We start from the raw sequence: 54,979 nt of genomic DNA, 5'->3' as shown, positions 1-54,979 counted from the left end.
GTAGAATAATAAGGGAATGTTGTTATAATTCTTACGCGAAAGGTGGGAGCCTGAGGGCGCTTGCTCATGAAGCTCAGGATACTAGGCGCTGCCGGAGAAGTAACCGGCTCCAATTACATGATAGAGACCGCTGGGTACAAAGTGCTCGTCGACTGCGGAACGCACCAGGGGGCGGACGAGGAGCGTCACGAGGGCGAGAGCTTCCCCTACGACCCCACTGGAATCGACGCCGTGCTGCTCACGCACGCGCACATAGACCACAGCGGAAGGATTCCGCTGCTCGTCAAGCTCGGCTTCAAAGGCAAGATATACTGCACGCACGCGACGGCGGAGCTCGTCGAGGTGCTTCTGCGCGACTCCGCGCGCATCATGAAGGAAGACGCGGAGTGGCGCACGCGCAAGAACGCGCGCAAGGGGCTGCCGCCCGTCGAGCCGCTCTACAGCGAACGGGACGTCGAGGACGCGCTCGCCTACCGCAGCCCGATACCCTACGACGAAGTCGTCGAGATACTTCCGGGCCTCGGCGTGCGCTTCCGCGAGGCGGGCCACATTTTAGGCAGCGCCATCATAGAGACGTGGATCTCCGAAGAGGGCATGGAGAAGCCGGTGAAGGTCGTCTTCTCAGGCGACCTCGGGCCGCTCGACGGAGTTATAGAAAAGCCGCCCGCAGTCGTCGAAGAGGCGGACTTCGTGCTCATCGAGTCGACCTACGGCGACAGGCTGCACAAGTCGCTCGAGGATACCCGCGCCGAGTTCCAGCAGGCGATGGAGGCCGCAGTCCGCGCGGGCGGCAAGGTCCTGATACCGACCTTCGTCGTCGACCGCGCGCAGAGGATGCTCTACGAGTTCAAGCTTTTGCAGAAAAAACTCCCCGACCTGAAAATGGCGAACATCTACCTCGATTCGCCTATGGGCGTCAAGACGACGGAGATATACTCCGAGCACGAGACGCTGCTCTCGCGCGAGCTGAAGGAGATGCTCGCGAGCGGCGACGACCCCTTCGAGCCGCGCGGCTTCAGCTTCATCCGCACCGCGGAGGAGTCGCGCGCGATAAACGCGATGGACGAGGGCATAGTCCTCGCGGGCAGCGGCATGTGCTCCGGCGGCCGCATAATGCACCACCTCAAGCACAGCCTTTATAAAAAAGACACGCACGTATTCTTCGTCGGCTACCAGGCCTACGGCACGCTGGGCCGCCGCATCGTCGACGGCGCGAAGACGGTGCGCATAGCGGGCGAGGAAATCTCCGTCAAGGCGCAGCTTCACACGCTTAACGGCTTCTCCGCGCACGCAGACCGCGACGACCTTCTGAGATGGGCGTCGCTCTTTACGAAAAAAGCGCGCTTCGTCGTCGTCCACGGCGAGCCGAAGTCGGCGGAGTCGCTCGCGCTCGGCCTGCGCGACGCGGGATACTCGACGCGCATACCGGCGATAGGCGACGAGATAGACCTCACGGCTCCGGCCCCGGAGAAGGCCGCGATGCCGGAAATCTCGAAGCGCATACTCGACAGGATAGATTTCAACCCGAAGGACGTCGAAAGCGTACTGAACCTCATATCGGAACGCACCGACGCGATGAGGGAGACACTGATAAAGAACGAAGAGCAGTACCGCAACATCATGCCGCTGCTCATATCCGCGCGCACCCTGCTTGAGACCGCCGCCGCGCTCGGCGGCGCGCCGGAGGAAAAGAAGTAGGGCGGCCCGCGCGGCAGAAAAGGAAGGAATTGCTCTATGGGCGCGAAATTCAAGTACATAGCGGCCGCGGTCGGAATCGCCGCGGCAGTCGCCGCAGCCGCAGCGTTTTTATATCTGTGGCCGATGCGCGGCGTGAAAGAGCCTCTCGCCTACATCCCCGAGCCCGGCGGGACGGCCCCCTATATCCTGCTTGAGACCAAGGAACACCACTATCCGGTCGTCCTCGCCTCGCTCCTCACAGACGGCATATACGCCCACCTGAAGAGCGACACGCCGCGCGGCGCGGTGCTCGCGGCCGCGGCGCTCGCCGAAGAGGCCGCCGTGCTGCTTGAGCGCGGGGCCGACGGAGCCGCCGCCGTCTACTGCGCGGCGCGCTTCACGGACGAAGAGACGAAGCTTCTGCAAAAGGGCGCGCTTCCCGCGCCGCTCGACGCGGCCTTCGGGACTGAGAGCGCCGAGGGCGCGGACGGCGTCTTCGCCGTGCGCTCCGAAAAATTGTCCGAGCCTTTCTACTACGCCGTCATAGGCAAAAACACGCTGCTCGCGGCGGAGCTTCCCGCGCTGCACAAAATGGCCTCCTTCGACAAAGGCGAGGGCGGGCTGAAGCATAAAAAATGGACGCGCGAGGAGTCATGGCCCGCGCACATAGAGATATGCGACGGCGGCGAGCTGTCGAAAAAATCAAAAGAGAAGCTCCCGCTGATCGTCGAAGCCGCGTGGCACGAGCCGGAGGACGAGACGCAGCCCGGCGAAGCGCGCTGGGCCTTCGTGAACCTCGGAGCCGCCGCGAAGGCCTACCTGAACGCCGCGCTCAAAGTGCAGAAGTGGGACGTATCCGACTGCGTTCTGCCGCAGCCACTGCTGCTCTCCGCAGGATTCAGCCTGCCGCAGCTTAAAGAAGGCTCCGGCGAATGGCCCTTCCCGCTCTCGCACGTCAAACTCTTCGCCGAAGGGCTCGGCCTCAGCGACGGACAGATACGCGAAATACTTGCGGGACGCACGGTATTCTCGCTCGGAGGGCAGAACAAGATATTATGGTTCTCGCTGCCGGGCTTCCTTGCGGAGTTCTCCGGCAGGCCGGAGCTCATGCGCGAACTCGTATCCGTCTTCTGGGAGCATCTCTTCTACGGCGTGGAACCGGAGGCCGTCGAAGGATTTGAGTTCGGCGGCTCGGCCAGCGTTCCGTTCTCCGTCATAGGCGCCGGACGCGGCGGCACGGCCGTGCTCGGCCTCGCCTCGCCGCAGTCGGTGGCCTCCGGCGCGGCGCTCTCCAAATTCCTCGCCAAAGACGAAGAAGCCGTCGGCTGGCTGCTCGCGGACCTTCCGCGCGTCGGCAAGGCGCTGTCTGAGATGACGAAGATGAGCTCCTTCCTCGAACAGGAGGAGGACCAGGACTTCTACGGCGGCGCGGACGACTACTCGTGGGGCGCGGAGAGCGACCCCGAGCCGCTCCAACCGGAATTTTCCATAAGCCCCTTCGACCAGGAGATAGCGGATTCCTTCGGCGGCGTGCTCCAGAGGCTCGGCCGCGTCATGGTAGTCTGGGAAAAGCCGCTCTCGGGGCGCATCAACTGGTATAATCATGCAAAATAAACTCAGGAGGGTTTTATAACCGATGCACACAAACGCGCTGCAGGTTTTGAGGGATCGCGGCTTCGTCGAGTGGACGAGCCACAACGAGGAGCTTGAAGAACACTTCAAAAATAACATGGTCACCGGCTACATAGGCTTCGACCCGTCCGCGGACAGCCTCCACGTCGGCAACCTCGTCGCCATAATGGGACTCGCGTGGCTCCAGCGCCTCGGACACCGCCCCATCGCGATAGCGGGCGGCGGCACGGGACGCATAGGCGACCCGTCCGGCAAAAGCGCCGAGCGCAACCTGCTCTCCGAAGAGCAGATACTCCACAACGTATCCTGCATAGCGAACCAGCTCCGCCACTTCCTCAACTTCGACAGCGGCGAAAACAGCGCGCTGCTCGTAAACAACAACGACTGGCTCAAAAACGAGAACTACATAGAATTCCTGCGCGACACGGGAAAATACTTCACCGTCAGCTTCCTCGTCAACCGCGAATACGTCCGCAGCCGCGTCCTCGACCCCGACAAGTCGATAACCTACACCGAGCTCTCCTACATTCTGCTCCAGGCCTTCGACTTCAACCACCTCTACAACGAATACGGCTGCACGCTCCAAATGGGCGGCAACGACCAGCAGGTCAACATCATCGCGGGCATGGACCTCACGCGCAAAAAATCCGGCGGGCAGTGCTACGGCATCACCTTCCCGCTGCTGCTCAACGCGCAGGGACAGAAATTCGGCAAATCCGAAAGCGGCGCCGTCTACCTCTCGCCCGAGCGCACCAGCGTCTACAAGTTCTACCAGTTCTGGATCAACGTCGACGACAAGGACCTTGAAAAGCTCTTCAAGCTCTTCACCTTCCGTGAGCTCGACGAGATAAAGGCGCTGCTCGACGAACACGCGAAGGCCCCGCACCTGCGCCGCGCGCAGAAAGAGCTCGCGTGGGAGATGACCTGCCGCGTCCACGGCGAAGAAGCCGCGAAGCGCGTGCGCGACGCGAGCGCCGTGCTCTTCGGCGAGGCCAGCATCAAAGACGCCTCGCAGGAAGTCCTAGACACGCTCTCCGCTGAAATCCCATGCGCCGAGGCCGACCTCGCCGGGACCGCGGGAGTAACCGACCTCCTCGTCCTCTGCGGAGCCTGCGACTCCAAAGGCAACGCGAAGAAAAAAATCAAAGAGGGCGGAGCCTACCTCAACGGCGAAAAAATCGCCGACGCGGGCCGCCGCCTGACGGAAGAAGACCTCCTCGCGGGCCGCTACGCGCAGCTCAACGTCGGAAAGAAAGACTTCCGCCTCATAAAATTTAAGTAACGCACGCAAACACAGCGAAGCCAAAGGCGCGGGAGGCGAAAGCCTCCCCTCGCTTTTGCGGCGCAGAACACCGACACCCCGAAAGGCGGCAGGCGAATGAACGAAGAGAGAAGAAAAAAAATAACTGACATGCAGGTGCGCGCATTCATGGCCTTCGCGCGGAGCATACGCCCCGGCTGGCGGGCCAAGGCCCTCGCGCTGCCGCTCATCGCGCTCGTCAAACTCCTCGGCATCCGCAAAGACGTCGCGCGCCGCAACATAATGCTCTGCTTCCCGGAAAAAAGCCGCGCCGAGCGCGAGCGCATACTCGCCGAATCCTACGAGAACATGATATGGACCGGCGTCGAGCTGCTCGCGTGGCAGCACGACCCGACGCTCATCGACCGTATGGCCGTCAGCGTCGAAGGCACGGAACACGTGGAAAACGCCTTCGCGCGCGGCAAAGGCATCGTAATATTCTCCGCGCACCTCGGCAACTGGGAGCTCTCGCCCGCGTGGTTCTCGCGCCGCTGGCCCTTCTGCGGCGTCGTGCGCAACTCCGACAGCCCGTTCCAGCGCGAGCTCATAGCGACGCTGCGCGCTACCTCGGGCCTCAAGACCATCGACAAAAAAGCGCCGATGATGCGCGTCATATCCATGCTGCGCAAAAACGGCTGCTTCGGCGCGCTCGCCGACCAGCACGGCGACGACGGCTTCAAAGCGCCGTTCTTCGGACAGGAGACCGGCACGGCCACCGGCCCCGCCGCCTTCTCCGTCCTCACAGGCGCGCCGATGATCCCCTTCGCGCTGCGCCGCCTCGAGCCCTTCAAATTCGCGATAAAAATGGGCCCGCCGCTCGACCCCGCCCCCGAAAACCTCTCGCGCGACGAAGCCATCCAATACCTCACCGTCCGCATGAACGAAGTCTACGAAAAAATGATCCGCGCCAACCCCGGCCAATGGCTCTGGCAGCACAGAAGGTTCAGGGAGATAATTACCGATTAGACGAAAAGCGCCGCGCACGAAGCGCGGCGATGTCTATATTCAGACGGTATTTTTTATTGCGGCCTCGGCGACTCCTTAACCTCCAGCCCGCCCATGCCGAGCGTGGTCTTTATCCCCACGCCGCAGAAGGTGCCGAACGAAAGCAGCGCGCGCAGCAGCCGCAGCATCGGCGGCGAAAGCCTCGCGTTCATCGTCGCGACGCCGGAGAAGGCAGGAATCGAGACGCCTTTCAGCTTGAACGACGCGCCGCGCAGATGATAGCCGGTAATCTTCACGCCCGCTTCGAGCGCGGCGAGCGCTTCTTCGTCGTTGAGCGGCGAGAAGGGAAAAGCCGCGTCCCAGCGCTGGCGAAGGCTGCCGAGGATAAGCGGAACCGACGGGAAAATCGCATATTCTCCGTTCGTGCGGAAGCCGCACGGCGATACGAAGCGCAGCAGGAACCTTCCGCAGTCCATATCCCCGCCCGGAATTTGAAGGATGTCGTTCAGATTTACGGCGTCCTGCCGCGAAACGACCTCGACGCCGAGCTTAGTCCCGCGCGCCCTAAGCTCCGCCGATTTCATCGATTCGATAACCGGCGACGCGAGCTCTATCGCTGCTGCGCCTATCAGGTTCACCGTCCAGAGCGACTCCGCGCGCCCTTCGAGCTTCACGACGTACTGCGATACTGAGCAGTCCGCAGCGTTGTGCAGCCGCTCCGCGCCCTCGCCGCCCATCGCTTCAAGCAGCGCCGCGTACATAGCGTAGCCGTCGTGGTGCGTAGGCTGTGCGCCGCCGTCGAGCGGCGTCAGCGCCGCGACGTAGCGCCTAATCATTTTTCTCCTCTATCTCGACGCGGCACAGGCCGAGCTGGCGAAGCCTGCCGCCGACGTACGTGCATTTGAGCATACGCGGAGAAACGCCGAGTTTTATATCCTTGTTATGCTTATGATTTTGCTTTTTGAATTGTTCCTCCATAAATGAAGCGACGGCTTCAAGCGCTTTCCGCCTGTCGTCCGCGAACATCGGATAGATTATGTTCTTCGCGTAATACCCGCTGCCGCCGCCGAGGAATATGCAGCCGTCCATATTTTCGGCGAACTCTTGCGGGTATTTGGACAGATAGCATTCGGAATAATAATCTCCGAACTCGTCTATCGCCTTTTTAAGGTAAGAAACGCCGATAAAGCGCTCCGTCTCTTCCGAGATTGTCAGAGAGAAACAAAGCTCCGTACCCGGGCGTGCGCACTCCCTCATCGTCGGAATGGGGACTTCTTCGCCGCCGGTGCTTACGTCTATTTTCATTGCCGGGATTATTTCGTCGTTGCCGAACGGCAGGCTGTCGGAGACGGAAAAGCCGGACATTATGCTGTTGAGCATATCGTTGCTATATTTCGTTCTGTTCAGCTTATGCAGAAGCCTTTTTTCTGCGCGCTCCGCTGCTGTTTCAAGACGTTCTTTCGTGGTTTTAGGATTGCCCGCGTTGATGTCATATTGAAATTGTCCGTCGAGCAGCATTTTTACCAGCAGCACGGTGCGCAGCGCGCCCTTGAGCGAGCTCCCCGGAACGTATGGGCGTCCTTCGGCGTCGCGCATGAACGCCGAAAGGTCTCTCTTGCTTCTGTTACGGCTGAAAGTTCCGCCGCATTTGAAAGAGTACATCACGCAGCTTTTCTGCACCGCCTCCGGCATACGTATGCGGCGCGTGAGGAAATCTCTGATGTCGTCGTCGTCCCTCGACATCATGAACGACTCGAAAGCCACGACCAGCGCTTCGTGTCCCTGCTCCGCTATCCAGCCCATGACCTTGTTCATATCCATGAGCGTAACGGTCTGCGTCTTCGTGTCGACGTAATATTCTTTCTTCGAATATTTGACGCCGGAGCCCACATGGAACGGCGTTACGGCGGTCAGCTTCAGCGTATAGTGCTTCATGGCCTGTCAGCCCCCAGAAACAGCGGCATCCCGTAGCGATAGACCGGATGGGCTCCGTCCGCCGCCGCTTCGTACAGCGCGCCGCGGTATTTATGCACGAAGGCCGAACCGGCGGAAAGGAAATACTGCGTCCGCTTTTTAACCGGGCTTTCGGCGAACGTCTCGGAAAATACGAAGCCGCCGCGCCTGCTCACCCCGTATGACGCGCCGTCGAGCGCCGAGTCGAGCTCTTCGTCGAGCGGCAGCGAGGTTGTGAGGCTGATATACAGCGGAGCGTCCTCCCGATAAAGCATCCGGCTTAAAATCTCTGTATCTTCGTCAAACGGGTCGTCGAGGAAAATCGGGTCGTCTGCGAGCTTAAATTTCCCATAACCCGAGCTGACCTTCCCGCCTATTCCGCCGAAGCCGAGCCGTTCGACGAGCGCGGCAAGCCTTTCCTGCGTCTCGTCATCTTCGTACGCCGCGATGAAATACAGCCCGCAGCCTTTGTTGAACTCAAACAGCCCAACGGAATAGGGCGTCGCACCGCCGTCCCTGTCGATGGAATTTTTTGTAGTTATACAATTTTGTCCGAACGATACTTTATACGCCGCTGCGTCATAGCGTCCGGCGCCGCCCACTGACGAAAAGAACTCGCCGAGCGACGATACGGGTATATGCGAGAGCTTCTTCATCGTCTTTCTGTCCTCGGCGGAGGTTTCCGCGCCGGACGCCGGCCTCGCGGCCTTTATGTACGGCTTCGGTATGAACAGCCTGTCGCCGGAATAGGGCATAGCGTCGCTGAAAAGCAGCCCGCCGCGCCTGACCGTCTCGCAGAGCCATTCGGCTCCGGCCTCACCGTCTGCGGAAACGGCAGTATGGCAGAGCGCAGAAAAAAGCGTGTCGGCGCAGAAGGTCATGCGCGACGTGCCGAGTGCGTCCGCCCTGTCGCTCTCGCCTATGTGCAGCGGCGTCGTAAATTTCAGCTTAAAAAGACAGTAATTCATACCCTTCTGCTTCCTTGAGCAGATTATCGAACGCATCAACGCCGCTTGCCGGTACGGAGCCGTCAGGCGACGATACGGCGATCTTATTGAAGCGCACGCGTCCGCTTCCGCGCGTGCCGTGGCCTCCGAGGTAATCTATCTGAAGCAGCTTCATAGCCTTTGCGAGATTCTTCATATCCTCTTCGGCTTCCGATATATCGTCCGGCACGTCGTAGACGATGCAGACGGCGAACTGCACGCCGCGCACTACGCGCTCAATCTGGCGCGGATTTGCGACGCCCGTCCCGCGGTTAATCGCGTTCTCAAACTTTACCTCGGTGAGGCCTACCGCGCTGAAATCTTTTTCATTCGAGACGAACGCGTCGGCGAACTGAAGGCGCGACCTCATTATCTTCGGCGCGCTTGCGCCGAAGAGCCGCTTTACCTCTTCGGGGTCGTCGTTCGGCTCTCCGGCATTCTCTCCTTCGATGCTGCGGACGAGCAGCGTGCGCAGCTTCCCCTTGAGCGAGCTTCCGGGAACTATCGGCTGTCCCGTGCGCGGGTCGGATACGACCGGGCTGTCCACCGCGCCGATAGGCGAATATTCGCTTGAGCCGCCTATGTGCATTCCCGTTATCACTTCAAGCACGGTGTTGATTTTTATCTTTCCGCTCATTCTTCCGACCTCCTAAGCCCTGCCGCCGTGATAGCGGTGCCACGCTACGAGAGCTTCCATATAGTGCGCAAAACTGACGAACTTTTCTCTGTTGTCGCCCGCGCCTTTGATATATTCCATAAGCTTAGCTTTGGCGATGAAATTCTTTACGGTGTTGTCTCGTCCCGCCTCGTATGCTATGCGGACGCGGGCCATCATGAGCGCCTGCTTGCTCTCTGTTGTTATCTTTTCTTCTGTACGCAGCCGTTCTTTGTTATAGATAGGCGTGATGAGAGAAAAGAGTCTGCGTATTTTCGAACTCGTTATGTCAATCACCATTTTGCCGCCGCGGTCTTCATGCAGAAGTCCCAGAATGACCGCTTCCGCCGCATCCGCGTAGTTCTCCGGCAGAGTTTCGGCCGCCGCAGGCTGCGCCTGCTGTTCCGCCTGCCTCTGCCATCCGTCGCGCCTCGGCGCGCCGCCCTGATAACCTCCGTAATTCCCGTTTCTGCTGCCGCCGGGGCCGACCATCAGTCCTCGCTCCTTTGCCTGATAAGATAAACGTATAAATACGCCGCCGTGATAAATTCGGCGCGCTCGTTCCTGTCCATTATCCACTGCATGACATTCGCGGAAAACCTCGCGTACTTTTCCTTCGCCTGCTTCTCCTTCGGCTCGGCGCGCGCGAGCAGATATGCGCAGCGCGCTATGTCGAGCCTGTCCGTTCCGGCGCGCCGCGCAAGAGAAAGCAGACGGTACAAAAACGCCTTGCCGCGGAAATTATCGCCGCCGTCTATATACTGCGCGAGCGCGCGCACCTTCGGCAGGACGCCCTCGCGGAATTTGCTCCATCTGTATGTGTGTCCCGTCGTGTCGAAAAGAGTCACGCACCCCTTGCCTTCGATACTTTTCGAAGCCTCTTCAAGCTCGCCCGTCAGCGCCGCGGCTCGGTAAATCGGAAACTTCTCGCCGAAAATCCCGACGCCCGCGGAAATCGAAAGCGCCCCCTCGGTATATTTTGAAAAGGCCGCCTCTATGTCGCAGGCCGCGCCCACCACGTCGTCCCAGCCGCCCACGATGAAAACGTCGTCGCCGCCGGAATAGACGATAAGCAGATTCCGCCCGCCCTCACCGCCGCCGGAAAGCTCAAGCGGCTTCACGGCCTTATCCTCGCGCGCGAGAATTGAATTTATATGATATTTGAAAAACATCGACATCTGGCGCGAAAACGCCGCCGTGCGCGAAAGCGTCTGATAACGGTATCTTTCCTCGGCGCTCTCCGCCCCTTTGCGCACAAAGCCCTCGATGAAGGCGCGCCCGAGGTTGTCCACGTCGGCGCGGCAGACGGCGACGCGCCTGATGCCTTCCGATTTTTCCGCGAGCAGCTCCGTTTTCTTGTCGCTCACATAATCGCCCATATACAGATTCGTGCTGTAATGCAACCCCGTGTGCGGCCTGTTTTTGCTGTACGTTCTGACGCCGCAGTCCGAAGCCGCATATCCGCGCGCACCGTTTGTATCTGTGAAAACCGCGTAACGCGCGCCGTCACCGGAAACGTCGGGCAGCTCTATAAAATGTTTTTCGACCTCCGGCTTCTGCTTTACGACGGCTATAATGACGTCCCTGAGCAGCGCGTCGTTGGATATGTCCACGAAGCGCCGGCACCACCTACAAAGGCCGTCGTCCGTCAAATCGTCCGACGTCCCGCATACGCGGCACTCGCGCCCTGCGTCGTACCCGCGGGAGTTCAGCGCGCGCAGCGCTTCCGCGTCGTAGCGGCTCAGCTTGACGCGCGACAGCTCTGCGCTGAGGTCGCGGAAAATCTGCGGATATGGCGCCTTCTCCGTTGGCACATTCTGGAGCTCGTGCGCGGAGCATTCGCGCCATGCGAAGGCGAGATAGAGCGCCGCGCCGAAATTGTCCATCAGCCAGCGGTTCACGCGCTTCTGCGCCGCGCGCAGAAAATCCTTCGCCGCCGCCGTGTTCGGCAAAAGCATATAGGCGTGGCCTCCGCCCGAATAAATAAGGTTCGCGCGCGAAAGGCCGCAGCCGTCGAGAATTTCGTCGACGACGTGCTCCATGAAAAGCTCCAGCGCGAACGAGCGGCTTCGCAGCGCCTTCAGCGCGCCCTTTGACTCAACCGTATATATAAAATTCTGAATGCCCGAAAAATCGCAGGAAAAGACGAGGAACGCGCGTTTGTCCATGAACGCAGCCTCGTTGTCGAAAAGCTCCTGCTTGTAATCCGACACGCCGCGCTCCGCGAGTAATTCCGCAATACAGGCCGCGGCCGCGGCCGTCACCTTGCAGTGGTCGTAAAGCGAAATATCAGCGAGCTGCGCGCGCGCCGTGCTCGACGGCACATAAGAAAGCAGAACCTCCGTAAGGCCCAGCAGCGAGTTTACATATTCGCCCTCCGGCGTGAGGAACTTACGCAGCTCCGAGCCGAGCTCCGCCGCAATGCGCAGATAATCCGGCGCTTCGGCGCATCCCGTCCCTGCGGGGTAGACGGCCTGCGGCGACAGCCTCTCCGGCGCATAGACGCCGCGCGCTTCATTTCCATTTAAGATGTTGAAAACAGGCGAAAGCGGCAGAAACTTGTCGTAAGGCGCGCCGTCCGTACCCTCTTCGTCAAGTCCCTCGCGTCTGTCCGCGCCCGCGGCGATGTTGTCCGCTATGTAGACGATATAGGCGGGGGAGCCGGACGCCAGCTTTGCGCCGCGAAGCTGCGCCGCATGGTGATAACGCACACAGTCGAGCACCGCGCCGAAATCCTCCGTCCTCTCAAGAACGGAAGAAAGCCACCGCGCGCCGCCGGCGCCGTGCTTTCCGGCTTCAAGCCCCGCACGGTATGTAACCTTCCCAACGTCGTGGAGCAGCCCTCCGATTGTACATTCGGCTGTAATTTTACGCAAAACACAGCCCCCTTATAAAGATTCCTTTATCAGCTCGTTCATCTTATCGTACGAGCCGTTTTTTATCTCCGATTGTTTCAGCCCTGCGTACTCCGCAAGGTTGTTAAGCATTTTGAGAATATCGTCGGGCGTCAGGCCGCAGCGTTCCTTTATCCAGCCGCCGGTTACGGAGACGATTTCGTGCGCCGCCATATTGCGGCAGTTCTGTTCTGCCCCGCGAAGGGCGCGCACGCACGCCTTCAGCTCTTCATTCTGCGACAGCGCTTCAATGACGGGGACGAGCTGCGCGGGACTCAGGTCGCTGTTCCTGTAACCGCCGTAGGTTCTGAAAGCCTCGTTCAGCACGTTGAGCACCTCGCGCCCCTTCACGCTTTTTGACATCACGTCAATCGACATAAAACGTTTGCCCTCCGCCATGATGCGGCAGAAATCATTTATTTTTACGCCGCAGACCTTGTCCGCCGCTTCTTCCAGCAAATCAAGGAAAATAGGTGAAATGCCGCGGATGAAATCGCAGTACTCAGCGCGTCGCAGCTTCATCTCAAGCCACAGAAGATATTCCACAATGCTGCGCCGCCGCTCTCCGCGCACAGGCGCAAAACGGATAAGCACGCCGCTCCCTGCGCGCGTCTCTGCGAGCTGCGCGTCCACGCCCTGCTCGTCTAGCTGCACGCGCGCGCAGGCGGCGCGCAGATAAGCTTTCGCCCTCTCGCTCACGCCGCGCCCGCAGTCCTTCGCGAGCGCGAGCGCCGCGCGGTAGTCGTATGCGTCTATATGGTTGCGTATAATTTCCTTCTTTATCTTGAGCAGCAGATTATAATGCTTTGAGCATGAGCACCTGTCTCTGAAAGATTCTTTTTCATTATCTTTGTCGCAGAGCCACTGTATTTCAAGCTCGTATTCGGTTATGCTTTCTCTGCGCTCGTTGTGCGCCTTGCGCGGCGTCGCCACCTGAACCGGTATGCACTCCGCGTCGTCCGTCATCGCCGCTATCGTATGCAGCGCGCTCTTCATCGCGGGCGTGCCCGACGATACGTTGAGTAGTATGACCGCCTCGGGGTTCTCGTCCTTTATCCTCTTTATGATTCCTTCAAACTCGTCGTAAAACTCGTCGAAAAGATGCACGTCCACGAGATCCGGGCGCGGGAATTTCGTCACCTCGACATGAAAGCCGAGCTCGTCCGCGAGCAACGCGAGCGCGCCCGCATAGCGGCCGTCTGCCTCTTCGAAGGCCGCCGTCTCCTGCGAGAGATAGAGATAGACATGCTCAGGCTTATATTTGCGTGCGATATGCAGCATAGAGCCGTCGCGATTACCGGAAATCGGGTCCGTCATACCGACGGGAGAGAATAACACATAACGCTCCGTTTCCATGCGGCTCCTCCTCATTGTCAGATAGATAAACAGCTTGTGAAAACATGATACAGCATAGAGAAAGAAAATACAAACACTGAAAGAAAAATCCGCGGCGCGGAATATGGAAATCTTTGTCCCCGCGTGGGGGTGAGTTGAAATCGGAGCTGGGCGTAGAGCAGGGCGACGCAATAAGGTTACCGTCCCCGCGTGGGGGTGAGTTGAAATGCTCGCAAAGCTGGAGGGAGGCGCGGAAGAATGTTGCCGTCCCCGCGTGGGTGTGAGTTGAAATGGAAAAGAGTTTTATAATAGTTTTGAAGTGAAGTTACCGTCCCCGCGCGGGGGTGAGTTGAAATTCCTTCCGCGAAAATCGCGGTCGTGAAGCCGCTCCGAAGCGCGGTTTGCGCGAACCTGCCGCGCACGCAGTCCGCACAGCTGCGAAATAATTCCAAAATCTCCGCGAAACCGCGCTGCGTCCGCATCGCGAACTCCGCCTTTTTTTCAATGTGCATCCCTATTCTACAACTGCCCCGCCGCAAAATAATTTCCGCCGCCTGCGCCACGTGTCCCCGTGTGGGGGTGAGTTGAAATTCCACCACTGCATCATACTGCGCCGCTCAACCATGTTACCGTCCCCGCGTGGGGGTGAGTTGAAATCATCAGTATCGGTATCAACCGCCATATCATCACGTTACCGTCCCCGCGTGGGGGTGAGTTGAAATCCTGCCGCGGAAATCGCGGTCGTAAAGCCGCTCCGAAGCGTGTTTTGCGCGAACCTGCCGTTCATGCAGTTCGCACGGGCGCGTAATATTTCCAAAATCTCCGCGGAGCCACACATCGCCCGCGGTGCGAATCTCCGCCGTCTTTTCAATGTGCATCCCTATTCTACAACTGCCCCGCCGCAAAATAAATTCCGCCGCCTGCGCCACGTGTCCCCGTGCGGGGGTGAGTTGAAATGAAATTGAAAATATATATCTTGATTTTAATAAGTTTCCGTCCCCGTGCGGGGGTGAGTTGAAATGACGTAAAAAAGAAATAGCGGAATATTCCGAGGATGTTTCCGTCCCCGTGCGGGGGTGAGTTGAAATTGATATAATCAATGCCATTGCGGGATTGCTCCGGTTTCCGTCCCCGTGCGGGGGTGAGTTGAAATCCCGCCCTTATTTTATCACGCGCCGGAGCGGCTTGGCGAGGCCGTTTCCGCGAAGCTCTTTTTTCCGCCGCGGGATGCGCCAGCAGATCCGCGAAAAAACGGCGCGAAGCCGCCCAGCGCCGCAATCGCGAACCTCCTGCGTTTTCCCGCCGCGCGTTATATTTTACCGTTGCCGGCAAAATTTCCTCCAATACAACGGTGCTCGGCGCGCTGTATAATTTACGGCGATGTTTTGAATTTCAGCAGAGGGGGCTGCGGTATGGAGTATCGGGGACGCGGGCGGCTGTTCAGCTACGGGCTGGCGGCGGCGGTCACTTTTATCTGGAGCGTCACTTTCGTCTCGACGAAATACCTGCTGACCTATCTCGAGCCGGGGGAGATACTGCTCTACCGCGTAGCGCTCGCCTACGCAGTTTTCGTCGCGGCGAGCCCGCGCTTTATGAAGCCGGCCGATTTCCATGACGAGCTGCGGCTCGCCGCGGCGGGGCTGCTCGGCGTCACGCTCTATTTTTTGTGCGAGAACACCGCGCTTTCGTACAGCACCGCCTCGAACGTCGTTCTGCTCTGCGGCACGGCGCCGCTGATAACGGGCATAGCGGCGCACTTTTTTACGAAGAACGAGAAACTTTCGCGCGCCTTCGCGGCGGGCAGCGCGCTCTGCCTCGCGGGCATTTTTCTCATCATTTTCAACGGCCATTTCGTGCTGAAGCTCAATCCGCTCGGCGACCTTATCGCGCTCTGCGCGGCCTGCGCCTTCGCGGGCTACAGCATCGTCGTGAAGGGCGCGGGCGCGAGCTATACGCCGGTGCAGACGGCGCGCAAGATGCTTTTTTACACGCTTCTGTCGCTGCTAGCGCTCGCCGCGACGCCGGTCATCGACCTGCATCCGGCGCAGCTCGCGCGCCCGTCGGTCGCGGCGAATATTCTTTTCCTCGCGCTTTTCGCCTCGGCCTTCTGCACGTGGGGCTGGAACATCGTCATTTGGAATCTCGGCGCGGTGAAGGCGAACAACCTGATTTACGTCACGCCGCCGCTGACGATGATTTTCTCCGCGATAGTGCTCGGCGAGCGCATCACGCCCTTCGCGGTCGCTGGCGGCGCGCTGATTCTCAGCGGCGTGTATATTTCGCAGCGGGCGAAGAAGTAGCGGCTTTTACCTTTCCGTAACGCGCGCGGGCGCCTCGGAGGTTGACAATTCACGCGCCGCTCGCTACAATGTCCCCAATATTTGAAGAAGGAGGAGCAATCGTGAATTTGAATCTGACGTATTTTGCAGACGACATGATGATGTGCATGTGCGACGAAGGCTCCTCTTGTGATTTACCGGGCGCCTAGAGCGCCGCGCGCGAGAAATCATAAGACCGGGCCTTTTCGAGGCTCGGTTTTTTTATGCGCTTAAATCCTTAGCAGAAGGACTGGTTTTATATGATTGAGATTACTGGGCTCGGGAAATATTTCGGCGACCACAAGGTTCTTTCGGATATTTCCCTTTCTGTCGGGAAGGGCGACGTCTTCGGCATAGTCGGCCATTCCGGCGCGGGTAAGTCGACGCTGCTGCGCTGCCTCAACGGCCTCGAAGGCTATTCCGAGGGCAGCGTGAAGGTCAAGGGCCGCGAGGTCAAGGACTTGAACGACGTGGAGCTGAAGCAGCTGCGCCGCGACATGGGGATGATTTTCCAGAACTTCAACCTCATGAACAGGAAGAACGTTTTCGAGAACATCATGTTCCCGCTCAAGGTCTGGGGGACGCCGAAGGCCGAGGCCGAGGCGAGGGTCAACGAGCTGCTCGAGCTCGTCGGCCTCTCCGCGAAGCGCGACGAGAAGGTGCGCAATCTGAGCGGCGGCCAGAAGCAGCGGGTCGGCATAGCGCGCGCCCTCGCGCTGAACCCGGAAATCCTGCTCTGCGACGAGGCGACCTCGGCGCTCGACCCTAAGACGACCATCTCCATCCTCGAGCTTCTCATGGACATCAACCAGAAGCTCAACGTCACGATAATCGCCGTCACGCACCAGATGGAGGTCGTCAAGATGATATGCAACAAGGTGATCATCCTCGACGGCGGCCGCGTCGTCGACTCGGGCGACACGGACAAGCTCTTCCTCGCGCCGGGGCCGGAGCTGCGCAAGCTCATCACGGACGACTACGCGGTCATCCCGCGGGGTACGAACATCCGCCTGATGTTCCCGCGCGAAATCGCGAACGAGGGCATCGTCTCGAAGATGGCGCGCGAGCTGGGAATAGACTTCTCGATAGTCGGCGGCCGTATAGAGAAATACCGCGAAACCGTGATGGGCTTCCTCATCATCCACGTCGACGACAAGGACGTGCCGCGCATCGAAAAATGGCTGAAGGAAAACAAAATGTTCTGGGAGGTAATGGACAATGGGCGCTGAGCTTCTCTATGCTCTTTGGGAAACGCTTTATATGGTAATCGTCTCGACGGTGCTCTCGGGCATATTCGGCTCCGGCGTCGCGATACTCATGATAATTACCGGCCCCTCCGGCCTGCGCCCGAACGCGCCGCTCTACCGCGTGCTCGACGTCGTCGTCAACCTTCTGCGCTCCTTCCCCTTCATAATACTGCTCATCGCGATAATCCCGCTGACGCGCATCATCGTCGGCACCTCGATAGGCAGCACCGCCTCTATCGTGCCGCTGACCATCGCGGCGACGCCCTTCGTCGCGCGCCTCATGGAAGGCAGCCTGCTTGAGGTCGACCGCGGCGTCGTGGAAGCGGCGAAGTCCTTCGGCGCGTCCACGTGGCAGATAATCTGGGGCGTCATGATAAAAGAGGCGATGCCCTCGCTCGTCCTCAACTGGGCCGTAGTCGCGATAAACCTGCTCGGCTACTCCGCGATGGCGGGCGTAGTCGGCGGCGGCGGCCTCGGCGACCTCGCGATAAAATACGGCTACAACCGCTTCCAGACGGACGTAATGATATACTCCGTAGCGATCCTGATAGTCGTCGTCCAGGTCATCCAGTGCATAGGGAACTACATCTACGAGAAAATCAGATAAAAAGCGTTCAACCGCCGTCCGCGCGGCGGCGGAAAAAATAAAATAAAAAAGGAGAAGAACGGAAATGAAGAAAGCTTTAGCGGCAGTACTGGCAGCGGTCCTCCTCGTCCCGGCGATAGCCTTCGCGGCGGACGACAAGGTCATCAAGGTCGGGGTCACCCCCTTCCCGCACAAGGACATAATGGAAGCGGCGCGCCCGCTCCTTGAAAAAGAGGGCTACGAGCTCAAGATAGTCGAATTCACCGACTACGTGACGCCGAACACCGCGCTCGCGGAAGGCGCCATCGACGCGAACTTCTTCCAGCACGTCCCCTACTTCGACAACGCGAACAAAGAGCGCGGACTCAAGTGCGTCTGGGTCGCGAAGATCCACATCGAGCCGATGGGCCTCTACTCGGCGAAGATAAAGAGCGTCGATGAAATCGAAGACGGCGCGCAGATAGCGATACCGAACGACGCCACCAACTGCGCCCGCGCGCTCCGCGTCCTTGAGAAGGCCGGACTCATCAAGGTCAAGGAAGGCGAGCTCATCACCGCGAAAGACATCACCGACAACCCGAAGAAGCTCAAGATAAGCGAAATCGACGCCGCGCAGCTCCCGCGCACGCTCCAGGACGTGACGGCGGCCGTCATCAACACGAACTTCGCCGGCGAAGCGGGCCTCAACCCTGCGAAGGACGCGATAGTCATCGAAGACAAGGATTCGCCCTACGCGAACATCATCGTAGTCCGCGAAGCCGACAAGGACAGCGACAAGACCAAGGCCCTCGTGAAAGCCGTCCAGTCGCCCGAAGTAAAGAAATTCATAGAGACCGAGCTCGTCCCCAAGGGAATAGTCCCCGCGTTCTAAGCGAAGCGCGAAAGACAAAAGCAAGGCTTAAAGTGAAGAAAAGCGCCCTTAATCGGGGCGCTTTTTCATTGCGCGGCGAAACGCAGCAGCTTCGCCAGCTCTTCTTCTATATACTCCGCGACGAGCCGCGTCATCGCCTCGCCGCCGTCGGCGAGCCAGTTTTCAAATGCGTCGTAATAACGCCGCCTGTCCGCGAACTTCACATTCACCGGCGGATAGCCGTTTTTCATCAGCGAGAGATTGAGAATAAGCCGCCCGGTGCGCCCGTTGCCGTCAACGAACGGATGGATGTTTTCAAATTTCAGATGGAAAAGCGCGGCGCGCTCTATCGGGTGCAGCCTGCTGCGGCGTTCGTCCGCGACCAGCCGCTCCATAAGCTCCGGAATCGTCACCGGCTCCGGCGGCGTGCTTGACGCGCCGAGGATGCGCACCGGAATGCGCCGCCAGCGTCCGCGTTCCTCCGGCCTGTCCATCAGCACGAGCGAGTGTATTTCTTTTATGACGCGCTCCGAAACAGGCGCCTGCTCCTGCACGAGCGAAAGCACATAATCGAAAGCCTCCTTGTGCCCGACCGCTTCGAGGTGGTCCTTCAGCGGTTTCTTGTCGATAGTCAGCCCTTCGAGCACAAGCGCAGTCTCGCGCAGCGTCAGAGTGTTTCCCTCTATCGCGTTAGAGTTGTAAGTGTATTCCACGGCGAACTCCTCGCGCATACGCCGCAGCTCCGCGGCGCTGAAAGGACGCCGTGCGTCGAGCTCCGCCTTCATCGCGTCTATGCGTGAAAAAATTTCGCGGTATTGTTCCGATATGCTGAAACGCCGTGTTCTGCCGCCATCTTGAGGCCGCGGCGCGCCGGCCGGAATGCGGTACGCGCGCCCATGACGCACGACGCCCTCGACCTTGCCGAGGCTGCACAAAAGCCGCACTCGCCGCTCTGAAATCCCCCAGCGCTCCGCCGCTTCCCTGACCGAGATATATTCCACGCCAACCGCCCCGCTTTCGTGCCAGCTTTTTATAGGAATAATAGTAGCAAAAAAAATCCACTTTTACCGGCTCTATTACTCCGATAACGCGCACGGATGTTTCCTTACAGCGTCACCAGCGCCGACCCCAGCACGGCGAGGAAGATGCCCGCCCACTGGCGCAGGGTCGGCTTTTCCTTGTAGATGATGATTGCGGCTATCGTCGCGGCGATGGGGTTCGACGCGCCTATTGTCGTCGCGACGGCGGGCTGTACGTATGCGAGCGCGGATGAGAAGAAAAAGGCGCCGAAGCCGAGCGAGCAGAAACCGGCGGCGAAGGCGAAGCCTGTCTCGCGCGTCAGGAAAATCCGCCACGCGGCGGGCGAGCGGCGCTCCTTCTCCCAGAGCCACAGGGCGAGCGCGATGGTGAAGAACGTCACGCCGCGTCCGAAGGTCACGAAAAGCGGCGAAAGGCCGTCCGCTATGAGCGCCTTGTTGAAAAGCAGCCCCGCCGCCCAGAAGAGAGAGGCGGCGACAGCATAGGCGACGCCGGACCACGTGACCGGCACCGTGCAGCCGCCGTCCCTGCGGCAGAGCAGCGCCGTCCCCGCGAAAGCCGTCAGCGTCCCCGCCGCAGTCGCCCCAGTGAAGGGCGAGCCGAATATGAAATGCGAGGCGATCGAGACGACCACAGGATAAGAGCTCGCGATAGCCGCGCCGCGCGCGACGCCGAGCCGCTGCACCGCGAAAAGCAGGAAAACGTCGCCGATAACGTTGTTGCAGAGCACCATGACGACGAAGACGGCCGCCTCAAGCGCCGAGATACGCGCCGCCCCGCCGTGGAAAGCGAAGAAAAGCGCCGAGCCGCAGACCAGCCCGCCCGCCGCGCGCAGCAGCGACACCTCGAAAGCGCCGAGCTTATGGATGCCGCGCATCATCACCGACGTGCTGCCCCAGCAAAGACACGTCATCACGCTCATAAAAATCCCGTACAGCATCAAAACCACCGGCCCCGCCGTAAAATTTGCACAAGCGCCGAAACGCGGGCGCTATATTATATAATAACAGGACGGCGGAAGATACAAGCCGCCGCGCAAAAACATCGGACGCATCCGCGTCCGGGGGAGATGAAACGAAAATGAGAAAAATCCGCAAAGCCGCCGCCTTCGTCATAGCCTTCGCGTCGCTCGCGCTCACGGCGGCGGGCGCGCAGGCGCTCGAATTCAGCGCCGAATTCAGCGAAAAGCTCGGCGACGAGGTGCGCGAGGGCAAAATATACGTCACGGCGGACAAATCGCGCTACGAAGTCGAGGGCGCGGACACCATCGAAATCACGCGAGCCGACAAAAAAGTTATGTGGGTAATATTCCCCAAGCGGCGCGTCTACGTCGAAGAAGAATTCTGGGGCTTCCCGCTCGGCACCTCGCTTGAAAACTCGAAGGAAAGAAGCGGAGGCGGCGACCTCTCGCGCGAAGACCTCGGCTACGAGACCATCGACACCTTCCGCCTCAAAAAATACCTCGTCACGGTGAAATACAACGGCGGCGAGACCGAGGACAAATACTACGAATGGTACCGCACCGACTTCCCGATCCCCGTAAAGACCGAGTCGCTCAACGGCTATATGTCCTACGAATACCGCCGCATAAAATTCACCACGCTCGACCCGAACCTCTTCAACCCGCCGAAGCGCTACAAAAAAATCACGACCGAGCAGCTGATAGAGCTCGAAAAGCAGTGGGAGAGAAGCGAGAAGAAGGGGGAGAAGTAATAAAGGACTCCGGAAAATTCTAAAAGCTCATAGATTACGGAAAGAAGCAGACAAAAAACAGGAGGGCTCGCGCCCTCCTGTTTTGCGTTATCCTGAATTGCCGGACTTCCGTTATTCCTCTTCCGCTTTTTTCTCGCCTTTTTTCTTCTCCTTGGTGTAGCTCATGATGAAGCCGGAGAAGGCGCAGACGCATGAGACCCAGACTGAGTAGGTCTTAAGCGAGCTGTTGATGGTTTTGACGAGTTTGCCGTCGCCTATTATGGCGCCGAAGAGCTGCGTGTAGACGAGCACCGCGCCCATTATGAGGAAGAGCGGCAGAGTTATTTCGAAGATTACCATGCAGATGCTGTAGATGGTCTTTTTCATGGACTTTTCCCCCTTATGCGCCGATGATCGGTATTATACCGGCCATTATCAGCAGCGATATCACGATGACTGGCAGCGCGTAGTGCAGGAGCAGGTCTTTGAATATTACCGCGGGGTCGTCGAGCCCGGCGATGCCGCTCGCGATGTATATCGGCGCGGCCTGCGGCGGCGTGCAGCCTTCGTTGGAGGTGAGGAAGAGGAAGGCTACGCAGCAGGTGACGGGCGGCAGGCCTATGGAGCGCATAGCGGCGTAGGAGAGGGCCCCGATCGCCGTCGTCGTCGCCGTTCCGCTGAAGGGGCCGACCATGAGCGTGATTATGACCGCGACGACTATCATAACGAGGTAGGGCGAGTAGCCGCCGAGGATGGCGAATATGTCGGAGAATTCTTCCTGGAGGCCGAGGTCGGAGAGTACGCTGGCCGCGGCGAAGGAGAAGAAGAGCTGGCATCCGACTTCGCTGAATTTAGGCGCGGACTTCTGTATCATGTCCTTCCAGCCGGAGAAGCTGTGCGGCAGATATTTCCAGCCTTCAATCATCGTGAAGGTCGTCATAAGGATAGGAATCCACATAACGAGCGAGATGGACTTGAACGAGCCGGAGACGTCTGCGTTGAGCGTCGCCTTTATCGCCTTTCCGACGGGGCCCATCGTGAAGAAGAGCGGGATGAATATTCCGAGGAAGATTATGAAGGAGCTGGAGTATTTGCGCAGCTCTTCGCCGAGCGGCTTGAGCTGGTCCTTCGGTATCGGCTTGAGGCCGTCGTGCTTCGCGTAGAAGTAGACGACGAGAAGGCGGTAGGCGAGGATTATCAGACCGCCGCCCATGAGGCCGACGTAGAGCTCGTTGCTCGTGAGTTCGACCGCTATCGTCTCCATGCCGAGCAACAGGAGCATCGAGGACGAGGGCGGGAAGACTATTCCGAGGCCCGCGTTGCCCGCGACGATCGTCGTCGCGCGCGCAGTCGTCCAGCCGTTGCCCTTCATCCACGGGATGGTGATGGAGCCGACCGCAGAGGCGTTGCCGGAGCCGGAGCCGGAGACCATGCCGAAGAGCGCGCTCGCGATGGTCGAGACGTAGCCCGAGCCGCCCGCGAAGCGTCCGAGGATGCTGTTGAGTATCTGTATCAGACGGTTGATGACGCCGGTGCGCTCCATCATGAAGGCCATGAAGACGAAGGCCATCGAAGCGTAGACGACCTCCTGCTTAGCCGCGTCGAGCAGCCCGTCCTTCGTGAGCGTCCATGCGCTCTTGTCGCTGAACATTCCGCCGATGACGACGATGATGATGAACGTCCAGAGCATCGCCTCCGCCATGCGCCGCTTGAGGACGACGCTGATGACAAGGACGGCGGCGATGTATATTATCAGAGAATATATACCTACGCCAAATAAATCCATGTGTGTCACTCCTTAAATATTGCTTACGCTTTTGTGCGCCGCGCGGTTTCTTTCATGCGTGGCCTCCCGCGCCGCGGCCCCGCCGCTGTGCCGTATGTCTCGCCCGGTTTTCCTACTCCCCCTTGCTTCTATAATTGACGGCGAAATCTGCCGTTTCACATATTGTCAGGTAAAAGCAAACTTTTACCACCAAACGCGGATTATAGGATAAAGTCAAACCGGTGTCAAAGAAAACGGCGGCGGCGTTTTGCAGCGGCGGGCCGGAGTGCAAAAAATCAGCAGGATTTTTTTTGAAAAGACGTGAAGTGTGCGGGCGAAGAAAAAGCATAAAAAAATGCCGGAGCGGACAAACCGCACCGGCACTGAATTTTTAATGGTGGAGATAAGGGGATTCGAACCCCTGACCTCTTGAATGCCATTCAAGCGCTCTCCCAACTGAGCTATACCCCCGAACAACAAAAGTCATTATACGGATGAAGCGCTTCTATGTCAAGCACGATTTTCCGATCGGCGTAAAATTCGCGGCGGCGATGCGCGCGGCGTGCGCCGCGAGAGGCTTTCAGTGGCGCGTATGGGAGCTTAAAAGGGTATTTTATATTTGATTTATCTTAACTATTTTGCGCGGCGGCGTGGGGCGGCGGCGTTTCGCCTTTTTTTGAGGCGCGCGGGTGAAATTTATATGCGGATATATAAATCGCGGCTGTTGTTTATGAACGATGAAAAAATGGTTGTTATTGACTGACACTATTGGTACGGCTATACTTTTTGCAGAGGAATTTAACATGTAAAATCGATACTTCCATCTCCATACTTTTTAACGAAAGCGAGGCGACGCCATGAGTTTTTCAGCAACCATAAGACGGTACCGAAAAGAACGCGGCTGGACGCTGGAAGCGCTTTCGCAGCGCGTCGGCCTGTCGGTCGCCCAGCTTTCCAAGCTTGAGACGGGAAAGTCGGAGCCGAGCATCGACAGCCTGCGCCGTCTCGCGGCGGTCTACGGTGTGGCGGTCTCCGCGCTGACGCAGCCGGAGGGGCGCGAGCCGCTCGCGCCGGTGCGCAGCGGCGGCGGCTTCGTCGTTCACGCGGGCGAGGACGGGCGCGTGACGCTGCGCTATCTTACGATGCGGCGCAGCGCGAAGATGCAGCCTATCGAGGCCGTGCTGCCGGGCGGCGCGACGCTCGAGCTCGGGCAGCCCGCGCCGGGCGACGCGTTTTTCTACGTCGTGAGCGGCAGCGTCAGCTTTCATTACGGCGACGGCGTCAGCTGCGAGATGTGCGAGGGCGATTCGCTTTATTTCGACGGCTTCGTCCCGCACCGCTGGGAGAACGGCGGCGAGGAGGACGCGGTGCTCGTCCTCTGCGGCGATATGCCGTCGGTCTGAATATCAGGCAAAAACGTCGATCCCCGCCATGCGGCGGGGATTTTTTTATGCGCGGCGGAATTTTCGCGCGGCACGGCGCGGCCTTGACTTAGAGCCGGCTTTAAGTGTTATTTTTATAATGTGGAGATAAATAGGGAAAATATCCCGAAAGGAGAGCAATATATAAATGGATAAATTTTTGATGTACGTACCGACGAAGGCGCTTTTCGGCGCGGGCGAGCTGAACAATCTGCACAAGCAGGCGCTGCCCGGGCGCAGGGCGATGCTCGTCATATCGAACGGGAAGTCCACGCGCGAGAACGGCTATCTCGCGCGCACGGAGGAGCAGCTCGCGAAGGCGGGCGTCGAATATTTCGTCTTCGACAAGGTCGAGGCGAACCCGCTGAAATCCACGGTCATGGAAGGCGGCGCCTTCGCGCGCGAGCACGGCTGCGACTTCGTCGTGGCGCTCGGCGGCGGCAGCGTAATGGACGCGTCGAAGGCCATCGCGCTGATGGCGACCAACGGCGGCGACCTCTGGGACTATGTGCAGAGCGGAACGGGCGGACGCAAAACGCCGGAGCACGACCCGCTCCCGATAGTCGCGATAACGACGACGGCGGGCACGGGCTCCGAGACGGACTCGGGCGGCGTCATCACAAACCCCGAGACGTACGAGAAAACCGGCATCGTCAGCGAGAAGTTCTTCCCAGTCATAGCGATAGTAGACCCCGAGCTGATGACGAGCGTGCCGCCGAAATTCACCGCCTATCAGGGCTTCGACGCGCTCTTCCACAGCACCGAGGGCTACATCTCGAACAAGGCGAACCTCATGAGCGACATGGTGGCCATCACCGCGATTGAAAACGTCGGCCGCAACCTCGCGGCTACCGTGCGCGACGGCAAGGACCTCGACGCGCGCGCGAAGGTCGCCTTCGGCAACTACCTCTCGGGCATCCAGATGTGCGTCGGCTGCTGCACGAGCGAGCACTCGCTTGAGCACGCGATGAGCGCCTACCACCAGGAGCTTCCGCACGGCGCGGGGCTCATAATGATAAGCCTCGCATATTACGAATTCTTCATCAAGAAGGGCGTCGCGCCGGAGCGTTTCGTGCGTATGGCGCAGGCGATGGGCATGACGGAGGCATCGAAGCCGGAGGACTTCCTGACGGCGCTCGCGAACCTGCAGCGCGAATGCGGCGTCGACGGCCTCAAGATGTCCGACTACTGCATCACGCCCGACGAATTTGAGAAGATGGCGAAAAACGCGATGGACTCGATGTGCTGGCTCTTCGTCAACGACCGCGTCGAGCTCTCCGTCGAGGACTGCGTCGAAATTTACGCGAAGTCGTATAAATAAGAGGCGATACAGATGGCTGATTTCAAAGACAGCTTGATTTTCCCCGCCGGGGAGAGATTTGACAACGAAAACTTCAGCGGCGAAGTCTGGCTTAAAATGCTGACGGGGATGCCCTGCCCCGTCGCGAACGTAACCTTCGCGCCGGCCTGCCGCAACAACTGGCACACCCACCGCGGCGGACAGATACTGCTCGTTACCGCGGGACGCGGCTATTACCAGGAGTGGGGTAAAGAGGCGCGCGAACTGAAACCGGGCGATGTGGTCGAAATTCCAGCCGAGGTCAAACACTGGCACGGCGCCGCCCCCGACTCATGGTTCTCGCACATTGCGATAGAGGTGCACCCGGAGCTCGGCCCCGCGACATGGCTTGAGCCTGTCTCGGACGAGGTGTACGGGAAGCTGAAATAGGCGCGCGCGTCGTTTTTTCAGGATATTGTTATAGCGAAAGCGGCTCCGTTATAGAGCCGCTTTCGCTTTTATGAGATATAATAGCGCCGGTCTGTACCTGAATTATATTTTCGATGCGGAATAGGAGACGGCTTAATATGGGCGGCAGCGGCGGCAGATTTTTTTCTCCTCTTTTTTTCAGACTTTGGATACCGTTCGGCTTTGCGTTTTTTCTCGGAATGTTCATCGGCAGCGTCAATTCCGTGCTCGCGCCGTATATTACGGAGGAGTTCTCGCTCACTCCGGCGGCGCTCGGCTTCGTATCGTCCATGAACCTCGCCGCCTTCGGCATAGCGCAGCTTCCGCTCGGCCTCATGCTGGACCGCTTGGGCGGCAAGGTCACGCTCATCGTGATGCTGTCGTTCGCGCTGGCGGGGACCTTCCTTTTCGGCTGCGCCCGGAGCTACGTCATGCTGATCTGCGCGCGCGCCCTCATCGGCTTCGGCTTCGCCGCGGCGCTCATGTCCGCCTTCAAATCGTTCGCGCACTGGCTGCCGCAGGAATATCTGCCGCTCGCTTTCAGCCTCGAAAGCATGATGGGCGGCATCGGCGTCATGTCTGCGACGCGGCCCGTCACGCTGGCGCTGCAGTTCTGCTCGTGGCGGAAAATAATGTTCGCCGCAGCTGCGGCCGTCTTAATCGCGATACTGCTGCTCGTCTTCCTTGCGCCCCGCGAGACGGCGAACAAGGGCGGCCCGCGTCAAAGCCTGTGGCGCGCGGCCAAAGAGATGTTCGGCTTCGTGACGGATAAACGCTTCCTCTACGTGGCCCCGGTGGTCGCGGTCGCCGACGGAGTGCTTTTCTCGTTCGCATATCTGTGGATAGGGCCGTGGCTCAGGGATGTCGCAATGCTTGATGGCTCGAGCGCCGGCCTGATGATGCTGCTCAGCTCGACTGGCATCGCCGCCGGTTATCTTCTGAACGGCGTGATCGCCAGCTCCCTTTCCAGGAAAGGCTGGCTGACGTGGGAGGAGTTTTATTTCTTCGCGGGCGCTCTGTTCACGGCCGTCGTCGCAGCAATCGCCTTTTTCGGCGGCCCGGCCGCGCCGCTCTGGTGCTGCGTGATGTTCAGCGCGACGATGACGATGATTTCGTTCTCGATTACGGGGCGGCTGTTCGAGCCATCCGTCTCTGGGCGCGCCTTCTCTCTGCTGAACTTCACGATTTTCGTCGTTTCTTTCCTTTTGCAGTGGTTCATCGGCGTGATAATCAACCTGTACCCGGTGTCCGGCGGCAAATTCGCCGCCGAGGGCTACCACTGGGCGCTCGTCTTCATAGTCGCGCTGAGCGCCGCGGCGCTCGCGCAGCTTTTCTTCGCCCTGCCGAAGCTGAAGAAGCTCAGTCAGAATCCTAAATTATAATCCCGTCGATGTAGTCGAGCAGCGGATGCAGCAGCCCCGCGGCGCGGAGACGCTTTATCTCCCCGCGCGAGGCCCAGCGCGCCTCGGTAACCTCCTCGGGCTGGAGCGTGAGCGACGAAAGCGGCGCGCCGCATCGGAAAAGCCAGACGTCGTAGAAGTCCCGGAACTCGTCGCGGCGCGTCCGGTAAATCAGCCTGCCCTCCCCGGGCCGCAGGACTATTCCCAATTCTTCGCGCACCTCGCGAACGCCGGCTTCGAGGCTCTCCTCTCCGGCGAGCGCGCCTCCGCCCGTGCATTCCCACAAATTCGGGAATTTCTTCGCGGGATGGCGCTTCGACAGTAAATATTCGCCGCGCCCGTTCGTCAGCCAAACGCTCACGGAGAGTGTGTAAAAGCCGCGGGGCACCGGCTCGCCGCGCATCATGGTCTTTCCCGTGCGGCGGCGCTCAGCGTCGTAAAGGTCCCAGATTTCCGCCATTTTCCGTCCGTGCCTCCATCTCGCAAAGCCTCGATTTTTTCATCAAAAAATATAATCCAGCGCGGCTCCGCGCGCAAGCGCCGCGCTTGAACGGCGCTGTTTGTGCCGAAGTCATAAAGCCGCGCATAACGCGGGCATGTTTTTATGCGCTTGACCTACCGATTCAAAATTTGAGCCGATTTTTTCTTTGGCGCAGAGCACAACGCTTTCGGCGGCCCGCCGATTGTAAAATATTGTTTATCAAAGCGTCGGTTTGGGGATGGGCTTTTATGGCTGACGAAAATTTTACGCCGGGCGGCGCGCGCGACTGCGGCGCTCCCGTTCTGGCGACGGAGAATATAACCAAGAGCTTCGGCAATATCTCGGCGCTGCGCGGCGTCAGCTTCTCCGCGCGCGCGGGCGAGGTCGCCGCGATCGTCGGCGACAACGGGAGCGGGAAGAGCACCTTCATCAAAATTCTTTCGGGCAACCTCGCGCCGGACGGCGGCGTCATAACCGTCGGCGGGCGGCGCTATGCGCGGCTGACGCCGAAGCAGTCGCAGGCGGCGGGCATTTCGACGGTTTATCAGGATTTGTCGCTCGACGACTACAGGGACGTGGCGGCGAATATTTTCCTCGGTCACGAGTTGACCTACGGCGGTATTTTTCTGCGAAAGAAGAAAATGCGCGAGATAGCCGCGGAGCTCATCGAACGGCTCGACATAGGCATCCCGGACATCACGCTGCCGGTCGGCTCTTTCTCCGGCGGGCAGAGGCAGGCGGTCGCCGTCGCGCGCGCCGTCTACCACGGGCGCAGGATAGTGATTTTCGACGAGCCGACGGCGGCGATGGGCGTGCGCGAGTCGGCGGCGGTGCTGCGGCTCATCGGCGGCCTCGCCGCGCGCGGCATGGCGGTCGTGATTATCTGCCACAACATGCACCAGGTCTTCGACGCGGCGGACACGGTGAGCGTCATGCGGCGCGGCAGGCTTCTGCGCACGGTGCGGACGGCGGAGACCTCTCTGGAGGATGTGCAGAGTATGATAATGGAAGCTGATTATGTTGATTGATAAATTTTTCCGGCGCGGCGGCGCGGAGGACGCGTTTCAGCCGCTGCTGCTGCTTGCGGCGCTCGCCGCGCTCGTCGTCGCGCTCGCGCTCTATTCCGACTTTTTCATGACGCGGCGGAACTGGCTGAACATCCTCAACAACCACATGGCGCACCAGCTTCTGCTCGCGATAGGCATGACCTTCGTCATTTCGTCGGGCGGCATAGATTTGTCGGCGGGCGCGGTGCTCGCGCTCTCAGGCATCGTGCTGGCGCTTGCCTTCGAGGCCGGGGCGGGCGTTCCGCTCGCGGTCGCGGCCGCCCTGCTCTCCGCCGCGGCTATGGGGGCTTTCAACGGCCTGCTCGCCGCGAGCTTCACTATAAACCCGCTCATCATCACGCTCGGCACGGCGTCTCTCTTCCGCGGCCTCGCGGTCATAATCACGGGGGGCACGCCTTTCTACGGCATGCCGAAGGAGTTCCTGCGGCTGACGCAGAATTTCTGCTCCGTCCCCGTACCGGTTTGGATAGCGCTTTCGGCGCTCGTCTTGGCGCTCGTCGCGCTGCGCTGCACTAAGTGGGGGCTCTACGCGCTCGCGATAGGCAGCAACTGCGAGGCGCTGCGCCGCCTCGGCGTGAACGTCGCTGCCTACAAGGTCTCCGTCTACGCGCTCAGCGGCTTCCTCGCGGGCGCGGCGTCGCTGATAATTTCCGCGCGGCTCAACACCGCGGAGGCGACGGCCGGCATAGGCATGGAGATGAACGCGATAACGGCGGTCGTCCTCGGCGGCACGCTGCTCAAGGGCGGCAAGGGGACGATAGCGGGGACGGCGGTCGCCTGCCTGCTGCTCTCCGTCATAAAAAACGGGCTGACGATGATGAGCGTCGACGCGCATTATCAGGAATTTATCATCGGTGCGCTGCTCCTATCCGCCGTGATAGTCACGGAGCTGCGGCAGAAGAGGCTGACGCCGCGCGGGGGCGCGCAGCCGGTGAAAAGAGAAAACTAAACAAACGGGAGGAATTGTGTGATGAAAAGAGTCATGGCGGCGATGCTCGCGGTATTCACAGCGGCGGGGCTTCTTGCGGGAAGCGCCTTCGCCGCGCAGGAAAACGCGCGCGTCAAGGAAATCGAGAACACCCTGATGAAGCAGATCGGCGATATGCCGAAGTTGAACGGAGGCGAAAAGCTCGGCGCGCTCGTCATATCGCTGACGAACCCCTACTGGGTAGGCATGAAGGACGCCTACATAGCGGCAGCCGAACAGTACGGCGTGAACATCGAGGTCATGTCCGCGCCGACGGAGGGCGACAAGCAGTCGCAGCTCGAGACGCTCAACGCGATGGCGCTCAAGGACTACAAGGCGATAGTGCTCTCCCCCATCGAGCCCTACAACCTTCTCCCCGGCATAATCCAGTGCAATAAGAGCGGCATCCCCGTCATCAACCTCGGCCCCGGAATCAACGTCGACAGCCTGAAAGAAATGGGCGGGCGGCTCGACGGACGTCTCACCGTCGACTTTGCGCAGCAGGGCGAGCTTGCGGCGTCGGACATGGTGAAGCGCATCGGCACGGGCAAAGTCGCGATAATCCAGGGAATCCCCGGCGCGGCGCAGAGCGAGGGACGCACGGCCGGCGCGAAGAAGGTCTTTGAATCGACGAAGGGCGTGGAGCTCGTCAGCGTCCAGCCCGCGAACTGGGACAGCACAGCGGCCTACAACGCGGCGTCGGACATCATCCAGGCGCACGGCGACCTTAAAGGCATATTCTGCTGCAACGACGTCATGGCGCTCGCCGCCTCGCGCGCGCTGACCGACGCGGGGCTCAAGGACAAGGTGCTGCTCTACGGCGTCGACGGCACGGAAGAGGCGAAGACCGCTATAAAAGAAGGTCGCATGGACGGAACGATAACCTATCCGTCGTCGGCCTACGCGAAGGCCGCGGTCATAATGCTGCTCAAGCTTGCGCAGGGCATGGACATGAGCCAGACCGTCTACTGCCCGCTCGACGTCATCAACACGGAGAACGTCGCGCAGTTCGATGGCTATATGTAAAAACAAGCCCGCGTTCCTAGTCGAAAGCTGCCTGCTCACCTTCGGCCTCGTATCGGCGGGCGAGGCGGCTCTCGCGGAAAGCTGGCGCGCGGCGGGGCTCGACGGGGCCCCGCTTTGCTGGATAAAGGAGGGGGAAATAACGGTCGGGACGATGGAAGAATATCTCCCCTTCCGCGCCTCGCGCCGAGCGGTAAATTCGCGCTCGACGATATAGACGCGGCGCTCGCTGGCAAGCTCTCAGGCGCGCTCACGGCATCCGGGACTATGGAGGTCTGCCGCCGGCTGGGCGTGCGCTGCGCCGTCTCGGGCGGAATAGGCGGAATCGGCGACGTTAAAGGCGAGGAGCTCTGTCCCGACCTTCCGGCGCTGCGCGACCTGCCCGTCGCGCTCGTCTGCACCTCACCGAAGGACATGCTCGACATACCTGCGACGATCGGCTGGCTGCGAAACGCCGGCGTGCGCACGCTCGGCTGCGGCAGCGCCGTCTGCACCGGCTACGTCTTCAACGGCGAGCCGGTCGCGCTCGACGGCGAATGGAACGGCGAAAAATGCGCGCCGCGCACTCTCATACTGCGCGGCATAGCGCCGGAGCTGCGGCTGAAGGACAGGGGCATCCTCGCGCGCGCCGTCGCCGAGGGCAAAGAGGCGGAACGCGCCGGAAGATATTACCATCCGACGGTAAACGCCGCGCTCGACAGAATGTCCGGCGGATATTCGTCGAAGATACAGCTCGACTCGCTGATAAGCAACGTCCGCTTTGCCGCGAAGCTGACGGAAGCCGAGTAACGGCGCAGAAATTCAATCGAACGGACATAATTTTCGGAAGGGACGTTCCAGCGCGGAGCGTCCCTTCGTTTATATACAGGGTGGATTGCGCTGTTTCTGGGCCGGTGCCGCGCGCGGCGGAGCGAGGCTTTCGGCGCTGCGGCTCTTTCACTGCGCGCCGTTTTTTATTTGCCATTTGTAGAATAGTATTGGTCAAATAAATAATACTCTTTTAAGGCCTCTCGCAGCTCCGGAACGCCGCATATTTCGTGTGGCTGCGCGGCGCTCGCGGAATTATGCGCCGCGTTTACGGCTGAGGATGAGGATACGGAACGGCACTGATATCGACGCTCCGCGCGGCGCTCGTCGATGCCGCGTGGCTATGCGTCCGCCGGCGGAAACGCCGCGGCGGGGCGCTTCGCCTCTTCGTGCGCCGGTAGTGCGTGCCATACTGATTAAACTTACAAAGAAATACGGCTGCCTAGTCATGCCGGGCTTGACGCAATGCGCTGTTCGCGTCAGCGAACAAATCGAAATATCTTTAGCGCATTGCTAACGCCCGATGAAGCGGGGCGGGCCCTATCGGCGGCGTTTTGCCGATGGACCCGGCATCTGGTGTCTTTGAACACCGTCAAGCAGCGAAATCCAGAGTCACTGGGCCCCGCGTCGGAGCGCGGAGCGACGATGGGTGCCGTTTCTTCTTACTTAAGTTAAGCCGCTATATTTCCGCCCAGGCGGACGGCGCGCAGCGCGGAGTGACGAAGCCTGTTGGCCCGTTCTTTGCGTGAACGATTATGCTGCGGAGGTACTCGCCGGAAAATTGGGGAACGGCAGAAATAGACAAGCGGCTGTAAAACAGAGGGCATATAAAAACGGGAGAAGCATGTGCTTCTCCCGTTCGTTGGTGCCGTTTGGTTTCTTACAGCTCTCTGGGCTGCGGGTTGTAGTGCGTGTGGAGAAGGTGGTGCGATTTCTCTCCGAGCGGCTTGCCGAGCCAGGTGTCGTAGAGGGCGATGACGTCGGGGTTCTTGTGCGACTGGCGCAGCGTCTTGAGTTCGTCGACGCTGTAGAGGGCCGCGGTGCGCGCCGCGCGGATTTCCGCGTTGACGGGCTGCGGCTGGCCGCCGCCTCCGATGCATCCGCCGGGGCAGGCCATGACTTCGATGAAGTGGTAGTCGGCTTCGCCGGCGCGGACCTTGTCCATGAGGATCTTCGCGTTTTTCAGCGTGTGGGCTACCGCTATCTTGACGGTGACGGTCTTGCCGCCGATGGGAACGTCGACGGAGGCTTCTTTGATGCCTTCCATGCCGCGGACGGGCTGGAAGATGATGCCCGGGATGTCGTCACCGTTGTTGAGCACGGCGTAGACTGTGCGGAGCGCCGCTTCCATGACGCCGCCGGTGACTCCGAAGATGGCTCCGGCTCCCGTGGAGGTGCCGAGCGGGCTGTCGTAGTCTTCTTCAGGCAGGTTCTTGAAGTCGATACCGGCGTTCTTTATCATGCGCGCGAGCTCGCGGGTCGTGAGGACCGTGTCGACGTCGGGTATGCCCGGGTTGCTCTGGAGCTGCGGGCGGACGCACTCGGCCTTCTTCGCGGTGCAGGGCATGATGGATACGCTGTAGATGTCCTCGACCGGTATGTTCTGCGTCTCGGGCCAGTAGGTCTTGGCGAGGGCTCCGAACATTCCCTGCGGCGACTTCGCGGTGGAGAGGTGCGGCAGGAGGTCGGGGTATTTGATTTCGATGAAGTTGATCCAGCCCGGCGAGCAGGAGGTGATCATCGGAGGACGCCGCCGTTGGTGACGCGGTCGAGGAATTCGTATCCCTCTTCCATTATGGTGAGGTCGGCGGTGAAGTCCGTATCGAATACCTTGTCGAAGCCGAGGCGGCGCAGCGCGGCGACCATTTTGCCGGTGACGACTTCGCCGGCGGGGAGGCCGAGGGCTTCGCCGAGCGCGACGCGCGTCGCGGGGGCGGTCTGGACTATGGTGTATTTCTTCGGGTCGGCGAGGGCGGCGAAGACTTTTTCGGTGTCGTCGCGCTCACAGATGGCCGCCGTCGGGCAGACGGCCGCGCACTGTCCGCAGTAGGTGCAGGCGACCTGGTCGAGGCCGAGGTTGAAGGCCGGTCCGACGATGGTTCTGAAGCCGCGGTTGATGTATCCGTAGACGTCGAGGCCCTGGCGCTCATGGCAGGCTCTTATGCAGCGTCCGCAGAGTATGCATTTGTTGGGGTCGCGGACGAGGCTCGGGTTGCTTTCGTCTTTCTGGGCCGAGCGCTTTTCGCCGGTGTAGGGCACTTCGCGCACGCCGAGGTCGGCCGCGGTCTGCTGGAGCTCGCAGTCCTGGTTCTTCTGGCAGAAGAGGCAGTCCTGCGGGGTGGTTGGCGAGCAGGAGCTCGACGACCGCTTTGCGCGTTTCGCGCACCTTGGGCGTGTTGGTGTGTACGACCATGCCGTCGGAGACGGGATATACGCAGGCCGCGCCGAGGCCGCGTCCGCCGACTATCTCGACCACGCATACGCGGCACGCGCCCTCTTTGGCGAGCTCAGGATGGTAGCAGAGCTGAGGGATGCGTATTCCGGCTTTGGCAGCGGCTTCGATTACGGTGAAATCCGATGGCACTTCTACTGTTTTGCCGTCTATTGTAACCTTAACGAGTTCCATGTTATTTTTACTCCCCTTCCGTTAGCCGAAATTAGCCGCGCACGATTGCCTTGAACGGGCACTTCGTGATGCACGCGCCGCACTTGATGCACTTCGCCTGGTCGATGACGAATTTCTTCTTCGGTTCACCGCTGATTGCGTTGACCGGGCAGTTCTTCGCGCAGAGGCTGCATCCTTTGCAGGCGTCGGTTATCTTGTAGCTCAGCAGGTGGTGGCACTGGCCAGCCGGGCATCTCTTCTCCTTGATGTGCGCTTCGTATTCGTCGCGGAAGTAGCGCAGCGTGGAGAGGATGGGGTTCGGGGCGGTCTGGCCGAGGGCGCAGAGCGCGCCTGCCTTGATGGAGGTGGCGAGCTTTTCGAGCTTTTCGATGTCTCCCTCTTCGCCCTTGCCGTTCGTGATTCTTTCGAGGATTTCGAGCATGCGCTTCGTTCCCTCGCGGCACGGCGTGCATTTACCGCAGGATTCGGACTGCGTGAAGTTGAGGAAGAATTTCGCGACGTCGACCATGCAGGTGTCCTCGTCCATGACGACGAGTCCGCCGGAGCCCATCATCGCGCCGGCGGCGATGAGCGAATCGTAGTCGATCGGCGTGTCGAGCAGCGATTCCGGCATGCATCCGCCGGAGGGTCCGCCTATCTGGACGGCCTTGAACTTCTTGCCGCCGATGATGCCGCCGCCGATGTCGAAGATGATTTCGCGCATCGTGATGCCCATCGGGACTTCGGCGAGACCGGTGTTGTTGATTTTACCGGTGAGGGCGAAGACCTTCGTGCCTTTGGATTTTTCCGTTCCGAGCTTCGCGTATTCTTCGGCTCCGACGCGGAAGATGTAGGGGATGTTTGCGAATGTTTCAACGTTGTTGATGTTGGAGGGCTTGCCCCAGAGTCCCTTGACGGCGGGGAACGGCGGGCGCGGACGCGGCATGCCGCGGCGGCCTTCGATCGAGGCCATGAGCGCCGTCTCTTCGCCGCAGACGAAGGCTCCGGCTCCTTCCTTGATGTGGATGTGGCAGCTGAAGTTCGAGCCGAGGATGTTGTCTCCGAGGAGTCCGGCCTCTTCAGCCTGGGCGATGGCCGTCTTCAGGCGCTTGATCGCGAGCGGGTATTCAGCGCGGCAGTAGATGTAGCCTTCGTCGGCGCCTATCGCGTAGGCTCCGATGAGCATGCCTTCGAGTATCGCGTGCGGGTCGCCCTCAAGCAGCGAGCGGTCCATGAATGCGCCCGGGTCGCCTTCGTCGGCGTTGCAGATGATGTATTTCTTCGGGCCCGGCGATTTCTGGCAGAAGCCCCACTTCATGCCGGTCGGGAATCCGCCGCCGCCGCGTCCGCGGAGGCCAGTCTTCTTCATTTCCTCGACGACCTGCTCCGGCGTCATAGTGAGAAGGACCTTCGCGAGTCCTTCGTAGCCGTCGGCTCCGATGTATTCCTCAAGCGAATCGGGGTTGATGTGTCCGCAGTTCTTGAGGACGAGGCGGTGCTGCTTCTTGTAGAAGTCGATGTCGGCGTAGTCGGGCACGCGCTGCGCCGTGAGCGGCTCCTTGAAGAGCAGGCGGCTCACCACGCGGCCCTTTACGAGATGTTCGCTGACTATTTCCTTTACGTCCTCTTCGTGGACGTGCGTGTAGAACGTTCCTTCAGGATAGATGATGACGAGCGGTCCCTGCTCGCAGAAGCCCTGGCATCCTGTCTCGACGACCTTTACTTCCTTGTCGAGCCCCTGCGCCTTGAGTTCTTCGTTGAGCTTCGCTATTACCTGCCGCGAACCAGAGGCGACGCAGCCCGTTCCGGTGCATACCAGTACATGCGCTCTTACGAGAGCCATAATATGTCTCCTCCCTTCGGCCTGTTACGCCTGCTTGCTCGGGATCTTGGCAACGACAAGATCTTCGACGACGACGCCGTTGATGAGATGGTCCGCGATGATGCGCGGAACGTCCGTCGGCTTGACCGGTCCGTAGGTGACTCTGTCTTCGCCGGGACGTACGACGTCGAGGAGGGGCTCCTTCTGGCACATGCCGATGCAGCCCGTCTGGAGGACGGCCACGTCGTGAATGTCGCGCTTCGCGAGTTCCTCGAGAACCGCCTTCATGACCTCACGGGCTCCCGCCGCTATGCCGCAGGTGCCCATGCCTATGATTATCTGTCTTTCGTTGAGCTTTCTGGCCTCGGTGTGCTCCTTGGCCTGCGCCTTTATCTTGCGGAGATCTTCAAGACTCTTGATTGCCATGTTCAGTTCCTCCAATCCGGTTTACGCGTACTTGTCGAGGATCGGGCCGACCGATTCCGGTGTAAGTCTGCCGTGCGTGTCGTCGTTGACCATGAAGACCGGCGCGAGGCCGCAGGCGCCTATGCATGCGACCGTCTCAAGCGTGAACTTGAGGTCCGGGGTCGTGGTCTGCCCCTCTTTGAGGCCCAGCTTGTCCTGGATGGCCTTCAGTACTGCCTTGGCTCCGCGGACGTGGCACGCCGTTCCCTGGCACGACCGGATGATGTTTCTTCCTCTCGGCTCGAGATGGAACTGTGCATAGAATGTCACCACGCCGTAAATCTGGCTGATCGGCACTTCGAGCTTGCTGCTGATTTCGATCAGGACTTCCTTCGGCAGGTAGCCGTAGATTTCCTGCGCCTGCTGAAGCACGGGAATGACGCTGCCCTTAGTGCCGCGGTATTTCTCGAGGAGCGCATTCAGCTGCTCCTTCTGCTCCGACGCCTTCTCCACCATAAAACGCACCCTCCTTAGTCTCCTCCCCGGGCCCTCCCGCCCGAAGAAATTAAGTGTAACCCCCAGAAGTTACATCTATGATTTTTTTGCTTTTTCCCCGCCCGAGCCCTCTTGCCAGGGCCGCGGGCAAAGCGCCGCCGTCGCGGCTATTGCGAAAAAGTACACAAAGCAAATTTATTATAGCCCGCTCAAACCGTTGCCGCAACAATTTTTTTGTTCGAGCGGAGCGTAAAAGCCGTTTTTGTTCATTTTTGTTTTTGGATATGGAACAAAGGGACTTGAAAAATACGGCGTTTCCCCGGCGCGGCGGCGTGAAAAATTATTATCGCCGCACGCAGCGGCGCGCGCGGCAAATTTACGGCGAAGTCCGCCGACGCGCGAAGAAGACGCGGACGCGGGGAACCGGCGTGAAACCGCGAAGCGCCGCGCCGCATGTGCCCGGCAGCGTCAGGCGCGCGCCGTCGCGGCGGCTATGCGCCGCTTGCCGGACACGCACGCATCACCGCAGCTCGACGCCGAACGGCGCGCGGTACGAAAAAGGCCGCGCTCTTCGCGCGGCCCTGCGTGCTTTTGGAAAATCCGCTAGTCCTTGAAGACCGGCAGCTTTTCGAGATAAATCAAATCTTTGCCGTCGTAGCCGCCCTCTTCGAGAAGCACGGCGACCTTGCTGGCGACGGTGCAGCCCGTCTTCGCGAGCACCGCTTCGAGCGAATGCAGCGAGCCGCCGGTCGAGACGACGTCGTCCACGACGCAGACGCGCTTGCCGTCGAGCTTCGCAGCGTCCATCTCGTCGATGACGATTATCTGTTTCTCCGAGGTCGTTATCGACTTCGTCTCCTCTATAATCGGGTGCTCCATGTAGGCCTTGACCGACTTGCGCGCGACGACGTAGTCGACGCCCATGCGCGCCGCTATCGCGTGCGTCAGCGGGATGCCCTTCGCCTCGGGGCATACGAGCATGTCTATCTGTCCGAGGCCGCGGATTTTTTCAAGAAGCGCGTCCGCCGCCTTCTCTATCAGCTGCGTGTCGCCGAGCATGACGAACGACGCAATCGTGAGGTGCGGCGCGACGCGTACCTTTTTGAGCTCGCGCGTGATGCCGCAGAGGTGAAGCGTATAGAATTCAGCCATTGTTGAAATCCTCCCTTAAAGTCCGAAGATTACCTTGATCGCCACGCCTGTCAGGAGCCCGTAGAAGGGGTTCCAGCGCGCGGTTGCGATGACGGTGGCGCCTATCACCATGCCCCACGGGGAGAAGCCGAATGGCCCCTGAGCCGCCGGAGCGCTCGCGATAGCCGCCTGAATGTTTGAAATGAAGGTTACGAATACGCCGAGCACGAAAAGGAAGCCCGCGATCGACGAGCTGTGCAGATAACGCCCCATGACGGGAAGCAGCTTGAGGAAAAGGATAGCCGCCATCATCAGCATCATCAGCACCGACGCGCCGACGGGGTGCGGGGCCGTCGCCGTGCCGGAAATTATAGCCTCGACCGGGCCGCCGCCGAAGAAGGACGAGAACATATCCGCGAGCGAGGAGTATATCGCGAGGTGGTCGATGTTTGCGTCGACGCCCGCGATGCTGCCCGTCACCTTGCCGAAGCTGATGTTCGCGCCGATGTTGAGGCACATCAGGCCGAGCGCGCCGGCGATGATCTTCGGGTGCTTCCATACCTGCCACTCGATGTTGCCCGTCGTGAGCTTCTCGTTGGACATGTCGAACTCGATGTGCTGCTGCTGTACCTTGCCCATGTTTTTCAGAATGTTGAAGGCTATCGTCGCGATGATGACCGAGATGATGACCGTCTTCGCGAGGTCGCCCGTTATGAACCATACGGCGAGCGCGGAAATCATCGAGACGCCGCCCGAGTACTTCTCCGAATCGAAAAGGTCTATCGAAAGATAGGCGAGCATGACGCCGACGCCCGCCATCATAGACGTTACGACCGTCGGGCCGACCAGCTCAACTATCTTTTCGTTGAGGCCGAGCAGCGACGGTATGAGGACGAAGACGCCGCCCCAGAAAACCGTGCTGAGACGCTCGCGGCGAGAAGACGCAATCTTGCCCGTTACCGCTATCGTCTCCGCCTGGAACGAAACCGTCGCCACCGAGTCGAAGGCGAACGAACCCGCCGCGCCCACAAGAAACGCCAGCGCCGTCGGGAAGGCTGCGAAGCCGAGCGAGAGCGCGAGAAGTCCCTGCGGAACGCCGTTCAGCACCACCGCCACCGCGGCGAGCAGGTCTGTCATATACGCATCCATTAAAAATTTCCTCCTGCAAGAAAAAATTAAAATAACCAAGCGAAGTTACTCCACGCGCGCGGTTTTGTCAAGAATGCGGCGGAGTAAAAAAGAGGCGTTTTGTTATTTGTAAGCCGGAAGAAATATCGGCGCGGGGCCGCCCTCCGCCGTATAAACATGCCTGATTTTAAGATATAATCTAACTGTGTCGAACCATCAGCAGCAGACGTATTACAAATCTAATTTACCAAGGAGGAAGGAATCAATGCCGACATTGAAGGAATTTCTGCGCAGCGAAGTAAAGCCGGCGCTCGGATGTACCGAGCCGGGGGCCGTGGCGCTCGCGGTGGCACGCGCGTGCGCCGAGCTCCCGGACAGGGGCAACGTCGCGGCCGTGCGCGTCACGGTCAGCGCGAATATTTATAAGAACGGCATGGCCGTCGGCATTCCCGGCGCGGGCGGCGCGCGCGGGAACGCGATAGCGGCGGCGCTCGGGGCGATATGCGGCGACGCCTCGCGCGGCCTCGAGGTTCTCGCGGGCACGAAGCCCGAGGACGTAAAAAAGGCCGAGGCCTGGGTGGAGGAGAAGCGCGCGACTATATACTGCGACCAGGACAGGGGCGGAGTCTACGTCCTCGCCTCGGTATTCACGCCCGAGCACAAGGCCATGTGCCTGATAGAGGGCAGCCATTCGAACATCGTCAAGGTCACGGCGGACGGAGAGACGACGTTCGAGAAGGAGCGCCCCTCCGGCGCTTCGTCGGGATTTGCCGACGACGGCTTCCCGACGCTCTTCGCCGACGTCCTCAAGATGGCGGACGAGATGGACGGCGAGGACGAGGATTTCATCTGGGAGGGCGTCGAGATGAACGACCGCATCGCGGCAGAGGGCATCAAGCCCGCGGGCGGCGGCAGCCTCCAGAGCAGCAATTTCGGACTTATTTTGAGAAACGATGAAAAGGTGGGCGACTTCGTCCCCGTGGCGCTCGAGATACGCACTACGGCGTCGGCGGCGGCCGAGGCGCGCATGTCCGGCGTGCAGCTGCCGGTCATGAGCAGCGCCGGCAGCGGCAACCACGGAATAACGGCGATAATCCCGATAGCGGTGCTGGGACGCCGCGCGGGCAAGAGCCGCCGCGAGATAGCGAAGGCGATAGCGGTCAGCCACCTCGCGACGAGCTTCGTAAAGCGCAACCTCGGCCGTCTCTCGCCGGTATGCGGCTGCTCCGTCGCGGCAGGAGCCGGCGCGGCCGCTGGCATGACATACCTTATGGGCGGCACGTACGACCAAATATGCAGCGCCATGAGCCTGCTGCTTTCGAATATCGCGGGAATGCTCTGCGACGGCGCGAAGGAGAGCTGTGCGCTGAAGGTCGGCTCCGCCTCGTCGGAGGCCTACTGCGCTATGGAGTGGGCGCTCGAGGGACAGCACCTCACAGTTCCGCAGGGCGTCTTCGGCGCTTCGATAGAGGAGACGGTCGCGAACGTCGGGCGCGTCTCTCGCGAGGGCATGAAGACGGTGGACCGCGTCATGATAGACATCCTCGACGAACGCCACAGGCCGAACGCGGAGGCCTTCTGACGCTTCGCCGGTACAATATATATAAACGCAGGGGACGGCGAAAGCCGTCCCTTTTTTATCCCCGCGCGCGAAGCCGGTTTTCTTTTTACGAAACATGCCGCCTGCATCGTCCTTCGGCTTCTTCCCATAACGGCGCGGGCGTTGGTATAATATCCGAACTAGGTACCTCGAAACCGTTACGCGGAAAAGGCCACGCCCCCGCGCAATGATATAGCGACGACATAATTTCCATAAGCAATACGAAACGCGCGTAACGACGCGCCGGCTTCCACATACCGGCGCGGAAACCAAAAATCATACCGAAGAGGTAAAACAGCCATGACGCAAGTAAGCGAAGCTCTGGGACGCAAAATCAGAGAGATAAGAAAGAACAGACGCTGCACGCTCGAGGAGCTCGGGCAGGCCGTACACAAAAGCAAGGCGACGCTCTCCAAGTACGAAACGGGCGACATAGTCATCGACGTCGAGACCCTCTACGAGATTGCGCGCGCGCTGCGCGTCTCGGTCTTCAGCCTGATGAATCTGCCGGTCGAGGAATGCTGCGCCGAGCTGCCCGCGCCCGACATGCGCGGCCGCGACGTATTCGCCTCGCCGCTGCTCTACCTCTACTACTACGGCGGCGAGGAGCGTGCGGTCCACAGAAGCGTCATAGAACGCGACGCCGACGGCTGCGGCGCGAAGCTCTACCACGAGGTTTCCTCCTTCGACGACTACTGCCTCTGCTCGAAGGTCTACAAGGGGCAGGTGCAGGAATATTCTTTCTACACGCGGCTGCCCTTCGAGAACGAATTCTGCCGCCTCGACAGGATTATGATGATCTTCCCGTCGATGCTCAACGGGCAGAACTTCCTGCTCGGCCACATGCTCATGATGAACCTCGCGAACCAGCCCGTCAGCGTGAAGGCGCTCGTCGCGAACCACGTAATGGCGGAGGACAAGCGTTTCCGCACCATGCTCCAGGTCTCGCGCGAGGAGATACGCCGCGTCCGCCGCACCAACTATTTCACCATCGACCGCGTCTCCGAGGCCGAGGCGTAGCGCGAAGCCCCGCGCCGCAGCATGTCCGCCGCGCCTCTCCGCGCGGCGGTTTCTTATAAATACACGGGAAGCTGCCGTTCGCGCCGCAAAATAAGTAAAATTACCGATTGCTCCGTCAAATTATCTACTTTGTCTATTTTTATGAGAAATTAGGCGTCGTATATTTCGCGCGGCGAAATTTCGCGAGGTTGCGGCGCGCCGGCGCTTCGCCTATATTACAGGCGTACTCCGGAAATTCCGGGAACGCGAAGTGGCTCCGGCGCGGGGCGCTTCCCAGCGCGGCGGAGCGCAGAGGCGCGCAAATTTGTCAACGCTTCGATAATTTGACGCGCGGACGAAAACGACGGGAGTGATTCCTATGAACGATAAAGACGACAGAAGTGCCGGAGCGCCGTCGCCGTCGCCCGATTCGGTCAGGCGCTCGTACCTCGTGCAGGGGCGGCCTACGGGCCGCCCTTTTTCGCGTCCCGGCGCGGAAGCCCCGGTTTTGTATAAATAGACGCGCGCGTGCCGCCGCGGGCAGCGCGTCGCGAAGCCTTCTCAAAAATCTTCGTTATCCGCAATTTTATCTATTTATAAGAAACTTATCGCCGCCGCCGTATCGCGCCGCGATATATCTTAAATTTGCCGCGAAGCCGCCTCACGCCTATATTTGTCGCAGTTCCGCCGGGCCGGGCGAGGCGTCGGAAGCGCGCGGCGTACAGGATATTGCGAGGGTGATAATGAAATGTTCAAAACGCACGGCAAAAAACGAAATCTATGGTTGGCCGCGGCCTGCATGGTTCTTATGTGCGCGTCCGAGGCTGCGGCCGAAACCGCCGTCGCGGACGTCGCGCATATCATCGACTCCAGCCTCCCCGGCAAGGCGGGACAGGCCTTCGTCGACGGGCTGAGACGGCAGCTCGACGTTGAAATACAGGAATACGCGGAGAAAATCCGCACGTCGTCGAATGTCGAGGCGCTGCTCGCGCAAAAGTGCGCCGAGGCCGAGGCCGCATACAACGCGGAAATGTCGCGTGTCTCCGCCCTGCTGATGGACGCGCTGCGCTCCGTCGCCGAAAAGTGGCTGCACGGCAACAAACGCGGCGTGAAGGTAATCGTCCTCGCGAGCGAAGCGCTCGCCGCGTCGCCCGGCGCGGACGTGAGCGACGAGCTCCGCCGCCGGCTCGACAGGATTTCCATAGATTTTACGAAAAAATAAAATTGCAGGGGTGATCCGCAATGAAAGACGAAGAGAAGAAAAACGAGTACCCGACGCCGTCGCGCAAGTCGGTGCGTGCGTCGTACATATGGTTCATAGTTGTCATGATCTTCATGCTCGTATTCTGCGCGCTCTTCCTGAGCTCCGCTTCGGCGGAGGCGAGCTACACTGCGGGCGGCGGAACGACGGTCGGCGACACATCCTCCTCGTCGGTGAGCATCGGTGCGGGCGGCCTCAATGGCGCGGTTACAAACGGCTCCGACTGCGTATCCGTAGGCGCGGCAGCGGCGGCCAAGAACAACGGGGCGACTGCGGTAGGCGCTCATTCAGCTGTAGACGTAAACTATGGCGTAGCGCTCGGCGCATACACGGAAGCTCACAGGCGGACGGCCGACGGCGGCTATTATATGCCCGAAGCGGCGTCGGAGGCTGAGAAACAGGCGGTCTCGAACACTGCGCGCGCCGCGGACGGCAAATACTACGGCGTCGCCTCGATAGGCAACAACGAACATACGCGGCAGCTCGTCGGCATCGCGGCGGGCTCATTGGACACCGACGCCGCGAACGTCTCGCAGCTCAAAAAAGAAAACGCGCAGAACAAAGAGACGATAAGCGAGCTCCGGAAAGCGTCGCACAAAAAATAACGAAAGACATCCATCGCCGCGGACGGCGTGCATTTCCTCCTAAAGCGGGGATACTCCCCTCCATAGCGCGGGCGGCCTGCGGGCCGCCCTTTTTACTGCCGCGCGGCGGCGGAACGGGCGGGCGGACGCTATTTAGTGTATAATTCATAAATGGAGCCGGGGGCGCAAAACGCTTCCGGCTCCGCTCAAAAAACGGAAGAAAGGACAGTGTTATAAAATGAAAAGAAACATCAAAAACGCAGCCGCGGCCCTCGTGATATGCGCCGCATTCGTCTTCGCCGTACCGGCGGCCCGCGCGCTCGACCTCGGCGACGTCCTCAAAAAAGGCGCGATAGGCGTAGCCGGAGGCTGGCTCGTCACCGCCATATCGCCCCAGATGAACGACTTCATCAACACAATCACCTTCAACAAAGGCGTAGCCTACGACGGCTACACCAAAGTCGTCCCGATAGTATCCATAGGCGACGGCGCGCGCATCGGCGCGGCCCAGGTCGGCGCAAACACCCAGAGCGCGATAGACCGCACCAAGGCCGTCGCGCAGCTCGAAGGCGAATTCAGCAGCGTCCGCGCCACCGCGCTGATCCCGATAGACTCGCTCAATCCGCTCAAACAGTTCCGCCGCGTCAAAGGCGTCGGCGTCACTGCGATAATCAACGTAAAACTGTAGGTTGACCGAAATGTCCGACTACCGTCCGCAGCTCCACGACATACAGAAAGCCAAGCAGCGCATCAGCGGCGTCGTCGTCAACACGCCGCTCACGCTCAACGCCCAGCTCTCCGAACGCTACGCCGCAAACGTCTGGCTCAAGCGCGAAGACATGCAGATAGTGCGCTCCTACAAAATCCGCGGCGCGTACAACAAAATCGCAAGCCTCTCGCCCGAAGAGCTCGCGCGCGGCGTAGTCTGCGCCTCCGCGGGCAACCACGCGCAGGGCGTCGCGCTCGCCTGCAGCAAACTCGGCATAATGGGCACCATATTCATGCCCAAGCCCACGCCGAACCAGAAAATCCACCAAGTCAAAATGTTCGGCAAAGACAACGTCAACATAGTCCTCACGGGAGACACCTACGACGACTCCTGCGCCGAAGCGCTTGCGTGGTGCCGCGAACACGACGGGACCTTCATCCACCCCTTCAACGACCCGCAGATAATCGAAGGACAGGCCACCCTCGGCCTCGACATACTCAACGAAGCCTGCTGCGACTTCCACTACGTCCTGCTCCCCATCGGCGGCGGCGGCCTCATGTCAGGCGTCGGCAGCGTATTCAAAAGCCTCAGCCCAGAAACCTGCGTAGTCGGCGTAGAAGCCTCCGGCGCGGCCTCCATGCGCGCCGCCTTCGACAAAGGCGAGCCCGTCGCCCTGCCCGAAATAGACAACTTCGCCGACGGCATCGCCGTCCGCAAAGTCGGCGACGTAACCTTCGACATCTGCCGCGAAGTCGTCGACAAACTCGTCGCCGTCCCCGAAGGCCAGATATGCACCACCATCCTGCGCCTCTACAACGAAAGCGCGATGGTAGTCGAGCCTGCGGGCGCAGTCTCCGTAGCCGCGCTCGAGAACATCAAAGACGAAATCCGCGGCAAAAACGTCGTCTGTGTCATAAGCGGCAGCAACAACGACATAACGCGCATGGAAGAGATAAAAGAGCGCTCGCAGCTCCACGAAGGGCTCCAGCACTACTTCATCGTCCGCTTCCCGCAGCGCGCCGGAGCCCTCCGCGAATTCCTCGAACGCGTCCTCGGCCCCGACGACGACATAACCTTCTTCGAATACTCAAAGAAAAACTCGCGCGAACGCGGCCCCGCGGTTGTAGGCATAGAACTCCAGCGCGCCTCCGACTACGCCCCCCTCATCAAACGCATGAAGGAACACAACATCGTCTACGAATACCTCAACGACAAACCGGATCTGTTCCAGTTCCTGATATAAGCACGCAAAACGAGGATGGGAGCATCGTTCCCATCCTCGTTTTCTAGTATTGCGTAATTCTTATTGTATATTGAAAAAACTGGCCGGTAATTTTTTATAGAACTCGCGAATAAGCAGTTCTTTCGCCCCGTATTTGTCGTATTCATTCCAAAGCGGATCTGAATCCGGATCGACGTACAGCGGGAAATGGCGGTCTACAAACTCTGGCGATAGAATTTTTCCCAACTCGTCCGCCTGTGCCGCCAACCTTTCTTCCGTATCTTTCGCCCATGCGTGCAGCGCTTTAGCCATAACTGTCTCTGCAGACTCCGGGCAGCGCTCGGTCATCACTTCGAGCATGTAATAATACACTCTTACACACAGCGAGTTAAAACCGGACTTACCTTCCGCGGGCGCGCCTGAAATTACCGGCTTAGTGTAATTTGGGTCGCATTCTGGGAAGCACTGCGGCTTATACTCGTCGGGCACATTGGCTTTGCGCAGCACGATGTGGAAATCGCAGTATTCGTCGCCGTCTTCCGTCAGCGTGCGCGCCAGATTCACCTGCGTAAGGCCGAATGCATATTCCTGATAGCAGGCGCGGTGAAATTCCTCGCAGTAAATCCTGCCGATTTTCTTAGCGCCGTACTTTTCCCAAACCTCAGCCATCGGACATATCAGCGTGTGCGAGTTGCGTTCCTCCTCCGTCAGCATCAGCCGGTCACGGCGGAAACGCGGATCAGGCGGCAAATCGCTGCAGACTCCGAACAGGCTGTGCATATTGATTTTTACATTCAAATCTAAGTGTTTCTGTCTGCGTTTGCGCCCCCTGTCTCTGCCGTAGCGGCGTGTGGCCTCTCTAACTACAGTTTCGCCCTCGTCGCCGAGCTCTTGGATTATCTGGCGGGACAATAAAAGATACATTATAGTATAGCTGTCCTGCAGATGTATCGTTTCAATCTGTTCCGGAGTAAACATATTCGTCATCTCCTTTAGCGCATAGCGGCGTCAAACGCAGCGGCGAAAGGTGCTAATTGTGCGTCTTCGCGCATTGTTTCAAAGTCGAATGGGCAATTCCGAGACAGGAAGTCGCCGTCGACTTTCTGTTCCATACATGTCGCCCTGTTCTTTAAGAAGGAGGCTATCGCCTCTCCCGCAGTCCTGATGCCGGACGCCGCAGTTTTTTCATCGACGCTGCCTGAGACGAACGCCGTAAGCATCATCCGCGACGAATATGCGAGCGCTTCATGGGCGTCGGGATTTTCAGATTCGGCGTCGTCCGGCTGGCAGGTTTCCATAAAACTGTCAAAATATTTGCGCCAACAGTCGCCTGGGATGTTGCCGGGCCTGTAATATGAAGCTATCCGGCAGTGCGTGTTGCGCGGCTCAGTAAGCACTTCGGAGACGTTCACCTGAGCGACTTTGCCCGTGTAGGCCTCAATGCAGGCGGCTGTGTATTCCTCGCAGAAGATTTTCGCTTCTTTCTGCATATTATACAGCGCCGCGCAGTGCGCGAACGGGCAGCGAACAACGTTGAACAGCGCGGTCTGCTCGTTAAGCCGCTGGCATTCGCAGACCAGCCTGGGGTCTTCGCAGTGGTAACGTGATTTTGTGTAGAAATTCAGCAGGTTCGGCTTGAAGCCTCTTTTCTGATGCGCCTCAAGCTCGGCGGTTCCCATGAGCTCGCCGTACCGGCGCACGGTTCTTCTCAGTTTTTCCTCGCTTTTTATGCTTCCGTCCGCAAGCGCGCTTTTCGCCATAAACAGATAAAACAAGCTCCGGCAATCGCATAAATTCTGCGCTTCTAGGTCTTGTATTCTATTCATCTTATGTCCTTTCGTAATATCGTCTCCGTAAAATACTGAAACAGCGGGGCCATGTCCGGGCCGGCCTGCGTGAGCTTTCCCACTCCCGTCATTCTTTCCGGGTGCCATTGAACGGCCAGGATTGGAAGCTCTTTATGGCAGAAACCTTCTATTATTCTCCCGTCCGCCGAATAGGCTAAGGGCACAAGCCCAGGCGCGAGCGATTTCACAGCCTGATGGTGAAAGCTGTTCACTATAAATTTTTCTCCGAACAGCCTGGATATAACAGAGTTTTTCACCGCGTCGATTTCATGAATGCTGTCGTACGGATGGCTGACGTGCAATTTTTCGGTAATATCCTGATAAAGCGTGCCGCCCATCAAAACGTTAATCATCTGCATTCCGCGGCAAATGCCGAACACCGGCTTTCCCGCTTCCATGAAGGCTTTGAAGCAGGCGGCCTCGGTCCTATCGCGCCATTCGTCGCTCTGCCCGCACTGGGAGATTTTTTCTTCGCCGTACAGCTTCGGGCTGACATCAACGCCGCCGGTTAGAAATAGACCGTCGGCTATCTCTGCGAGCTGTTCCGCCGCGCCGTTTTCTCCGCCGCTTGCGCATACGACCGTACACCCAGCGCATATGAAGGCGTCGGCGTAGTTCTTATATGTTGCTATGCGCGTCAGCGTATTCGGGGCGGTGTCGCTCGCTGCAGTCATAAGGAGCAGCGGTTTTTTGGGGGCGCTCATCGCGTTTCAGAGTCCGACGCTATATTGTATGCCGTTCCGCGAAGCCCGGCGCTTTCCAGAATATGTCTGAAACATTCTTTAAGCACGGCGCAGCGCGCGGCGTCGTCCATAGGCGAATCCTCCCACTCCTTTTCGATGAACGCAGGGTCGCAGTCGGGGAAGCATACGGCGTTCTCGTCCTGGCTCATATTTGTTCTGCGGAGGTAGCATGATATGCGGCAGAATTCGTCTCCCTCGTTGGTCAGGGTTTTTCCCAGATTGATCTGGGCCTTTTCATTCGACGCGGCTTTGATATAGGCCGGGTAAAATTCTTCGCAGAAGGCGTGTCCGAGCTCCGCGTCTTCCTCGTTCCACACTCTGGCGAACGGACACTCGAGTATGTTGACGAAAAGCTGCTCTTCACTCTTTTCAATCCATTCGCGCACGGCACCGTCTCTGGTGCATGGTATGCCCCACCCGTCGTCGAAAGCATGCTTCAAGTTTGTTTTCTGCCCGGCGTTGATCATAAATTCCTTGCGCATCCGTCCTATCGTGCCGCCGTACATCCTTATAGCCTGTCTTAAGGCTATTTTCCCCTCAAACTCGCTTTCCTTAACCAGCGCCAAGGCTATATCTATAAAAAGTCGGGCGAACTTATTCGATTCGGCGCGTCCGCAGTCACACGTGCTCATTTCATGCCAACCCCTTTCAGCAGAACTTCTATGAAGCAGTCTTGGAGCAGTTTTTTAGCTCCGTATTTATCGTATTCCTTCCAGAGCGGCTCGCTGTCTGTGTCTATAGATATGGGCAGATGCCCTTCTAAAAACGCCGCGTCGATTTTCTGCTCCGTGGCCTCCGCGCGCCGGATGAACTCTGCGGCCTGCTCGCGCGCCGCGTTCCGCAGCCCCTCTCCGACAAGCGCGCGGCCGTTGTCTCCCAGCGTTTCTGCCGCGCATTCGAGAAGATAGAAATATATCTTAATCCAAAGCATATTGAAGCCGCTTTTCCCCTGCGGCTTGGGCATCGGCGTTTCCGGTTTTTTATATCCAGGGTCGAACTCCTCAAAGCTGAGACGGCGCTCTTCGTCCGTAAGATTTTCCGGCCTGTATGTATGGTAGAAACAGCAGCGGTCATCCCCGTCCTGCGTCAGGCTTCTGCTGAGATTGATCTTCGCCTTGCCGAACGAAAAAGCCTCGTAACAGGCCAAATGAAACTCTTCACAATAGATGCGCCCCAGATATTTCGCGTCATAGCGCTTCCAGACATCCGCGAACGAACAGATCAAAGTATCGCTGATGCGCTCTTCTCTCGTATTGCGTATGACCTTGGAGGTAAAACGCGGCTCGCCCGGACGGTCGCGCCCTTCGTTGAAGAGCGTCAGGAGATTGATTTTGATGTTGTTGTCCATCAGGCGTTTTTGATTTGTGAGCCCTCTGTCTCTCCCGTACCGGCGCACCGCCTCGCGAAGGATTCTCTCCCCTTCGTCTCCCTTACGCAGAGTCAATTCTTTTGCGACAAACGTATAAAGAATCACCCAGCTGTCTTGCAGACACTCCAGCTTTATATCCTCAAGTCGTTTTATCATGGATGCGAAGTCCTTTCGATTATATTGTTTGATCTGGGCGCCGCGAAGCGCCCAGATCAGCGAAGGTTACTTTTTCTTCTTTCTTGAGTAATTGGGCCACTCACACCAGAATCTATACATCATCCAGAGAACAAACCCGCTTAAAATCACGAGACATCCGTATACTAGAATATCCATGTTGCGCTCCTTTCTTACGGCTTAGGCGCTGGCCTGCTCGATAGTGATGTCGCGTCCGTCCTTGGCGAGCGGAGTTATGACGGCGAGCAGCACGGCGCTCAGAGCAATACCGTAAACGATAGGCGGAAGATTGAACCATACAAATCCCATCAGCTCGCAGATTACCGCGAAGCCGCCGCCGCATATAATCGCAGTCAGCGCTGCCGCGTTGGACTTCTTTTTCTTCGAGAACAGGCCGTACAGCATCGGAACCAGGCAGCCGCCGACATAGGCGGTCGCGCTCAGAGTCCAAACCGATATGATATCCGGCAGTATGATTGCGAAGCCGAGTCCCAGAAGCCCGATTGCCAGGATAGACGCCTTTGTTACTATAACCATCTGCCTGTCCGTCGCTTTTGGATTGATGATTGTTTTGTAAATGTCTACGGAAACGTTAGTCGCGCCGGTTAGCATATATGAGTCTGCCGTCGACATAATCGCGGCCATAAGGGCAACAATGGCGAGCCCTCTGATGCCTACCGGAAGATAGGTCGTGAGCAGCGTGGCGAAGACCATGTCCTTCGGGGTCTCTGCGGGAAGCAGCACCACGGCCGACAGCCCCATAACCATGGCCATAAACGCAATCATCAGCTGCGGGAAAGCGACGATTAAATTACTGAGACGCGCGGTGTTGGCGTCCTTCGCGGCGAAGAACCTGGCGTATCTGTTTCCATCGATAAGCACCGGCAGCGCCGTCGCGCATAGGAATTTAACGGAATCCGACATATTCAGCTGGAAATGGCTTGCAGGTACGGCTGCACTGATGCCGCTCCATCCGCCGGCTTCCGTGTAGGCTATCGCAGCGGCGACGATAATTCCGACAGTGAGGAAAATAAACTGGACGTAGTCCGTCATCGCAACGCCCCACATACCGCTGGAAAGCGTGTAGAGCAGAACTATGCCCATACCGATGATCATGCCCATCCTCATCTCCACGCCGAGCAGGATGTGAAGGCACATCCCGAGAGCGATCGACTGCATGGCGGGGCCGCTCCCCATCTGATATATCGCGCAGAACAGCCCGCCGAGAGCCTGACATTTTTTCCCGTAAACCCTGCCGAGCATTTCAGGAGCTGTGAAGCCGCCTATATTGCGCATCTTCTTCGCCAGGAACAGCGCCATAAAAATATTGATGCCGAACAGAACCAGCAGCTTCGGGATTTCCATAATGCCCGCGGCGAAGCCGTTTCCGGTCGATCCGGTAAGGACGCCGCCCCCGACTCCAGTCGCCAGGAACGTAGCGGTCAGCACGGAGAGGCCGAGCTTTTTATCGGCTACGGCGAAATCCTCCATGCTGTCGGACGTTTTGAAGTACGCGCCTATTACGACCATAAAGATCATATAAACGACGACCAGCATCCAGTCTATAATGTGCATGGTACCCCTCCTAAGATATGTTATGTTTTTTGTTTTTGCTTTTACGTAAGTGAAAACAGCTGCGCGCACAAACCGTTTTGCTGAGGATAGTATAATAATTGACACGTAAACCCCGCTAATATAAGATTTTAATATCGGCGTTTAGTATTTAGACGAAAGAATGCGAGTGAGTGCCGTGACCTTTGATCAGTTACGCCATGTGCTGGAAATCGAGAAAACTAGATCCATAAACGAAGCCGCCAATAATCTTTTTCTTTCGCAGTCGGCGCTGTCTTTGTCGTTAAAAACGCTAGAATCTGAAATCGGGCAGACGATTTTTATACGCAACAACAAGGGCGTTGCGCTGACACCTTTTGGCAAGATTTTCATTTCGTATATCAAGCCGATAAACGCGCAGATGATGCAGCTGTATAATCTGTGTAACAAATCGATGGACAGGCAGCAGCTTTCGTTAAAGGTGACAAGCCAGGGCTTCCGTTTCGTCAGCAGTATATTAGCCCGGCTCTACAAACGATATAAAAGCGTCGGGATATGTCTGGAAGAATTCGACTGTGCGAGCGACGACGCCATCGACGTGGTCTCCAATCGCCTTGTGGAAATTGGCGTCATACGTCTTTGGACATGTTACAAGCAGCTGTACACTAAGCAGCTTGAGTCGAAATCAATTTCTTTTTATCCAATCGCGCGTAAGAAGCTCTGTGTTTTAGTCGGGAGGAACAGCCCGCTGTATTATCTTGAAAATGACAGCGTTTCCGCAGATGAGCTGAAAGATTATCCGGCGGTCATGCATGACTATATGGCGCACGGCCCGTACTCTGATATTATGGACAGGCTCGGACTCAACATGTCCCGCAACTGTCTGGTCACGGCCTCTCGCGCCGTAGTCTACGATATGCTGAACCTCACCGACGCATATTTCCTAAGCTCGGATTTGCAGTCTGTCTACCGCTATTTTGAAAATGAAAATATGCCGACCAATGAAAATCGTATGCTCATGCTCGAAGGCTCGGATATCATGGCAGAGTTTGGATGGATCAAACACAACTTGTATCAGCCGAGCACCATAGCTCGAGAGTTTATATCAATACTGGAACAGGCGCTGAGTTTATAAGAAATATCAATATCTGTTATCACGCCGCGATATAACTGACGGCGTGATTTTGCGGCTTCGGAGATTTTTTTTCGTCGTTCGCGCCATGTCCGCCGCTTTGACGGTGTATTTCCAGCACAGCAATGCCATATAACGGTTAACTGCTACTCACATCGTACATGAATTGGCCTCCTTATAATGCGCGGTTACAATAGCCGCGTAGACAAAGGGGCGATTGCTGTGAGTAAAACTATTGGTATTTTGGGCGGCATGGGAGCTCTCGCGACTGTGGATCTCTTTCATAAAATCGTCGATATGACATACAGTGACAGCGATTCTGGTCATCTGCATATCATAGTGGATAACAATACGCTTATCCCAGACAGGACCAAGGCGATTCTGCATAACGGCCCCAGTCCTTTGCCTGAGATGATACGTTCAGCAATATCATTGGAACGCAGCGGAGCTGATATTCTTATCATGGGGTGCAACACGGCACATTATTATTACCGCGATATTTGCCATTTTGTCAAAGTGCCTTTTCTTAATATGATAAAAGAAACAGCCGCAGAGGCGCGCCGCCGTTCATTCTGTCGAGTCGGTCTGTTGGCGACCGACGGCACGATAGAGTCCGGCGTATATAAGAACGAATTTTTGGAGGAACATATAGACTTATTGACTCCGGAAGCTGGGCATCAGAGTGCCGTGATGGATATTATCTATCGCGGCGTAAAGGCTGGGCGCTCTGAGTGGAATACTGCGCCGCTTGCGGATACGCTGCGAGATCTGGAAAAACGCGGCGCGCAGGCAGTCATATTGGGATGCACGGAACTACCGCTGGCGTTTAACATCTATCATATAAATTCGCGCACCCCTCTTATAGACCCAACCGCTGTCTTGGCCCGTCAAGCGATTTTAGCGGCTGGTGGTCGTGTGCGCGAGATAGCGTTCTGTGTTTAGCCCGATGTTTTAACTGCTTTAATACTTTCTTCATAACCCACCCCAATACTGCCGCATTTGCCTGTCGTTTGACGCAGCGCAGAAGTCGCGGAAAAATCGTTGCCATGTCCTAGCCTTCATGGGCGTAGCGGTGCGCGCCGGTCATGCGCTCCAGATGCCACTGTGCGGCGCGTATTGGGAGGCTTTCATGCGAGAGCACCTCGATTATGCGCCCGTTTTCGGAGAATGCGACAACTGCGGGCTCTTCTCCGTCGTTCGTGCAGACCAAGAACGGTGCTCGCTAGCTTCGGTTATCGCCCTCGCGTAGTTTTCAAACAGTTCAAACTACGCCATGCCGCGATTTTCGTTGTATCTCGTGTCGCCAGCAGAAGTATTACATGCTTCATTTCGTAAGTTCCTCTTTTGTTTTTTTGCGAGTATAGCATATGACGCTGTTCAGAGCGCGGGGGCTGCTCGTTTGCCGTCGTCAGTCTTTTTCCTCCGCGAGCTCCATCCGCAGTATCGGGTAGGGTTTGCCGCAGTCGTCGGTTTCGCGGCGGCTGACGGTTTGGAAGCCGTGTTTTTCGTAGAAGCGGCGGGCGCGCGGGTTTTGTTCGTTGACGTCGACGGAGCGGACGCCGCGCGCTAGGGCTTCGCGCATCAGCGCCGCGCCAGCGCCGCGGCCGAAGTATTCCGGCGCGGCGAAGAGCGCGTCGAGGTGCGCGCCGGTGATTCCCATGAAGGCCACGGCTTTGCCGTCCGCGCGCGCGGTCATCACGAGCGGCAGGCTCTTTATCGCCTCGACGACGTAGGGCTTATAAAATTCGACGCCGCCCTCGGCGAGGAAGTCGTGCGTCGCGCGCACGGAGCTTTCCCAGAGTTCGGCGAGTTCTGCAACGAGCGCGTCGGTGCGTTCGGTTTCTTCGTGAAGCGTAAATTCTTCGGGCATTTCGCTGTTCTCCTTTTCCGCCGCGGATTTACGGCTTTTTATAAGGTTATCGGCAGAGCATCGCAAGCGTGCGGTTCATAAAACTGTGCGGGCATGTTCGATTCCTACACGCCTCCGCCGTAAAAAAGCGCCCCTTGCGGGGCGCTTGCCTTGTTTATCTTTCTCTGTCCTTCGCCGGTTCGTGCTGCGGTTCCTGGCTTTCTTCCATGTGTTTGTATTTTCTGTAGCGCTCGGCAGCTTCGCGCGTTCCCTCCGCGAAGTATTTCGCGGCGTTTTCGGGGAAGGTGCGTTTGAGCGCCGAGTAGCGTACTTCGCCGTCGAGGAAGTCCTCGTAGGCCATCGTCGGGGCCTTGGAGTCTATCGTCAGCGGCTTTTCTTTGCGCGGGTCGTAGCGGTAGAGTATCCAGTAGCCCGCGTCTACGGCGCGCTTCATTTCTGCCTGCGCTCCGCCCATGCCGCATTTGAGGCCGTGCGAGAGGCAGGGCGTGTAGGCTATGACGACGGAGGGGCCTTCGTATTCCTCGGCCTCGCGCAGCGCCTTGACGA

Annotated in this window: 55 protein-coding genes, 1 tRNA gene, 2 pseudogenes and 1 CRISPR repeat array (2 of these 59 only partly in view); of the genes and pseudogenes, 29 read left to right on the top strand and 29 right to left on the bottom strand. The window is 58.8% G+C overall.

The features are described 5' to 3' along the window. From ABGT66_RS10815 to ABGT66_RS10795, 5 genes are all read left to right on the top strand, one after another. A protein-coding gene (locus ABGT66_RS10815; protein ID WP_346690602.1) for a sensor histidine kinase crosses the window boundary here: on the top strand, window positions 1-9 show its end. Its footprint begins 1,389 nt before the window's first position; the window shows 9 of its 1,398 coding nt (coding positions 1,390-1,398); the start codon falls outside the window, past its left edge; the stop codon is at window positions 7-9. A gap of 57 nt (window positions 10-66) precedes the next feature. Then, entirely contained in the window at window positions 67-1,698 is a 1,632-nt protein-coding gene (locus ABGT66_RS10810; RefSeq protein ID WP_346690600.1) for an MBL fold metallo-hydrolase, read from the top strand. A 36-nt stretch (window positions 1,699-1,734) separates the two neighbouring features. Beyond that, window positions 1,735-3,291: a hypothetical protein gene (locus ABGT66_RS10805; RefSeq protein WP_346690599.1), complete on the top strand. Its 1,557-nt coding sequence runs from the start codon at window positions 1,735-1,737 to the stop codon at window positions 3,289-3,291. A 22-nt stretch (window positions 3,292-3,313) separates the two neighbouring features. Next, entirely contained in the window at window positions 3,314-4,591 is a 1,278-nt protein-coding gene (gene tyrS, locus ABGT66_RS10800; protein ID WP_346690598.1) for a tyrosine--tRNA ligase, read from the top strand. Between the two features lie 96 nt (window positions 4,592-4,687). Next, on the top strand, window positions 4,688-5,575 hold the full coding sequence (locus ABGT66_RS10795) for a lysophospholipid acyltransferase family protein (protein ID WP_346690597.1): 888 nt from the start codon (window positions 4,688-4,690) through the stop codon (window positions 5,573-5,575). A 53-nt stretch (window positions 5,576-5,628) separates the two neighbouring features. Here the strand turns inward: ABGT66_RS10795 and cas6 are convergent, their stop codons facing one another. The 7 genes from cas6 to ABGT66_RS10760 are packed head-to-tail and all read right to left on the bottom strand — an operon-like array spanning window position 5,629 to window position 13,323. Next, window positions 5,629-6,390: a CRISPR system precrRNA processing endoribonuclease RAMP protein Cas6 gene (cas6, locus tag ABGT66_RS10790; RefSeq protein WP_346690596.1), complete on the bottom strand. Its 762-nt coding sequence runs from the start codon at window positions 6,388-6,390 to the stop codon at window positions 5,629-5,631. Then, entirely contained in the window at window positions 6,383-7,489 is a 1,107-nt protein-coding gene (gene csm5, locus ABGT66_RS10785) for a type III-A CRISPR-associated RAMP protein Csm5 (RefSeq protein WP_346690595.1), read from the bottom strand. The genes cas6 and csm5 overlap by 8 nt, the downstream gene beginning before the upstream one ends. Beyond that, complete coding sequence (csm4, locus tag ABGT66_RS10780; RefSeq protein ID WP_346690594.1) at window positions 7,486-8,475, bottom strand: type III-A CRISPR-associated RAMP protein Csm4; 990 nt, start codon at window positions 8,473-8,475, stop codon at window positions 7,486-7,488. Before csm4 ends, csm5 begins: the two co-directional genes overlap by 4 nt. Further along, window positions 8,456-9,130: a type III-A CRISPR-associated RAMP protein Csm3 gene (csm3, locus tag ABGT66_RS10775; protein ID WP_346690593.1), complete on the bottom strand. Its 675-nt coding sequence runs from the start codon at window positions 9,128-9,130 to the stop codon at window positions 8,456-8,458. The genes csm4 and csm3 overlap by 20 nt, the downstream gene beginning before the upstream one ends. A 12-nt stretch (window positions 9,131-9,142) precedes the next feature. Next, a complete protein-coding gene (gene csm2 / locus ABGT66_RS10770) occupies window positions 9,143-9,640 on the bottom strand; it encodes a type III-A CRISPR-associated protein Csm2 (RefSeq protein ID WP_346690592.1) in 498 nt (165 codons plus the stop codon). Then, entirely contained in the window at window positions 9,640-12,024 is a 2,385-nt protein-coding gene (cas10, locus tag ABGT66_RS10765; RefSeq protein WP_346690591.1) for a type III-A CRISPR-associated protein Cas10/Csm1, read from the bottom strand. Before cas10 ends, csm2 begins: the two co-directional genes overlap by 1 nt. Window positions 12,025-12,036: 12 nt before the next feature. Next, window positions 12,037-13,323: a hypothetical protein gene (locus tag ABGT66_RS10760; protein WP_346690590.1), complete on the bottom strand. Its 1,287-nt coding sequence runs from the start codon at window positions 13,321-13,323 to the stop codon at window positions 12,037-12,039. A gap of 979 nt (window positions 13,324-14,302) precedes the next feature. Further along, window positions 14,303-14,530: direct repeats of the CRISPR family, unit length 32 nt; unit sequence GTTTCCGTCCCCGTGCGGGGGTGAGTTGAAAT. 259 nt (window positions 14,531-14,789) lie between these two features. On the opposite strand from ABGT66_RS10760, the gene ABGT66_RS10755 reads away from it, so the two are divergent. From ABGT66_RS10755 to ABGT66_RS10740, 4 genes are all read left to right on the top strand, one after another. After that, window positions 14,790-15,677 carry a DMT family transporter gene (locus ABGT66_RS10755; RefSeq protein WP_346690589.1) on the top strand — a complete coding sequence of 296 codons (888 nt, stop codon included), beginning with the start codon at window positions 14,790-14,792 and terminating at the stop codon, window positions 15,675-15,677. 278 nt (window positions 15,678-15,955) lie between these two features. Next, window positions 15,956-16,924 carry a methionine ABC transporter ATP-binding protein gene (locus ABGT66_RS10750; protein ID WP_346690588.1) on the top strand — a complete coding sequence of 323 codons (969 nt, stop codon included), beginning with the start codon at window positions 15,956-15,958 and terminating at the stop codon, window positions 16,922-16,924. Then, a complete protein-coding gene (locus ABGT66_RS10745; protein ID WP_294192110.1) occupies window positions 16,914-17,549 on the top strand; it encodes a methionine ABC transporter permease in 636 nt (211 codons plus the stop codon). The genes ABGT66_RS10750 and ABGT66_RS10745 overlap by 11 nt, the downstream gene beginning before the upstream one ends. A 64-nt stretch (window positions 17,550-17,613) precedes the next feature. After that, on the top strand, window positions 17,614-18,399 hold the full coding sequence (locus tag ABGT66_RS10740; RefSeq protein ID WP_346690587.1) for a MetQ/NlpA family ABC transporter substrate-binding protein: 786 nt from the start codon (window positions 17,614-17,616) through the stop codon (window positions 18,397-18,399). 65 nt (window positions 18,400-18,464) lie between these two features. Here the strand turns inward: ABGT66_RS10740 and ABGT66_RS10735 are convergent, their stop codons facing one another. Both ABGT66_RS10735 and ABGT66_RS10730 read right to left on the bottom strand, forming a co-directional pair. Continuing rightward, window positions 18,465-19,379, bottom strand: a complete 915-nt coding sequence (locus ABGT66_RS10735) for a Fic family protein (RefSeq protein WP_346690586.1) — start codon at window positions 19,377-19,379, stop codon at window positions 18,465-18,467. A gap of 104 nt (window positions 19,380-19,483) precedes the next feature. Further along, a complete protein-coding gene (locus tag ABGT66_RS10730; RefSeq protein WP_346690585.1) occupies window positions 19,484-20,338 on the bottom strand; it encodes a DMT family transporter in 855 nt (284 codons plus the stop codon). Window positions 20,339-20,496: 158 nt separating this feature from the next. On the opposite strand from ABGT66_RS10730, the gene ABGT66_RS10725 reads away from it, so the two are divergent. Next, entirely contained in the window at window positions 20,497-21,129 is a 633-nt protein-coding gene (locus ABGT66_RS10725; protein WP_346690584.1) for a hypothetical protein, read from the top strand. 111 nt (window positions 21,130-21,240) lie between these two features. On the opposite strand, the gene ABGT66_RS10720 is transcribed toward ABGT66_RS10725, so the two are convergent. From ABGT66_RS10720 to ABGT66_RS10710, 3 genes are all read right to left on the bottom strand, one after another. Continuing rightward, complete coding sequence (locus ABGT66_RS10720; protein WP_303150404.1) at window positions 21,241-21,495, bottom strand: hypothetical protein; 255 nt, start codon at window positions 21,493-21,495, stop codon at window positions 21,241-21,243. 13 nt (window positions 21,496-21,508) lie between these two features. Continuing rightward, window positions 21,509-22,894 (bottom strand): TRAP transporter large permease subunit, encoded by a 1,386-nt coding sequence (locus ABGT66_RS10715; protein ID WP_294192085.1) that lies wholly within the window; start codon window positions 22,892-22,894, stop codon window positions 21,509-21,511. A 374-nt stretch (window positions 22,895-23,268) separates the two neighbouring features. Next, a tRNA-Ala gene (locus ABGT66_RS10710) sits at window positions 23,269-23,344 on the bottom strand. A gap of 386 nt (window positions 23,345-23,730) precedes the next feature. On the opposite strand from ABGT66_RS10710, the gene ABGT66_RS10705 reads away from it, so the two are divergent. The 4 genes from ABGT66_RS10705 (at window position 23,731) to ABGT66_RS10690 (ending at window position 27,423) form a co-directional block, all read left to right on the top strand. Continuing rightward, window positions 23,731-24,276 (top strand): XRE family transcriptional regulator, encoded by a 546-nt coding sequence (locus ABGT66_RS10705; protein WP_300262769.1) that lies wholly within the window; start codon window positions 23,731-23,733, stop codon window positions 24,274-24,276. Window positions 24,277-24,442: 166 nt separating this feature from the next. Beyond that, window positions 24,443-25,615, top strand: a complete 1,173-nt coding sequence (locus tag ABGT66_RS10700) for an iron-containing alcohol dehydrogenase (RefSeq protein ID WP_346690583.1) — start codon at window positions 24,443-24,445, stop codon at window positions 25,613-25,615. Between the two features lie 12 nt (window positions 25,616-25,627). Further along, on the top strand, window positions 25,628-26,023 hold the full coding sequence (locus ABGT66_RS10695) for a cupin domain-containing protein (RefSeq protein ID WP_346690582.1): 396 nt from the start codon (window positions 25,628-25,630) through the stop codon (window positions 26,021-26,023). A gap of 137 nt (window positions 26,024-26,160) precedes the next feature. After that, a complete protein-coding gene (locus ABGT66_RS10690) occupies window positions 26,161-27,423 on the top strand; it encodes an MFS transporter (RefSeq protein ID WP_346690581.1) in 1,263 nt (420 codons plus the stop codon). On the opposite strand, the gene ABGT66_RS10685 is transcribed toward ABGT66_RS10690, so the two are convergent. After that, the gene (locus ABGT66_RS10685) at window positions 27,413-27,901 is read right to left on the bottom strand and encodes an NUDIX domain-containing protein (RefSeq protein ID WP_346690580.1); all 489 of its coding nucleotides are present in this window, start codon (window positions 27,899-27,901) and stop codon (window positions 27,413-27,415) included. The two genes, ABGT66_RS10690 and ABGT66_RS10685, sit on opposite strands and share 11 nt — an antisense overlap. Before the next feature lie 269 nt (window positions 27,902-28,170). Here ABGT66_RS10685 and ABGT66_RS10680 point away from each other — a divergent pair, with 269 nt between their 5' ends. From ABGT66_RS10680 to ABGT66_RS10660, 5 genes are read left to right on the top strand one after another with little or no spacing between them, the layout of a single operon-like run. Continuing rightward, window positions 28,171-28,950 carry an ATP-binding cassette domain-containing protein gene (locus ABGT66_RS10680; RefSeq protein ID WP_294192073.1) on the top strand — a complete coding sequence of 260 codons (780 nt, stop codon included), beginning with the start codon at window positions 28,171-28,173 and terminating at the stop codon, window positions 28,948-28,950. Continuing rightward, complete coding sequence (locus tag ABGT66_RS10675; protein WP_346690579.1) at window positions 28,940-29,938, top strand: ABC transporter permease; 999 nt, start codon at window positions 28,940-28,942, stop codon at window positions 29,936-29,938. The genes ABGT66_RS10680 and ABGT66_RS10675 overlap by 11 nt, the downstream gene beginning before the upstream one ends. Before the next feature lie 21 nt (window positions 29,939-29,959). Continuing rightward, window positions 29,960-30,982: a substrate-binding domain-containing protein gene (locus ABGT66_RS10670; protein ID WP_346690578.1), complete on the top strand. Its 1,023-nt coding sequence runs from the start codon at window positions 29,960-29,962 to the stop codon at window positions 30,980-30,982. Beyond that, complete coding sequence (locus tag ABGT66_RS10665) at window positions 30,969-31,196, top strand: hypothetical protein (RefSeq protein ID WP_346690577.1); 228 nt, start codon at window positions 30,969-30,971, stop codon at window positions 31,194-31,196. Before ABGT66_RS10670 ends, ABGT66_RS10665 begins: the two co-directional genes overlap by 14 nt. Then, on the top strand, window positions 31,097-31,768 hold the full coding sequence (locus tag ABGT66_RS10660) for a pseudouridine-5'-phosphate glycosidase (RefSeq protein ID WP_346690576.1): 672 nt from the start codon (window positions 31,097-31,099) through the stop codon (window positions 31,766-31,768). The genes ABGT66_RS10665 and ABGT66_RS10660 overlap by 100 nt, the downstream gene beginning before the upstream one ends. Window positions 31,769-32,669: 901 nt before the next feature. Here the strand turns inward: ABGT66_RS10660 and ABGT66_RS10655 are convergent. The 5 genes and pseudogenes from ABGT66_RS10655 to nuoE all read right to left on the bottom strand — a co-directional run. Beyond that, window positions 32,670-34,199 (bottom strand): annotated as a pseudogene (locus ABGT66_RS10655) ([Fe-Fe] hydrogenase large subunit C-terminal domain-containing protein); the annotation flags it as partial. After that, a pseudogene (locus tag ABGT66_RS10650) lies at window positions 34,191-34,412 on the bottom strand (2Fe-2S iron-sulfur cluster-binding protein); the annotation flags it as partial. The pseudogenes ABGT66_RS10650 and ABGT66_RS10655, both read right to left, overlap by 9 nt. 31 nt (window positions 34,413-34,443) lie before the next feature. Continuing rightward, on the bottom strand, window positions 34,444-36,234 hold the full coding sequence (nuoF, locus tag ABGT66_RS10645; protein ID WP_294192063.1) for an NADH-quinone oxidoreductase subunit NuoF: 1,791 nt from the start codon (window positions 36,232-36,234) through the stop codon (window positions 34,444-34,446). 24 nt (window positions 36,235-36,258) lie between these two features. Continuing rightward, window positions 36,259-36,639 (bottom strand): (2Fe-2S) ferredoxin domain-containing protein, encoded by a 381-nt coding sequence (locus tag ABGT66_RS10640; protein ID WP_300262745.1) that lies wholly within the window; start codon window positions 36,637-36,639, stop codon window positions 36,259-36,261. A 21-nt stretch (window positions 36,640-36,660) separates the two neighbouring features. Beyond that, a complete protein-coding gene (gene nuoE, locus ABGT66_RS10635; protein ID WP_294192059.1) occupies window positions 36,661-37,134 on the bottom strand; it encodes an NADH-quinone oxidoreductase subunit NuoE in 474 nt (157 codons plus the stop codon). A gap of 77 nt (window positions 37,135-37,211) precedes the next feature. On the opposite strand from nuoE, the gene ABGT66_RS10630 reads away from it, so the two are divergent. Beyond that, complete coding sequence (locus ABGT66_RS10630) at window positions 37,212-37,727, top strand: hypothetical protein (RefSeq protein WP_346690575.1); 516 nt, start codon at window positions 37,212-37,214, stop codon at window positions 37,725-37,727. On the opposite strand, the gene ABGT66_RS10625 is transcribed toward ABGT66_RS10630, so the two are convergent. After that, window positions 37,717-38,265 carry a phosphoribosyltransferase family protein gene (locus ABGT66_RS10625; RefSeq protein WP_303147132.1) on the bottom strand — a complete coding sequence of 183 codons (549 nt, stop codon included), beginning with the start codon at window positions 38,263-38,265 and terminating at the stop codon, window positions 37,717-37,719. The two genes, ABGT66_RS10630 and ABGT66_RS10625, sit on opposite strands and share 11 nt — an antisense overlap. A gap of 15 nt (window positions 38,266-38,280) precedes the next feature. Beyond that, window positions 38,281-39,393, bottom strand: a complete 1,113-nt coding sequence (locus ABGT66_RS10620) for an NCS2 family permease (RefSeq protein WP_346690574.1) — start codon at window positions 39,391-39,393, stop codon at window positions 38,281-38,283. Window positions 39,394-39,637: 244 nt separating this feature from the next. Here ABGT66_RS10620 and ABGT66_RS10615 point away from each other — a divergent pair, with 244 nt between their 5' ends. From ABGT66_RS10615 to ilvA, 7 genes are all read left to right on the top strand, one after another. Continuing rightward, window positions 39,638-40,954 carry an L-serine ammonia-lyase, iron-sulfur-dependent, subunit alpha gene (locus ABGT66_RS10615; protein WP_346690573.1) on the top strand — a complete coding sequence of 439 codons (1,317 nt, stop codon included), beginning with the start codon at window positions 39,638-39,640 and terminating at the stop codon, window positions 40,952-40,954. Between the two features lie 318 nt (window positions 40,955-41,272). Next, window positions 41,273-41,992 carry a helix-turn-helix transcriptional regulator gene (locus ABGT66_RS10610; protein ID WP_346690572.1) on the top strand — a complete coding sequence of 240 codons (720 nt, stop codon included), beginning with the start codon at window positions 41,273-41,275 and terminating at the stop codon, window positions 41,990-41,992. A 358-nt stretch (window positions 41,993-42,350) separates the two neighbouring features. Next, on the top strand, window positions 42,351-42,491 hold the full coding sequence (locus ABGT66_RS10605) for a hypothetical protein (RefSeq protein WP_346690571.1): 141 nt from the start codon (window positions 42,351-42,353) through the stop codon (window positions 42,489-42,491). Between the two features lie 228 nt (window positions 42,492-42,719). Then, complete coding sequence (locus ABGT66_RS10600) at window positions 42,720-43,193, top strand: hypothetical protein (RefSeq protein ID WP_346690570.1); 474 nt, start codon at window positions 42,720-42,722, stop codon at window positions 43,191-43,193. 20 nt (window positions 43,194-43,213) lie between these two features. Further along, window positions 43,214-43,837, top strand: coding sequence for a hypothetical protein (locus tag ABGT66_RS10595; RefSeq protein WP_346690569.1), 624 nt, complete (start codon window positions 43,214-43,216; stop codon window positions 43,835-43,837). Between the two features lie 217 nt (window positions 43,838-44,054). After that, window positions 44,055-44,504, top strand: coding sequence for a hypothetical protein (locus ABGT66_RS10590; RefSeq protein WP_346690568.1), 450 nt, complete (start codon window positions 44,055-44,057; stop codon window positions 44,502-44,504). Window positions 44,505-44,514: 10 nt separating this feature from the next. After that, window positions 44,515-45,768, top strand: coding sequence for a threonine ammonia-lyase IlvA (gene ilvA, locus ABGT66_RS10585; RefSeq protein WP_294192035.1), 1,254 nt, complete (start codon window positions 44,515-44,517; stop codon window positions 45,766-45,768). Between the two features lie 60 nt (window positions 45,769-45,828). Here ilvA and ABGT66_RS10580 read toward each other — a convergent pair whose 3' ends face one another. The 6 genes from ABGT66_RS10580 to ABGT66_RS10555 all read right to left on the bottom strand — a co-directional run bounded on the left by ABGT66_RS10580 (window position 45,829) and on the right by ABGT66_RS10555 (window position 51,455). Next, on the bottom strand, window positions 45,829-46,725 hold the full coding sequence (locus tag ABGT66_RS10580; protein ID WP_346690567.1) for an L-2-amino-thiazoline-4-carboxylic acid hydrolase: 897 nt from the start codon (window positions 46,723-46,725) through the stop codon (window positions 45,829-45,831). A gap of 14 nt (window positions 46,726-46,739) precedes the next feature. Further along, a complete protein-coding gene (locus tag ABGT66_RS10575; protein WP_346690566.1) occupies window positions 46,740-47,522 on the bottom strand; it encodes a hypothetical protein in 783 nt (260 codons plus the stop codon). Between the two features lie 47 nt (window positions 47,523-47,569). Beyond that, window positions 47,570-48,268, bottom strand: coding sequence for a gamma-glutamyl-gamma-aminobutyrate hydrolase family protein (locus ABGT66_RS10570; protein ID WP_346690565.1), 699 nt, complete (start codon window positions 48,266-48,268; stop codon window positions 47,570-47,572). A gap of 26 nt (window positions 48,269-48,294) precedes the next feature. Next, a complete protein-coding gene (locus ABGT66_RS10565; RefSeq protein WP_346690564.1) occupies window positions 48,295-48,969 on the bottom strand; it encodes an L-2-amino-thiazoline-4-carboxylic acid hydrolase in 675 nt (224 codons plus the stop codon). After that, window positions 48,966-49,862: an L-2-amino-thiazoline-4-carboxylic acid hydrolase gene (locus ABGT66_RS10560; RefSeq protein ID WP_346690563.1), complete on the bottom strand. Its 897-nt coding sequence runs from the start codon at window positions 49,860-49,862 to the stop codon at window positions 48,966-48,968. The genes ABGT66_RS10565 and ABGT66_RS10560 overlap by 4 nt, the downstream gene beginning before the upstream one ends. 198 nt (window positions 49,863-50,060) lie before the next feature. Beyond that, complete coding sequence (locus ABGT66_RS10555; RefSeq protein WP_346690562.1) at window positions 50,061-51,455, bottom strand: sodium:solute symporter family protein; 1,395 nt, start codon at window positions 51,453-51,455, stop codon at window positions 50,061-50,063. 175 nt (window positions 51,456-51,630) lie between these two features. On the opposite strand from ABGT66_RS10555, the gene ABGT66_RS10550 reads away from it, so the two are divergent. Then, window positions 51,631-52,566 (top strand): LysR family transcriptional regulator, encoded by a 936-nt coding sequence (locus ABGT66_RS10550; RefSeq protein WP_346690561.1) that lies wholly within the window; start codon window positions 51,631-51,633, stop codon window positions 52,564-52,566. 219 nt (window positions 52,567-52,785) lie between these two features. Beyond that, a complete protein-coding gene (locus ABGT66_RS10545; protein WP_346690560.1) occupies window positions 52,786-53,505 on the top strand; it encodes an amino acid racemase in 720 nt (239 codons plus the stop codon). Between the two features lie 109 nt (window positions 53,506-53,614). Here the strand turns inward: ABGT66_RS10545 and ABGT66_RS10540 are convergent, their stop codons facing one another. From ABGT66_RS10540 to nifJ, 3 genes are all read right to left on the bottom strand, one after another. Then, window positions 53,615-53,773 (bottom strand): hypothetical protein, encoded by a 159-nt coding sequence (locus ABGT66_RS10540; protein WP_346690559.1) that lies wholly within the window; start codon window positions 53,771-53,773, stop codon window positions 53,615-53,617. A gap of 198 nt (window positions 53,774-53,971) precedes the next feature. Continuing rightward, window positions 53,972-54,433 (bottom strand): GNAT family N-acetyltransferase, encoded by a 462-nt coding sequence (locus ABGT66_RS10535; protein ID WP_346690558.1) that lies wholly within the window; start codon window positions 54,431-54,433, stop codon window positions 53,972-53,974. Between the two features lie 154 nt (window positions 54,434-54,587). Next, window positions 54,588-54,979, bottom strand: the 3' end of a protein-coding gene (gene nifJ / locus ABGT66_RS10530) for a pyruvate:ferredoxin (flavodoxin) oxidoreductase (protein ID WP_346690708.1). Its footprint extends 3,136 nt past the window's final position; the window shows 392 of its 3,528 coding nt (coding positions 3,137-3,528); its start codon lies off the right edge, out of view; its stop codon occupies window positions 54,588-54,590.

The sequence above is a fragment of the uncultured Cloacibacillus sp. genome (assembly GCF_963926575.1).
GTDB lineage: Bacteria > Synergistota > Synergistia > Synergistales > Synergistaceae > Caccocola > Caccocola faecigallinarum.
This window is presented reverse-complemented; position numbering and strand designations above follow the sequence as displayed.

What these genes read in the sequence shown, in the direction of transcription:
- ABGT66_RS10810 (WP_346690600.1), top strand. Translation starts at nt 67, where the DNA reads ATGAAGCTCAGGATACTAGGCGCTGCCGGAGAAGTAACCGGCTCCAAT.
- ABGT66_RS10805 (WP_346690599.1), top strand. Translation starts at nt 1,735, where the DNA reads ATGGGCGCGAAATTCAAGTACATAGCGGCCGCGGTCGGAATCGCCGCG.
- tyrS (WP_346690598.1), top strand. Translation starts at nt 3,314, where the DNA reads ATGCACACAAACGCGCTGCAGGTTTTGAGGGATCGCGGCTTCGTCGAG.
- ABGT66_RS10795 (WP_346690597.1), top strand. Translation starts at nt 4,688, where the DNA reads ATGAACGAAGAGAGAAGAAAAAAAATAACTGACATGCAGGTGCGCGCA.
- cas6 (WP_346690596.1), bottom strand. Translation starts at nt 6,390, where the DNA reads ATGATTAGGCGCTACGTCGCGGCGCTGACGCCGCTCGACGGCGGCGCA.
- csm5 (WP_346690595.1), bottom strand. Translation starts at nt 7,489, where the DNA reads ATGAAGCACTATACGCTGAAGCTGACCGCCGTAACGCCGTTCCATGTG.
- csm4 (WP_346690594.1), bottom strand. Translation starts at nt 8,475, where the DNA reads ATGAATTACTGTCTTTTTAAGCTGAAATTTACGACGCCGCTGCACATA.
- csm3 (WP_346690593.1), bottom strand. Translation starts at nt 9,130, where the DNA reads ATGAGCGGAAAGATAAAAATCAACACCGTGCTTGAAGTGATAACGGGA.
- csm2 (WP_346690592.1), bottom strand. Translation starts at nt 9,640, where the DNA reads ATGGTCGGCCCCGGCGGCAGCAGAAACGGGAATTACGGAGGTTATCAG.
- ABGT66_RS10760 (WP_346690590.1), bottom strand. Translation starts at nt 13,323, where the DNA reads ATGCTGCATATCGCACGCAAATATAAGCCTGAGCATGTCTATCTCTAT.
- ABGT66_RS10755 (WP_346690589.1), top strand. Translation starts at nt 14,790, where the DNA reads ATGGAGTATCGGGGACGCGGGCGGCTGTTCAGCTACGGGCTGGCGGCG.
- ABGT66_RS10750 (WP_346690588.1), top strand. Translation starts at nt 15,956, where the DNA reads ATGATTGAGATTACTGGGCTCGGGAAATATTTCGGCGACCACAAGGTT.
- ABGT66_RS10745 (WP_294192110.1), top strand. Translation starts at nt 16,914, where the DNA reads ATGGGCGCTGAGCTTCTCTATGCTCTTTGGGAAACGCTTTATATGGTA.
- ABGT66_RS10740 (WP_346690587.1), top strand. Translation starts at nt 17,614, where the DNA reads ATGAAGAAAGCTTTAGCGGCAGTACTGGCAGCGGTCCTCCTCGTCCCG.
- ABGT66_RS10730 (WP_346690585.1), bottom strand. Translation starts at nt 20,338, where the DNA reads ATGAGCGTGATGACGTGTCTTTGCTGGGGCAGCACGTCGGTGATGATG.
- ABGT66_RS10725 (WP_346690584.1), top strand. Translation starts at nt 20,497, where the DNA reads ATGAGAAAAATCCGCAAAGCCGCCGCCTTCGTCATAGCCTTCGCGTCG.
- ABGT66_RS10720 (WP_303150404.1), bottom strand. Translation starts at nt 21,495, where the DNA reads ATGAAAAAGACCATCTACAGCATCTGCATGGTAATCTTCGAAATAACT.
- ABGT66_RS10715 (WP_294192085.1), bottom strand. Translation starts at nt 22,894, where the DNA reads ATGGATTTATTTGGCGTAGGTATATATTCTCTGATAATATACATCGCC.
- ABGT66_RS10705 (WP_300262769.1), top strand. Translation starts at nt 23,731, where the DNA reads ATGAGTTTTTCAGCAACCATAAGACGGTACCGAAAAGAACGCGGCTGG.
- ABGT66_RS10700 (WP_346690583.1), top strand. Translation starts at nt 24,443, where the DNA reads ATGGATAAATTTTTGATGTACGTACCGACGAAGGCGCTTTTCGGCGCG.
- ABGT66_RS10695 (WP_346690582.1), top strand. Translation starts at nt 25,628, where the DNA reads ATGGCTGATTTCAAAGACAGCTTGATTTTCCCCGCCGGGGAGAGATTT.
- ABGT66_RS10690 (WP_346690581.1), top strand. Translation starts at nt 26,161, where the DNA reads ATGGGCGGCAGCGGCGGCAGATTTTTTTCTCCTCTTTTTTTCAGACTT.
- ABGT66_RS10685 (WP_346690580.1), bottom strand. Translation starts at nt 27,901, where the DNA reads ATGGCGGAAATCTGGGACCTTTACGACGCTGAGCGCCGCCGCACGGGA.
- ABGT66_RS10680 (WP_294192073.1), top strand. Translation starts at nt 28,171, where the DNA reads ATGGCTGACGAAAATTTTACGCCGGGCGGCGCGCGCGACTGCGGCGCT.
- ABGT66_RS10675 (WP_346690579.1), top strand. Translation starts at nt 28,940, where the DNA reads ATGTTGATTGATAAATTTTTCCGGCGCGGCGGCGCGGAGGACGCGTTT.
- ABGT66_RS10670 (WP_346690578.1), top strand. Translation starts at nt 29,960, where the DNA reads ATGAAAAGAGTCATGGCGGCGATGCTCGCGGTATTCACAGCGGCGGGG.
- ABGT66_RS10665 (WP_346690577.1), top strand. Translation starts at nt 30,969, where the DNA reads ATGGCTATATGTAAAAACAAGCCCGCGTTCCTAGTCGAAAGCTGCCTG.
- nuoF (WP_294192063.1), bottom strand. Translation starts at nt 36,234, where the DNA reads ATGGCTCTCGTAAGAGCGCATGTACTGGTATGCACCGGAACGGGCTGC.
- ABGT66_RS10640 (WP_300262745.1), bottom strand. Translation starts at nt 36,639, where the DNA reads ATGGCAATCAAGAGTCTTGAAGATCTCCGCAAGATAAAGGCGCAGGCC.
- nuoE (WP_294192059.1), bottom strand. Translation starts at nt 37,134, where the DNA reads ATGGTGGAGAAGGCGTCGGAGCAGAAGGAGCAGCTGAATGCGCTCCTC.
- ABGT66_RS10630 (WP_346690575.1), top strand. Translation starts at nt 37,212, where the DNA reads ATGATTTTTTTGCTTTTTCCCCGCCCGAGCCCTCTTGCCAGGGCCGCG.
- ABGT66_RS10625 (WP_303147132.1), bottom strand. Translation starts at nt 38,265, where the DNA reads ATGGCTGAATTCTATACGCTTCACCTCTGCGGCATCACGCGCGAGCTC.
- ABGT66_RS10620 (WP_346690574.1), bottom strand. Translation starts at nt 39,393, where the DNA reads ATGGATGCGTATATGACAGACCTGCTCGCCGCGGTGGCGGTGGTGCTG.
- ABGT66_RS10615 (WP_346690573.1), top strand. Translation starts at nt 39,638, where the DNA reads ATGCCGACATTGAAGGAATTTCTGCGCAGCGAAGTAAAGCCGGCGCTC.
- ABGT66_RS10610 (WP_346690572.1), top strand. Translation starts at nt 41,273, where the DNA reads ATGACGCAAGTAAGCGAAGCTCTGGGACGCAAAATCAGAGAGATAAGA.
- ABGT66_RS10605 (WP_346690571.1), top strand. Translation starts at nt 42,351, where the DNA reads ATGAACGATAAAGACGACAGAAGTGCCGGAGCGCCGTCGCCGTCGCCC.
- ABGT66_RS10600 (WP_346690570.1), top strand. Translation starts at nt 42,720, where the DNA reads ATGTTCAAAACGCACGGCAAAAAACGAAATCTATGGTTGGCCGCGGCC.
- ABGT66_RS10595 (WP_346690569.1), top strand. Translation starts at nt 43,214, where the DNA reads ATGAAAGACGAAGAGAAGAAAAACGAGTACCCGACGCCGTCGCGCAAG.
- ABGT66_RS10590 (WP_346690568.1), top strand. Translation starts at nt 44,055, where the DNA reads ATGAAAAGAAACATCAAAAACGCAGCCGCGGCCCTCGTGATATGCGCC.
- ilvA (WP_294192035.1), top strand. Translation starts at nt 44,515, where the DNA reads ATGTCCGACTACCGTCCGCAGCTCCACGACATACAGAAAGCCAAGCAG.
- ABGT66_RS10580 (WP_346690567.1), bottom strand. Translation starts at nt 46,725, where the DNA reads ATGTTTACTCCGGAACAGATTGAAACGATACATCTGCAGGACAGCTAT.
- ABGT66_RS10570 (WP_346690565.1), bottom strand. Translation starts at nt 48,268, where the DNA reads ATGACTGCAGCGAGCGACACCGCCCCGAATACGCTGACGCGCATAGCA.
- ABGT66_RS10565 (WP_346690564.1), bottom strand. Translation starts at nt 48,969, where the DNA reads ATGAGCACGTGTGACTGCGGACGCGCCGAATCGAATAAGTTCGCCCGA.
- ABGT66_RS10560 (WP_346690563.1), bottom strand. Translation starts at nt 49,862, where the DNA reads ATGATAAAACGACTTGAGGATATAAAGCTGGAGTGTCTGCAAGACAGC.
- ABGT66_RS10555 (WP_346690562.1), bottom strand. Translation starts at nt 51,455, where the DNA reads ATGCACATTATAGACTGGATGCTGGTCGTCGTTTATATGATCTTTATG.
- ABGT66_RS10535 (WP_346690558.1), bottom strand. Translation starts at nt 54,433, where the DNA reads ATGCCCGAAGAATTTACGCTTCACGAAGAAACCGAACGCACCGACGCG.